Origin of the sequence: Bacillus sp. FJAT-29814 (assembly GCF_001510715.1) — a bacterium.
GTDB lineage: Bacteria > Bacillota > Bacilli > Bacillales > Cytobacillaceae > Neobacillus.
The window spans coordinates 662,431-720,101 of sequence record NZ_LMTJ01000005.1 but is presented as its reverse complement, the minus strand read 5'-3'; the positions used below and the strand labels follow the sequence as shown (position 1 = coordinate 720,101).

Below are 57,671 nucleotides of genomic sequence, written 5' to 3'. Positions count from 1 at the left end.
TAAGATAATCGATTTCCCGCCGCCAGAACCTTTTAAAACAGCCACTAAGTTAGGGTTGCCTGCAAAGCTTTGACGATCGCAGCAAAAAGCGGGGTGATCGGCCAGTTCCTCCCGGTCAAGCTCCCATAAATCAACCGCCAATCCGAGCTGGCGGCATTTTTCAATCAGAATGGCTTGCGCACTACTTTCCCTTCCCCTGGTACTATTTTCCCTGACAAGCAATTGCAGAAGCCTGGCTCCCCTTGCACGGTTCTCCTTCAACCAGCTTTTGACCTTCATTTCATGGGTTGTCAATTGCACCACTCCTTTACAAAATTGCGATGATTAATATGGAATCTGCCTTACTTTTTGACTAATGGTAAATTCACATTCTGTTTTATTGGCTATATCTGCAACATCATAGGGTGCAAAAATTTCGGTGAGCACGAGTCCTTCATTGGTTACCTGAAAGACGGCCAACTCTGTAATGATTAGATCGACACAAGCTCTTGCAGTTAACGGCATGGTACATTCACGTAAAAGCTTGGAGTTGCCAGCCTTGTCACAATGATTCATCAACACGATAACCTTTTTGGCCTTTTGGGCAAGTTCCATTGCTCCACCCATGCCTGGCACTTTCTTTCCTGGTACAATCCAGTTTGCCAAATCGCCTCGCTCACTGACCTGAAGCGACCCCAAAACGGTGATATCCACTCGGCCCCTGCGAATCATCGCAAACGAAACGGCACTGTCACAATATGAACCTCCCGTTTTTAAAGTCACAGGAAATCCACCGGCATTGCAGAGGTTTTCATCCTCGTCTCCTCTAGCAGGACTGGGCCCCATCCCGGTAATCCCATTTTCAGCATGAAACATGACATTTATATTGGCCGGCAAATGATTGGGAACAAGAGATGGGATGCCGATTCCAAGATTGACTACCATACCAGATTGAATTTCCTCTGCAGCTCTTCGTGCCAGTCTATTCCTGATATCTATTCCCATGCCCATGTCCAATTCACCCCCTTGGAAGGAATCACATAATCGACGAATACACCTGGTGTGATGATTTCCTCCGGATCCAAACTTCCTAGCGGGACAATTTCCTCGACTTCCGCAATTGTGATATCTCCGGCCATCGCGACGAGCGGATTGGTATTGCGAGCGCTTTTGTCATAAATCAAATTACCGTATGCGTCTGCCTTTTTGGCATAAACGATCGACACTTCCGCTTTTAGGGCGAACTCCACAAGATAATCCTTGCCATTAAGGGAAAGGCGCGGTTTGTCCTTTGCGACAATCTCGTTATCTAACCCAATATCCGATAAAATTGCTGGAAGGCCGACACCGCCTGCACGGATTCTTTCAGCCAAAATGCCTTGAGGAGAAAACTCCACCTTAAGTTTCCCTTCATGCATGAACTGGCCGGCAAAAGGGTTGGAGCCAATATGGGACGCTATGACTTTGGAGGCACGGCCTTGACTCACTAATTTACCTATGCCAATATGCGGAAACCCTGTATCATTGCCAATCAAAGTCAAATTACGGACCCCTTTTTCCAGAATTCCATCAATTAGCGACGGTGGTGTACCGACACCCCCAAAGCCGCCAAACATTAAGGTCATTCCATCTTTGAAATACTCCATTACCTTTTCTAATGTCGTAATTTTTCTAAACTTATTATCCATTTTGCTATCACCAGCCATCAATCAATTTGTATTTGCTTTGAAAAGGCGACAAATGTTTCTGCTAACAAATCAATTAATTCATCCATTTCTTGTTCAGTAATCGTTAACGGTGGCGAAATAATGATGGCATCCCCGTTAACCCCATCAATTCCGGCACCGGCAGGGTAGACAATTAGTCCCTTTTCCTTGGCAAGCTCAATCATCCTTTGGGTAATTAATGCAGTACGAGGAAAAGGAGTTTTAGTTTTTCGGTCGATAACAAATTCAAGCCCCAGAAGCAGCCCCTTGCCGCGGACATCACCGACAAATGAAAATTGGTCCATTAATTTTTCAAGCCGTTTTCGTAAATATTCACCTTTTTCTTCTACTTTTCTCATAATCTTGTGTTTTTCGATATATTCGATCACCGCCAAAGAAACCGCACAAGACTGGGGATTCGCACTCAAGGTGTGCCCGCTCATGACCGATTTTGAACCGGCTAGAATCGGCTTCATCACCTTTTCACTAGCCATTGCAGCAGCAATTGGGGCATAACCGGCGCCCATGCCTTTACCAAGTGTGACAATGTCAGGAACAACCTCCCAATGCTCACAGGCAAGCATTGCCCCAGTCCTACCAGAACCTGTCATTACCTCATCGGCAATAAAGAGAATACTATGGTCATCACAGATTTTTTTAATAATCTTAAAATAATCCTTTGGCGGCGTAATCGCAGCACCAGCAGCACCAACTACAGGTTCGGCAATAAAAGCAGCTATGTTATCTGAACCGATCCGTTTGATTGCCGTTTCCAGCTCTCTTGCGCATAAATGGTTGCAGGATGGGGCCTCTAAGCTATAAGGACAACGGTAGCAGTATGGCGGGTTGATAACCGGAAAATCCTCCAAGAGGGGTACGAACCTTGCCCTTCTGCCGGTATGCCCTGACATCGAAAGCGCTCCCAAAGTAATCCCGTGATAGCTTACCCATCTAGACAATACCTTTGTCTTCGTATAAATCCCCTGTTCCTGCCAGTATTGAATTGCCATTTTCATCGCCGTTTCCGTCGCTTCAGATCCGCTGTTGACGAAAAAGCTCCAATTCAGATCCCCTGGGGCCAGGCTGGCGATTTTTTCAGCTAATTTTTCTGCCGCCTCACTTGTAAACTGAGAACGATAAACGAATGATACTTTTTTGGCCTGTTCAGTCATTGCCTCAATAATCTCTGGTACTCCATGTCCAATATTCGCGGTGACAGCACCGGAAGCGGCATCTAAGTATTTTTTTCCATCGATATCGTACAAAAAGACTCCTTTTCCATAGTCGATAATAGGGTAGGCTTCATTTAGCATCGGTTTGATTAAATACGATTGATTCACCTCAGATCCCACTTCCTCTTTAAAAAATGACATCGTCCAATTGTTCCTTATTAAAATTGTATGATTGATGGTTGAGTTTCTTTCATCGATTTAACCTCAACCAATCTTTTACTTTTTTCTTGGTGTGTTATAGAATAGCAGATAGATTAGATAGAGGACTGAATTGGATGAACTCAAAAGGAAAACTACAAGCTAAATCAAAGGAAATGTCTGCATTCCAATTAATTATTATTTTTTATTTGTCTGCCCTCATTATTTCTACCTTGCTGATCAAACTGCCAATTGCTCTACAACCGAATGTGAAGCTTAGCTTTATTGATGCTATGTTTACAGCGGCAAGCGCCATCAGTGTAACCGGCCTGAGTGCTATCTCACTTAAGGATACCTTTAATAACTTCGGAATTTTCCTGCTTTGTATCATGCTGCAATTGGGCGGGCTTGGGGTTATGTCGTTAAGTACATTTCTATGGGTTATGGTTGGGAAAAAAGTCGGCTTAAAGGAACGTCAGCTGATTATGATTGACAATAATCAGTCAAATCTCGCTGGCCTCGTACAAATGGCAAAGCGGATTTTCATCATTATTACATCAATCGAAATCATTGGCGGAATTATCTTGGGGCTCCATTTTTATAAGTATTACGAGAGCTTTTCAACCGCTTTTAAACATGGATTTTTTGCCTCAATCAGTGCCACAACAAATGCAGGTTTTGACATTACTGGGGAATCTCTCGTGCCATTCGAGAATGACTACTTTGTCCAATTTATCGTTATGTCATTGATTATTATCGGAGCAATCGGGTTTCCGGTGATCGTAGAAGTATATGAATTTTTTCTCACCTTGAAAAATAAGAAAAAGTTCCATTTTACCCTGTTTACTAAATTAACCACTTTAACCTTTGTCATTCTGACCGTTCTCGGGGCGTTATTCATTTATTTGTTGGATATCGACCACTTTTTTGCCGATAAGAATTGGCATGAATCATTCTTTTATGCTTTTTTCCATTCGGTCACAACCAAAAGTGCTGGACTTGCGACAACAGATATGAACGAATTTACCATAAGCAATCAACTGTTTATGTCGATGCTAATGTTTATTGGCGGTTCCCCGAGCAGTGCCAGCGGTGGAATTCGTACGACCACATTTGCGATTATTATTTTGGCAATCATCTTTTATGCACAAGGAAAAGGTTCAATCAAAATTTTCAAACGTGAACTGAATCAGGATGATGTGTTAAAATCATTCATCGTTTTGACATCTGCGCTGATTTTGTGTTTATTCTCGATTGTCATCTTGTCAATTACTGAAAAGGGCACAATGATCGAAATTATTTATGAAGTCTCCTCCGCTTTCGGAACCAACGGACTCTCACTCGGTTTGACTCCGAGATTGTCGACCTTCGGCAAAGTCCTGTTGATCATTTTAATGTTTATTGGACGGGTCGGAATTGTGACGTGCCTGCTAATGATGCGAGGAAAAGGTAGAAAGGAAACCTTCCATTATCCTAAGGAAAAAGTCATTATCGGATAAGAGCATGAAAAACGGCCGACTCATTACAGAATCAGCCGTTTTCATTTTTAAACTACCCAGCTTGCACCGATAATGATAAGAAGAATAAACAGGACAACAATCAGCGCAAAACCACCAAATCCAAATCCGAATCCGCCGCCAAAGCCACCGCCGTACCCGTAGCCACCTACCGCGCCGCCGCAGCAGCCGTCAAAACCATATCCATATCCACCATACATTTGCAGTCACTCCTCCTTTGTTTCTGTTCATGGTTACTTTATGTAGTAGGTACTTGACCTGTATGTGCATACGCCTATATTATGAAAGACAATGATAAAACTGGCGGTGGAGAAAAAATGAAATCAATCATTAAAAGCTTTATTAACGGGATTTTGACCATTGTCCCCATCATACTGGTCATCTACGTAATTTATAAAACATTTTTATTTCTGGACGGAATCTTGGGTGATTCATTGCGGCCTTATTTAAGGGAAGATTACATTCCGGGGATTGGCCTATTAACCACTTTCATTTTGATTACATTATTAGGCTGGCTGTCTACCAAATATTTGACCGGAAAAATGATTAAACTGATTGACCGGCTACTGGATAAAATCCCTGTGGTCAAAACGATTTATTCTGTCATAAAAGACACAATCCAATCCTTTCTTGGGGAGAAGAAATCTTTTTCGAAGGTTGCTTTGGTGGTGATTCCGGGGACTGAAATGCGAAGCATCGGCTTTATTACCTCAGAGGCGCTGGAGGAATTTTATAGCCCATTAAAAGACCATGTTGCGGTTTATGTCCAGCAAACCTTTCAGGTGGCAGGATTCACCTTTCTGATTCCGAAAGAGCAAGTGGAAATTATTGATGTAAAGCCTGAAGATGCGATGAAATTCATCCTATCGGGCGGGATGACATCGAGTGGAAAGCAGAAGGAAAAAAGTTAAAGCCGCAATTACGCGGCTTTTTTACTTTTGATCGAACAGTTTTATATATTCCCCGTATCCTTCTTTTTCAAGATCTTCCTTTGGGATGAATCGCAATGCTGCGGAGTTGATGCAATATCGCAGTCCAGTCGGTTCGGGGCCGTCATCAAAAACGTGGCCCAAATGGGAATCGGCTGATTTGCTTCTCACTTCGGTACGAATCATGAAATGACTGTGATCGGATTTTTCCAATATCTCAGCTTCTTCAATTGGCTTCGTGAAGCTCGGCCAGCCGCAGCCGGCATCAAATTTATCGAGCGAACTGAACAATGGCTTACCTGAGACAATGTCTACATAGATGCCATCACGGATCTCATTCCAATATTCATTGCGAAATGGCGGCTCGGTGCCATTATTTTGCGTTACCTCAAACTGCATTGGTGTTAGTTCTTTTTTTAACTGCTCTACATCTCTTTTCATTTTTTCTGCTCCCCCCAGTGCTGTTGAATAAATCCGGCACGTCCGGAACCAATATGGTATCGTTCATAGTGAGCCGGATTTTTCTTATAGTAATGCTGGTGATACTCTTCTGCCGGATAAAACGTTTTGGCCCCCAGTATCGGCGTCACAATTGGCTTATTAAACCGGCCGCTTGCTGCGAGCGCTTCTCTAGATTCCTCGGCCAATCGTTTTTGTTCGTCATTATGGTAAAAAATAGCGGTTTGATAAGACTGGCCTCGGTCATAAAATTGACCGCCTGTGTCTGTCGGGTCAATTTGCTGCCAAAATAATTCCAGCAGTTTTTCGTAAGGAAAAACTTCCGGGTCAAAGGTTATTTGCACTGCTTCATAATGCCCGGTCGTGTCCGTACAAACTTGCTGATAGGTCGGGTTTTCTACTGTTCCGCCGGTATAACCCGAGACAACATTGATAATTCCTGGCTGTTCATCGAACGGCTTCACCATGCACCAGAAACAGCCGCCGGCAAACGTTGCCAGTTGGTTCGATTTTTCCAACATTTCCACCCCACTTATATTAGAATCATATTAATATGAGTATACAAAATGGAGCAACAAAAAGAAAATTTTCGGTTTGAAACCATAGAAAAAGCCGAACCGGATGGTTCAGCTTCAATCGATTATCTTACTTTTTCGACCTGACCTGCTTCGTAATATTTTTCCAGCGCCGTTTTTCTTCAGTCTGCGCCCGTTTATCGGATTTTCGCTCAAGATATGCCAGCTCCTTTTGAAGCTTATGGTAGCTGGTCAGTCGCTCGGGAGAAAGCTGTCCCTCTCTAATTGCCCCTATAACCGCACAGCCCGGTTCATCATGATGCCCACAGTCACGATATTTGCACGATGATGCCAATTCCTCAATTTCTGAAAAAGTCTCTGACAGCCCGTCGGGACTTTCCCATAACTGAAGTTCACGCATCCCCGGTGTATCGATTAAAATACAGCCATTAGAGAGCATAATCATTTCCCGGTGTGTTGTCGTATGACGGCCCTTATCATCGGCTTGGCGAATTTCCTGTACCAATTGCTTTTCTTGCCCCAGCAAACAGTTCGTTAAAGTAGACTTCCCAACCCCTGAGGAACCCAGTAAGGCAACTGTTTTCCCAGGCTGCAGATAAGGTTCCAAACCTTCGAGCCCCTCGCCAAGTTCCGCGCTAACTGGAATAATCGGTACGCCGCCAAAGGTTACCGTTTCCACTTCTGTTATTTTTTCCAATACATTGGGAGATAAGTCAGCCTTGCTTAATACGATCACCGGGTTGGCGCCGCTTTCCCAAGCCAACAAAAGATAGCGCTCGATTCGGCGTAAATTTAAATCCTCATTTAAAGAGTTGACCAAAAAGACGGTATCGACATTTGCCGCAACAATTTGTTCTTCCGTCGTATTCCCCGCCATTTTTCTTGAAAACTTGCTTTGCCTAGGCAGTACGGCCGTAATGGTACCTTTTCCTTCAGCAACCCTCGGTTTCACCACGACCCAGTCGCCTACAGCAGGAAAGTCCTCTCTGCCTTGCGCCTGGAAGCTGAATTTTCCGGATACCTCGGCAAGCATTTCCCCTTGCTCTGTCCAAATTCGGTACATTCGTTTATGCTCTAGTGCCACTCGGCCAATTATCATGCTTTCTTCGGTCTTCAATGTTTCAAAATGTGTTTTAATCTGATCAGTTAAACCAATTGTTAATAAATTCAATGTTTATTCCTCCAGCAATTATTAAAATAAAAAACCATAGGCAGACACAGCCCATGGTTCCAATTCATTGCATAAAGGAATAAAAATGGTCAGAACTCCCCTTAAATGGAGCCTCGATGGGCTGTGCAAACTGTATTCAATTTAGAAACAATTAATATCATTTCAATTAACATTGCACGTCACCCACTTTCAACCATATTTGTGATTATTATATGATGCCAACTAAAAAATGTAAACAATAAATTGTTTGCCTAGTTTATCGGAACCAAAATAGTAAAGCCAATCTGGTCCTTTTTAAGATCAAATTTATCCACCTTAATTTTCATATCGCTTTTTATCTTTAACTGACCCATATGAACATAAATTTGTTTATCATTCGGCCTGATGTCTACACCTTTTGGAAGCTTATAGTTATCACCGATAAATTTCAAAACATAGGATATTGGCAGCGGCAAACTACCAATTGACATCGACTTCTGCTTTAACACCAAGTCACCGTTGTTTAAAGCTTCCGGTTCAAAGGTTAATTTAAGATTAACCTCCTCACTGAAGACCGGTATCTTTCCATACAATTCAACCTCTTCCCCTAATAAAACCCGGTATTTAATCGGGGAATCACCGGTTTCCTCCTGTAAATAATGGTTAATTAGCCGATTTAAATCATACTTATTGGAATTCACATGGAAGGACACATACTCGCCTGTAAGCGGTTTGGTACTTTCATTTTGTTTATCCTCACCGGTGGCCAAAATCATTGAAGAAATGATAATAGCTATCAAAACGTTGATTCCAAGCAAAATCAGGAATCCAAGTTTCCATTTATTTTTCATTAACCTCTAATTCTCCTCTGTACTGACCATAAACGACTTTTTGTCTAAATCAGGTAATACTTGTGCATCCATTACTTCATTCAACCGCTGGGCAATGTATTCATAGCCCTTATCATTGGGATGAAAATTATCGGTATATAGTAGATTTTCATCGTGATTTAAAAATAAATCCTCGATTCCGACAAAATAGGCATTGGGATAATTAGCGACTACGCCTTGACCGGCCTTATTCCATTCAGAGACGATTTGATCCATTTCTCTTATATTCGAGAACCATTTTGAAAAGGGATTATAAAGTCCCACCAAAACAATAGAAGCATTGGGATTTTCTTGTACAATGGTTTCAAAAATATCAGTCAGATGGTTTCGATAAACTTCCTTTTCGTTCATGAATACTGGAATCGCCAAATTGGCAAAATTGTCTTTGACAACCTTCATAATATCGTTACCGCCAATCGTAAGAATTACCAAATCCGCTTGTTTTAGGAGTGTCTTCATTTCTTGGGTTTGCAGGCGCTTGAGTAACTGGGTTGTGCGGTTTCCCTTCACACCGTAATTATAAAAATCAACTTCCTTGATTCCCTTTTCTTGTTCAAGCATTGTTTTTAAATAAGGTAAATAACCTCCATGCCCTGTGCTATCACCAATACCCTGTGTTAAGGAATCGCCCGTTGATAAAACCGTTAATTTTCGTGGAATAAAATCCGCGGGTACTGGTTCAAAAACGGGAACAGCAGCACTCTTCACTTGATGTAATGCCCAAGAATCCGGTTCACTGCAGGAGCCCAAGAAAAATGTCGAGAGAATTAGAAGGGGTATTAACTTTTTCATCCAATATTCACCTTCCTTCTAAACTATTTTTATTATAACATGCCAGGAGCGATTCAAAAAAATCTATACTATATCCTATTCCTGTCAAAAAAAATAGACCGTTTAAATGGTCTATTGTAGTGCTTTAATATCATGAATGATTTCATCATATGGGACATTCTTAAACAAGTCATATGTTTTTTTTATGTTACCATCCTGGTCAACCAAGTAAACATACGTTTGATGAATAACCTGACTCTCGTTTTCCGGCTTTTTGACTATCGTTTTAAAGCTTTTTCTTGCATACCCTTCAATGAATTCTTGTGAATACCCTGTAAGCAATGTCCAGTTCGAAAAATCCGCACCAAAATTCCCCGCATACTCTTTCAAGCGCTCCGGTGTATCAACTGTCGGGTCGACAGTAAATGAAACAAACTCTACATTTTCAAGCTCTTCATCCTTGACCATTTTCTGCAACTTCGCCATGTTTGCTGTCATTGGCGGGCATACATCGGCACAGCTAGTAAAAATAAAGTCCGAGATCCAAATCTTCCCCTTTAAATCTTTAAGTGCTACTGTCTTATTATCTTGAGTGGTAGCTGAAAAATCATCTACTGGCCAATTCACCGCATTCTGAATCTCTTTCTGACCACACCCCGCAACTAATAAAGTAAATAATAATAAAATAACTACATAGCCTTGTCTCACAAAATCACCCTTTAACCACATACTTAACCAACTTTCGTGTCTAGTGTAACAAAGATTGGTCAAGGATGAAAGAAAAAGGGCTAAAGACCCGGGATAATTAAAATATTTCATGGACCCGAAATATATGGTATTATGAATGAGTATTCACTCATTTTTGAAAAAACTTGAAATGATAACGGAAATTACTTGAGAGGTGTATTACATGAATAGAATAGGCCCGATTGTCATTGTCGAGGGGCCAAATAACAGCAAGGTTCCCTTTTCCCGCAGTTTATATATTGATTGTGGAGAAAAGGTGCTAATCGATACTGGTGCAGATGTCAATTCATTACTGGACATAAGTGACAACTACGGTGTTGAATTAATCATAAATACTCATTATCACCCGGACCATACCCGGCATAACCATCTCTTTAAGGATACAACGAAGCTCCTCAATCCGATTGAATTCAAAACCACCCGGACTGTTGAGGGAATCGCTAAAGCAAATGGTGTTTACCAAGAATGGGGCCAACAAGGTATGGAAGTGTGGAAAAATTCGTTACCGCGGGAATGGATAAACAGTCTTGATGAGATTTCCGGTTCCTATGAATATGAAACGGAGTATACCTTTGGTGATGTAAAAGTCATGTTTTTACATACACCAGGACACACAGCGGGACTATCTTGCCCGTATTTCCCCGAATTGGGTGTCGTGTTTGCGGGGGATTATGATATGACCTCATTTGGTCCATGGTATAACGGAACAGATGGTAATATTGAGGACTTTATTGCCTCGGGGAAACGGCTGTTAAGCCTTGATGCTGACACTTATATTACAGGCCATCAAAAAGGTACCTTCTCCAAACGGGAGTTTCGTGAAGCATTGGAAACATTTCTTTCGATCATTGATCGGAGGGACCAAACAATTGATAGATATGTCCGCCAGGGCCTAAATTTTGAAGAACTGACCAAAATCGGGATTTTTTATCCGAAAGCCGCGTTGGTGAATCCCATCATGACAACTTGGGAACGTAGCGGAATTCGGAAGCATTTGCATCGGCTAGGTTATACGATTTCCGAAACAACCAAGGAACTAGAAAAAGCAAAATAGGATGGGGCCAGCGGGGGCTCCACCCTTCACATTTTTATTCAAAATAATACATTAACGCCAGCGCTCCAGGTCCTGTATGGGTACTGACAGTTGGACCTGTATAATCAATTTCCACGTTCTGGAAACCAGTTAATTCATAAATACTATCTTTTATTTTTTGTGAAAGTTCTTGTGCCTCGGCATGGGCAATGCCAACACCACGGATTGTCTTGTCTTTCACGTCCTCAGCAAACTGCTTGGCCATAAATTTAACAACCTGAGAATGACTGCGAACTTTTGCAACTGGATTATATTCCGCACCCTCTAAAGAAGCGATTGGCTTAATATTTAGTAATGACCCTATTAAAGCCTTTCCCTTTCCAATCCGGCCACCTTTAACCATATTTTCCAGTGTATCTACCATTATATAAAGCTTTGTATTGTTTCTTACTATGTCAAGACGGTCTAGAATTTCCTCTAAGCTTTTTCCCTGATTCGCCATTTCTGCAGCCTCTTTCACCTGGAAAGCCAATGCTTTTGAAATGAACTTCGAATCAATCACGGTTACTTTCGCTTGGGTCATTTGTGCGGCACTTTCCGCTGACCGAACGGTGCCACTCATCTTGCCAGTCATATGTATTGATAAAACCTCATAGCCTTCCTGGCCGAGTTGATCATATACTTCCAGGAATGCTCCTGCCGATGGCTGTGAGCTTTTCGGCAATTCTTTTGAGCTGCCCATCATTTCAATAAATTCAACCGGTTCTAAATTCACCCGATCCAAATAGGTTTCTCCATTTATGGTAATGGCCAACGGCACGACTGTAATCCCTAATTCCTCAATCATTTCCATTGGCATGTCCATTGTTGAATCGGTTACAATTTTTACTTTGCTCATTTGTTCACATCCTTACCTTACTGCTTTGTATTATACAGGTTTTTAGCGGTGATTGAAACATGTCATTATTTAAAAATATTAGAAGCATAACAATCCGTGCTCCTGCCGCTATAAACTAAAAAGCTCCCATTCTAAAAGAATAGAATGAAGGCTCTTTTTCTAGCATATTCTCGGAAACATTGTCCCGGTTAATCGCGTTAATAGCCGCCTGGAGCCCAGCGGGGTTTCCAGCAGCAATTGTCCTTTTTCTTTACCGGTGATTGTGCCTATTTGAACGGCATCTTTGCCTTCCGGGAAGGTCCGCAAAATGCCCAGCACCTTGTCTTTTTCGCTGTCAGCAGCAATAATGATCGCCTTGCCTTCATTGGCAAGATATAGTGGGTCGAAACCCAACAGGTCACAAACACCATGGACCACCGGCTTTACCGGCAGGCTTGTTTCTTTGATTTTCATCGTCACATGGAAATCTTCAGCGATTTCTACCAAAGTTGTGGCGAGGCCTCCTCTGGTCGGGTCACGCATAATTCTTACACCGCTTGTTTGCTGCAACACTTCCCAAAGCATTCTGTTCAACGAGGCACAGTCACTATCGATAGGAGCGGAAATGCCGAGTTCGCCCCTAGCGGCCAAAACAGCAACACCATGGTCTCCAATCGTCCCTGTCACGAGGATGGCATCCCCTTCCTCAAATCCAAGTCTGCAGCCGATTTCAGGTTCGTAGATTCCAATTCCGGTGGTATTGATATAAACACCATCGGCACTGCCGCGCTCGACAACTTTTGTATCACCGGCAACAATAGTCACGCCTGTGTTTCTTGCTTCATTCGCCATATCCGCAACGATCTTCTTGAGATCGGAAACCGGAAAACCCTCTTCAATCACAAACCCGCAGGTGAGAAACGCAGGCTTTGCGCCACTTACAGCCAAATCATTTACGGTGCCGGCCACTGCCAATTTGCCGATTGATCCACCCGGAAAAAATATGGGCTTAATGACAAACGAATCTGTTGAAACGGCAATTTGCTTTGTGGATAATGTAATTTCCGCAGCATCAAACAGGGCAGCTTTTTCATCGCCAAAGGCATCGACAAATATCTCACGAATCAAGCGATGACTTAGTTCTCCGCCATCACCATGGGCTAAACTAATAAACTTTTCCATTAAAAGCTCTCCCTCATGTATTGATAATAAGCGGCACAGCTTCCTTCTGCCGATACCATGCAAGGTCCAATCGGGTTCATTGGGTGGCAGGCTTTGCCGAACAATGGACATTGTGTCGGCGAGATTAATCCGCGTATGACTTCCCCGCAGCGGCACTTTGTTTTGCGTGGTTCGCCAACTTCCACTTGAAACCTTTTTTTGGCGTTATACCGGTTATACTCCGGTTTTAAATCCAATCCGCTTTTTGCAATTACACCAATACCTCGCCAGGCTTCGTCTGCTTCTGTTAAATATTTATCCAGCCACTTATGAATCACCTGGTTTCCGGTTTTGCTGACGACGGCAGGATGGTTGTTTTCAATTGCCACGTTTCCAGTTAAGGCTAAATCGATTAATTTATAGATTCCAGACAGTAATTCAGCCGGTTCAAAGCCCGTAATGACGCCGGATACGTTGTATTCATCAACCAAGTATTGGTAGGAATCTTCTCCGAGTACAATAGATACATGGCCTGGAAGCAAGAAACCATCCAAATTCACTTCCCCTGCTTCCAACAGGTAACGAAGCACGGGCTCTACCAACTTTGTTGTCATCCAAATCGAGAAGTTGCTGATTCCGCGCCGTTCCGCTTCACCGACCATGAGCGTCAGGATCGGGATGGTGGTTTCAAAGCCAACTCCAAGGAAAATAACCTCTTTATCAGCATTTTCCTCTGCCAATTTAACAGCTTCTACCGGTGAATATAAAACGCGAATATCTTTGCCGGCAATCTTTGCGTCCAGAAGTGTTTTGGCCGAGCCGGGCACCCGCATCATATCGCCGAATGTACAGATAATTCGATTTTCGCCTTCTGCAAGGGCAATCATTGCATCAATCGAACGCTGGTCCGTGACGCAGACAGGGCAGCCTGGGCCTGAAATCAGGTTTACATCCTCTTTTAGCAGCTGTTTCACACCCGTACGAGCAAGTGCCATTGTGTGGGAACCGCAAACCTCCATAAAGGCGGGCTTGCGGCCATATTTTTGCTGAAACTCTTTTGCTTTCTCAATGACAGCCTCGGCAAGGGGCCTGCAGATATCCGGATTACTAGACTGTTTCAGAATTTCGAGCATGAACGAGTTTCCTCCATTCTTCCACACTTTGTTTCGCGTATGTTTCATCAACGATACTCATCGCCTGCCCGGCATGAACGATCACATAATCTCCAAGTTCTACTTCAGGGACAAAAATTGTTCCCACTGTTGTTTGCGAGCCCATTACATCAACAACAGCGCTATATTCGTGCTTTTTAATTACTTTTGCAGGGACGCCGACACACATGTTTCCACTCTCCTTTTCGCTGCAGCAACAGCCAATTGCCCGTAAGATAAACCGCCATCATTGCAAGGGACTGTTTCCGGAACATATACCCTAAATCCTCGGTTGCTTAATTCCTCACTAATTCGTTTACGCAGGTACCGGTTATGGAAGCTCCCGCCGGAAAGCACTACTATTTTTTCAAATGCTAACCGTTTTTCATGTATCCTTACCATTGCCCCAACAATCGCTTGGACAACTGTTTCATGAAATCTTCCGCTAACCGTGGCTATATCTGCACCAGCCAAAACCGCCAAGGAAATCTCCCTCAGCATTTTTGAAAAATCAATCGTTAAAACCTCTCCATCTATTAATTGGTATGGATACGATTCGTGCATAATTGTTTCATCGACAAGCTCGGCTAAATGGATAGCGGCCTCTCCATCATAGGTTGACACCCTGGTCACGCCACAGATCGCGCTGACCGCATCAAACAGCCTGCCACACGTTCCGGCATATATGGTATTAATCTTGTTTTCAACCATTGCTTTTAAAATAGCAATCTCTGAAACCTTCTCTGGGAAAATAGCCTCAGCCAGATCTACTCCTTCATCACCAAGGAGCGAAATCAGCATGGCCGCCGCGTTGCGCCATGGTTCTCGGATGCACTTTTCACTTCCCGGGAGCGGGGTATACTGTAAATGAGCAACACGTTCAAACTCCGCACCATCGCCATGGTAAATTTCAAAGCCCCAAACATTACCGTCAAGACCATAGCCAGTACCGTCCAGAATAATCCCGTAAGCTTCTCCGGATATCCTATGTTCATCCAAAACCGCCGCCATATGGGCATGATGATGTTGAACCTCAATGATGTTCTTAAACCCGTATTCTCTTACCACATGCTGCGCCTGGTAACCCGGATGTACATCCATTACAGCATGCCACCGAGGAGTATCGACCCACTTCAACAGATGCTCTAATTCCTGTCCGTAATGCTCGATCGTCTCCACATTTTCCAAATCGCCAATATGTGGACCAACAAAAATTTGCTGGTTTCTTCCGATTGTAAACGTTGTTTTTTGTTGGCCACCGAATGCGACAATTCCTGAAACGTCCAGTGTAGTCGTAAAGGGATCGGGAACATAGCCGCGGGACCTCCTTAAAAAATCAAGCTTGCCATCATTGAGCTGAACCACCGAGTCATCCACAGGATGAAGAATCTCACGGTTATGTACGAGATAGTAATCGGCGATACCCTCCAAATATTGCACGGCCCTATCATCCTTATATAAAATTGGCAGTCCTGAAGGATTGGCACTTGTCATAATCAGACAAGGAAGCTCCTGGTCGGCAAATAATAAATGATGCAACGGGGTATAAGGCAACAAGACGCCAATCGTGCTCATTCCAGGCGCCACCTTTTCAGCCAGACCATAATGGCTGCTTTTCTTAAGGATTACGATAGGAGATTCAGGACTAGACAACAATTCCCTTTCATCTTCACTTATTTCGCAAAACTCCAATGCAGCTTTTATAGAGGCTGCCATAACCGCCAGCGGCCGCATAGGCCGGTTCTTACGCGTCCTTAATTTAGTGACAGCGTGTTCATTTCTGGCATCGCAGGCTAGGTGATAGCCGCCGATTCCCTTTATGGCGATGATTTTTCCTGCTTTTAATAGTTCAATTGTATCGGCAATGGGATTCTCCGAATCTTGTTGCCCGCCGCTCCCATCGAGCAACCCCACCTTTGGGCCGCATTTCGGGCAGGCGATTGGCTGCGCATGATGCCTTCTGTTCGTAGGGTCCTCATACTCCTTGCGACAATCATCGCACATCGGAAAGTCCTTCATTGACGTATATGGTCGGTCATATGGCAATGCCTCGATAATTGTATATCTCGGACCACATTGGGTGCAGTTGATAAACGGGTACTGATAGCGAAAATCGTCCGGGTCATTCATTTCTCTGAGGCAATCGTCGCATACTGCCGAATCAATCGGAATCACAAGCATCGATGTCCCGCTCCGCTCACTCGGAATAATCGTAAAGTTACTGCAATCTTGAATCTCCGTTTCTTCAACCGTTATTTGATTAATTTTCGATAGCCGCGGTGCCCTTTTCCTCAAATCCTGTAAAAATAATTCAATCGACTTTCGGGAGCCTTTCAAATAAATCTTGACCCCATCCATGTTATTTTGCACGGTTCCGTCCAACTGATGAAGGTCTGCGAGCTGAAACACAAATGGTCGAAACCCGACGCCCTGAACCCTGCCTTGCACAGTAATCCTTACCGCTGTATGCATTTTGCATAAGCTCCTTTAATCCAGAAAAACCATTCATGAAGACCTTCCCGTGTTCGTGCCGAAACCGGGATAAGCGTTGACTCCGGATTTATCTCCATTAAGTCCTGTCTCGCCTCTTCGACACTGAAATCCAAGTATGGAAGCAGATCAATTTTATTTAACAGGACAAGCTCGGTTCGCATAAACATTTGCGGATATTTCGGAATCTTGTCATTGCCCTCAGGAACACTAAGAACCGCTACCTTATGGTTTTGACCAAGATCGTAGCCTGATGGGCAGACCAAGTTGCCGACATTCTCGATGAAGAGAATATCAATTTCTTCGAAATCTAATTCTCCAAGCGCAGCTGCAACCATTCGGGCATCAAGGTGACAGCCGCCATGGGTGTTAATCTGGACCGCCTTTGCGCCCATTGCCCTGATGCGATCGGCATCCCTTTCCGTCGCCAAATCACCTTCAATGACGGCGATACGGTATTTTCCGGAAAGTTCCCTGACCGTCTCCTCCAGTAATGTAGTCTTTCCGGCACCGGGCGAACTCATCAAATTGATGACCAATGTCTTGGTTGTTTCGAACAGATCACGATTGAATTCAGCTGCCTTGTTGTTATTGGTTAACACATCCGTTCTTAATGTAACTTTCATCATTGATTACTCCCTTCATATGATAGAACTTGAAACGTTTCTCCCGCCAGCACCTTACCAGAGGGGATGTTGCAGCTTGGACAAAGGGCAATTTTTTGCTCCGGCCGATATTCCAAATCGCATAACACACACTTTGCTTTTGCCTCTTCAAGGTGGATGACAAGTTCTGCCGTTTCAGCAAAAATATGCGGATTTTGATCCCGGAAAATATCAAATGCCATTTTTAAGGCATCCGGCATGGCATTGGCAATTACCCCGACAATCAATTCAATCTTTTCAATTTTCCCTAACCCGTTTACGGCAGCATCCTCTTGAACCAGCTGGATGATATCCCCCATCAAAGACATTTCATGCATGTTAATCACCTACTTCTTAAACTTGGTTAATCCAATTAAATATTGATAGTTCTTTACTTTAATGGGCAGTGATTCAAGATTTAGGTCCCCGGTACTCGTCTTAAAATTAAATTCCTTTTGGCAATTCAAACATTTCCCGCTCAGGTTCAGAGATGTCAGGATAATAATCGCGGAGCATTCTGGGCACACCCCGCTCCTCGCTTGAATGTTTGATTCTTGACGGGAGATTACGATCGGTTTTCCAATAAAAAACTTCATTTCAAGGTCTGAATAAAGCTCATTTACGTTCATCAAGGGTACCCAAGTGATTCCCAATGCCCTGTCCGCTGCTTCCTCCACCTTTTCCAAGTCATCTGCCAGAAATGGTTCATAGGCCGATTTGACGGTGGAAAACAGGCTCCCGGCCATCTCTTTTAAGAATTCTCCCCGTTTCATGCTTCCGTACCCCAGGCTTTTACTTGGTTAATGACAGCGTGCGCAAGTTCACCAAGTCTTGCCTGGTTCGTTTCCGTCAACCCGATTCCCAACTCAAGAGAGGTTGGCTGCATGCCATACATAACAATTTGTTTCGGGTATCGCTCCCGCAATTTTGCCGCAAGCAAGACTTCCTGGAACCCCATCTGGTGAATGGACATCTTGATGCCAAAGTACGCCGGGATTTCATCGTCCTCCAGCCTAATAATGGAACCCCCAGGCTTGCCGGCATTGATCGCATCAATGATAATCAGGTTTTCGGCGTCCTCCACAGGTCCAAGCAGCTTCATTCCATCTGTCAATCCTTCAACGATTTCAATATTTTCATAGTCTTTTAAGGCAGTTTCTAAAATCGGCAGAAGATGGATGCCAACACCTTCATCTGAAAATAATGTGTTGCCAATTCCTAAAATCGTAATTTTATCTTTATTCATCTGCATGCTCCGATCTATAAATTTAACCCTAAATATTCCTACTTTTATGCTATCACTCTGATAAGGTAATAACTGTGAATAATTTTTAAACCTTTTTTGAAAAAATCAAAAAAATTTCACATTTAATTGGAAACAGCTAAAAAGAAATTGGAGCAGCCATTATCCTATTCCTCGACCTGAAAAGGATAATAGCGTACTCCAATTGGCTTTATACACATTATTTATGGTTTTTTTCACCAACTGCCTTCTTTGGTTCAGTTTTATAACCAGTAAACATGGATGAGATGGAGCCGCAGCGTTCAAGATAATCATCACGGAAGGCCAAGTAAACATGCAGCACGATAAACAACATGAAGCCCCACGCAGTCCAATGATGCCATGAACGGCTCAGGTAGCTGTCCCCGAACATATACGGAACCCATGAAAACATTTTAGCCCATACTGTTTCCTTTTGCGGCTCAAAATACATATAGAAACCGGTCAGGATCACAATCAAGGATCCAAGATAGTTGAAGATCCAATAGCTTAAATATGCGAGCGGATTATGGCCCACAAAGTGCGGCTTTTTATTTGGCAAGAACAAATAAAACTTAATCGTTTCCCAGGTATCCTTCCAGAACACCCAGCGCAATGGGTTAAATTTGGAAAACTTGTTTCCCATAAAGCACCAATACATCCGATAGATAAAGGCGGCTGTAAACACAAACGCGGTAAAGAAGTGAATGTATCTGGTCCAGCCCATTAGATTTGAATAATAGGCTTCTTCCGGAATTCCCGCTCCGGCAAAAGGTTTTCCAATATAAATGCCTGTTACCATCAAAATCACGATGCATACTGCATTAACCCAATGGTAAATTCTTATCGGCAATTCCCACACATAGGCCTTCACATCATTTTCCATAGTGGTATATTTGATTGGCTCTTCCGGGTGGTAGGAACTCTCGCTGTTTAAAACTGTAGGTTTCGGTAAGGTTCCCGGAGGCTGAGTCGGTAATTTAGGCGCACCCATTTGTCTCCCCCCCTAACCTATACGGATTTCAGTCATTTTATTGGTTTCCAAATCAGTCAAATGAACAGCACAAGCAAGGCATGGGTCGAAGGAATGGATAATCCGCATGATTTCGAGCGGTTGATCCTTATCCAGCATTGGTGTTCCTTTCAATGCGGCTTCATAGGCACCGATTTTATTTTTGTGATCCTTCGGTGAAGCATTCCATGTTGTTGGAACAACGGCCTGATAATTTTTCGTTTTGCCATCCTCAATATCAATCCAGTGCCCCAATGCTCCCCTTGGGGCTTCCATCCAGCCTACACCTTTGGCGCGTTCCGGCCATGTGCTTGGCTCCCATTTGCTTCTGTCAAACGTCACTTGGTTGCCGTTCGCGATATTTTTCAATAACAAATCCATATCATTGCGCAGCCATCCGGAAATAAGCACTGTTTCAAGTCCGCGCGCCACAGTTCTGCCAAGTGCCGACTGCAATGCTGAAATTGGCAGATTCAGCTTTTGCAAAGTTTCATCTACGATGCTGACAATCTCTTCTTTTCCTGAGGCATAGCCTACAATCATCCTTGCTAATGGTCCGGTTTCCATTGGATGTTCCTTCCAGCGCGGCGCTTTTAACCAACTGTATTTATTTTCGGTATCCAATTGTTTATAAGGCGCTTTCGGTCCGGTATAATTAAATTCTGTCTCGCCAACAAACGGATGCTTTCCTTTTCCAGTTTCTTTGCCATCATAGGTGTACCAGGAATGGTCGATAAATTCCTGTACATGCTTAGGATCTTTAAGATCGACTTCTAATACTTCGTTAAGATTTCCGTTTAACACTACACCTCTTGGCATCCGATATAGCTTGGTATCGTAAATATCGCCGGTCGAGAAATCGCCATAGCAAAGATAATTATTCAAGCCGCCGCCATATGTCCAATCTTTATAGTACGAACCAATTGCAAGCAAATCTGGAATATATACCTGATTCACAAATTCTCTTGCCTGGTCAATAATCTGCGATACATGCATGAGACGTTCGGCATGCACTCCATTATCGCTGTTAATATCAAGTGGCGTCGCCATCCCCCCGACAACATAGTGCGGATGAGGGTTTTTGCCGCCGAAGATAGTATGGATTTTAACAATTTCCTTTTGCCAATCCAAAGCTTCAAGATAGTGGGCCACAGCAAGCAAGTTTACTTCCGGTGGCAGCTTATAGGCTTTATGTCCCCAATAGCCATTTGCGAAAATCCCCAACTGGCCACTCTCAATCAACTTCTTGACCTTATTTTGAACATCAGTGAAGTAACCTGGGGATGATTTTGGCCAGCTTGAGATGGATTGGGCAATCCTTGATGTTTCTCCAGGGTCTGCCTGCGTCGCACTGACGACATCGACCCAGTCCAGAGCATGCAAATGATAAAAATGAACAACATGGTCATGGACAAACTGAGCTTCGTTCATTATGTCTCGAATTAAATGAGCGTTTCTAGGAATCTTGATTTTTAGTGCATCTTCTACAGCCCTAATCGAGGTTAAAGCATGTGTTGTCGTACATACACCGCAAATGCGCTGTACAAAAGCCCAAACATCCCGAGGGTCACGGTCCTTTACAATCAGTTCCAAGCCTCGGACAGAAGTCCCGGAACTATACGCTTCCTTAATGATACCGTTTTCATCAACATCCACTTCGACACGCAGGTGGCCTTCAATTCTGGTAATCGGATCGACAACTATACGTTCACTCATTCTTCGTCACCTCGTTTATCATCAAGCTTTCTTTTGACTACTGTTCCGGCCGCATGAACGGCAACACCAGCAGTTGCAAGTCCGACAACAGCCATACCGACAGAGTCAGGATTCATGGTTGTCTGCGTACCAGGGATTTTCGCCCTTCTAGTGAAGAATGGCCCGTTATCCCAGAAATCTTTTTCCGAGCAGCCAATACAAGGATTTCCCGACTGAATCGGGTAACTGACTCCACCATTCCAGCGCATTTCCGCACAAGAGTTATACGTAGTCGGTCCTTTGCAACCAACTTTATATAAGCAATAGCCCTGCTTTGCCCCCTCATCATCAAAGGATTCGACAAACAACCCAGCATCAAAATAAGCACGGCGGTTACATTTATCATGAATCCGGTGGCGATAAAAAGCTTTTGGGCGGCCAAATTGATCCAATTCCGGCAATTTTCCAAATGTAATAATGTGAGCAATGACACCCGTCATAACCTCGGCAATTGGCGGACAACCAGGTACAAGGATAATTGGAGTATCTTTTACAAAGCTAGTGACTGGCTTAGCACCGGTCGGATTAGGATGGGCAGCCGCAATGCCTCCCCATGATGAACAAGATCCATAAGCAACTATAGCCATTGCACCAGCGGCCATTTCTTTGAATGTTTCTTTTGCTGATATCCCACCAACCGAAAGGAAAGCTTCATCATCAGGGATACTTCCCTCAACAGCCAGGACATATTTGCCTTTGTAATCATTTAAGACCTGTTTCATGGCCGCTTCTGCCTGATGGCCGGATGGAGCAGAAAGCACCTCTGAATATTCTAGTGAAATCATTTCCAGCAGCACACTCTCCGTCTTTGGCTGCGACGAACGAATAAAGGATTCCGAGCAGCCCGTGCAATCCTGAAATTGCAGCCATACTACAGGTACCCTGGTTTTTGTTTCCATGGCTTTTACAACCTTGTCTGACTGTGTGAATTCAAGCCCAAGCGTTGCGGCTAGTGCCGTACACATTTTCAGGAAGTCACGACGGCTAAAACCATGGTCGATTGCGGCTTCATAAACTGTTTTATGTCTTTTCATCCGCTACCCCTCCACATTATTAAAAATAGGAAAAAACTTGATTTCAAGGCAATTGTAGTATACTTTAGGACTTTCGTCTTAATTTTTCAAAAAAATACACAAATCCTTCTTAACTGCATTCTTATCATATATTTAATTTGAAACATGAAAATATTGGAAACTACCCATCCCTTAAAATTATACTTTTACATCAATTTGGTATAAAAAAGACCTTGAGGCAAACTTCCTCAAGGTCTCTTTTTATACTTCTACTAATTCATTTTCTTGTTCTTTTTTTAATTTCTTCCGGTAGACGAATTTTGATAAATTGATGCTGATTTCATATAAAAGCAATAGTGGCATTGTGACTACAAAGTCTGACATAAAGTCAGGTGGGGTGATAACAACCGCGATTAAGACCAAGACAAAATATGCATATTTGCGAACTCTGGCCAAAACAAACGGGTTAATAATCCCCATTGAAGTTAAAAACATGACTACAACCGGCAATTCGAACAGCACACCAAATGGCAACGTCATATTCAAAATGAAATTGAAATACCGTTCAGCAGTAAAGTTTGTAACAAACATATCTTGCCCCATGCTGATCAAAAACTTGAGAACCATCGGAAAGATGGCAAAGTAGCCAAAAGCAAGACCTCCAATAAATAGCAGAAACAGTGCCGGAATATAGGATAAGGTGATCTTTCTCTCAAGCGGTTTTAATGCGGGTTTGACGAACAGCCAGATTTGCAGTGCCAGAACCGGGATTGTACCGGCAATCGCCACCACACCAGCAAGCATGAAATAAATCCACATGATATCGCTTGGACCAAGCACCAAAAGCTTGGTGTCACCGACAAACCATTTATAGATATCACCCACGTAAATAAAACCAACGATAAAAAAGACTACAAAAGCAAGAGCTGAAATGATAATTCTTTTCCGTAATTCCTCTAAGTGATCGACCAATTGTAATTCTTTATCTTCCATGTATTTCCCCTGCCAACTCGTAAATTACTACGTTTTCTCACATTCATATAGGTGAAAAACCGAGAAGAAAAGGTGCAAGACATGAAATCTTACACCTATTTGCTCAATTTTTCCTTTTCTTCTTTGATGTCTTCGATTACATCATCGGTAAGTTCACGCGTTGATTTTTTAAATTCCTTCAAAGTCTGGCCGAAGGCGCGTCCGATTTCAGGTAATTTTTTTGGTCCAAAAATGATAAGGGCAAGTGTTAAAATCAAGATTAAGCCTGGAACTCCAATATTTGAAAACATACTGTGCATCCCCTTCAAATTTAATTGTTTCTACTACGATTATAGTATTGAAATATCAATTTGGGATAATTATTTGAAATAATTCATAGTAAATTCACATATCCAATAAAAATTGGGTTACTGTGATATTTAGCATTTCCAATTTCATGCTCTATTAAATTTAACAATAACCATTGTGTAAGTCAATGTAGATTATCAAATTAAATTGTTAAAATATTTTGACAACTAATATATTTTTGCATATAATTGGAACATTAGAACCGTTATTAAGAAATTTCTAAAGGATAAGGATGTGAGTTGGATGGAATTTTTTCTATGCAGTTTTGATGGGGCCTTGCCGGTTGAGGTAACACTAGATGATGACAACGGAAGATACACCATTCGAAAAAGCGATCGCAGTGGAGAATACTTTAATAGTCCAAAAGAATTAATATCCTGGATTAAAGCACATTTCCATGAGGAAGAATTTTGCCATCCACACGAATTCCATGGCATGCTTGCCAAATTGGCAGACTACGAATTGAATGGAGTTAACTATTAAACAAAGAAGCACCAGCCTCGCTGATGCTTTTTTGTTTAATATTGCTTTGTTTTCGTACGCTGGTAAATTCTGAATTCATAACGATACGGATTTTTTTCATCTGTGATTCCTTGTTCACGGGAGATAAGCTCCCAGTCTTGTTCAGGATATTCTGGAAAAAATGTATCCCCATCAAATTGTTCATGGATGAGAGTAATATAAAGCCGGTCAGCAAAAGCGAAGGTTGCATTAAAAATTTCCGCCCCGCCAATGACAAAGATTTCCTCATTTTGGTCTTTGCAGCAGGTAATAAACTCCTCTACAGAATGGAAAACGGTACAGCCCTCTGAAAGGTAATCCGGCTGCCGAGTTATGATGATATTCTCTCTCCCCGGAAGTACGCGGCCAATCGATTCATGGGTTTTTCGCCCCATTGCGATTGGGTGTCCCATCGTCACCCGCTTGAAAAACTTTAAATCCTCAGGCAGATGCCATGGCAGCTGATTATTTTTACCGATGACGCGATTTTCATCCATGGCCACTATAAACGAAATCATACGCTGACGACTCCTTTAATATGTGGATGCGGGTCGTAATTTTCCAATGTAAAATCTCCAAATTGGTAGGAGAAAATGTCCTTTACATCCGGGTTGATTGTTAATGTTGGCAATTTCCGCGGTTCCCTTGTTAACTGCAGCTTAACTTGCTCGATGTGGTTTTGATAAATATGGACATCCCCAAAAGTATGGATGAATTCTCCAGGCTTCAATCCGCAAACCTGGGCAATCATCATTGTAAGCAGCGCATAGGATGCGATGTTAAACGGAACCCCGAGAAAAACATCGGCCGAGCGTTGATAAAGCTGGCAGGATAATTTGCCGTCAGCTACATAAAATTGGAACATGCAATGGCATGGCGGTAGTGCCATTTTGTTAATTTCCGCCACATTCCAGGCGTTGACGAGCAGCCTGCGTGAATTAGGATTTGTTTTAATTTGCTGGATCAATTCGCTGATTTGATCCACAGTGTTTCCGTCTGCACCTGTCCAAGAGCGCCATTGATGGCCATAAATCGGGCCAAGTTCACCGTTGTCATCGGCCCACTCATTCCAAATCCGAACGCCGTTTTCCTGAAGGTAGCGGACATTCGTATCACCGTTTAAGAACCATAACAATTCATAAATAATTGATTTTAGATGCAGCTTTTTGGTCGTCACCAGGGGAAATCCTTCCTCCAAATCAAACCTCATTTGATAGCCAAAGGTGCTGATGGTTCCCGTTCCAGTCCGATCACCTTTAACAGTGCCATTTTCCAATACGTGCTTACATAAGTCTAAATATTGTTTCAAAATCCACACTCCTCTAACTTCCATTCATATTATCCTATTTTAAGTTACTCAAGGCTCTTTATCAATTCGAAAGTTAGCGGAGCTTTGACATGTAATAGATTCCTAGTTTCTTGAGATAAATAATACATTGCAAAAGTTTCCGCAAAATATTCCTCAGGATAAAGAAAGTAGCTGTTTCCAGGGAACAATTGATCATGTTCTTTTTCCCAGATTTCGTGGAATAACTGTTTTTCACTGATATTATCATATATATAATGGTCAATTGAGTGCGCCATTTCATGCAATTCCAGGTTGATGGTGCCGTGTCCCCTTCCTTTTTCACTAGCGCCAATTTTGACTAATACGACCTTCCCGCCGCCGATGCCAGGGACGTCATCCCAGGTAGCGTTATTCTGATAGCCTCTAGGGGTTATTCCTTTTAAATGACTGGCGGTTGGATTATCGGTGAGCTTACCGGTAAACATCTTTAGGGTGATTCCTTGATCCTGTATTTTAGCTAAAAGGGAATCTGGCAATTTACTGATTCTATTAATAATCCCAGCGGCATCGTTTTGATTAAAGGCTTGCTTGGGCAGGATGACAATTTGCTTTACGCTAGTGGATATGTTGTTGTTAATCGTATGGGAAAGCCCCGAACTTTTTGGAAAGTCAGCAAGCCTGATACCGTCAATGGATGCTTGTGAAGTGGTAATTGAAATTAGGGACAAGCTGAGAATCAAAAATGCGATAAACCATTTACGCATACTATCCCCCCCATAAAAAGTATATTAATAGAATTATAGCATGGTAAAACAATCGAGGGATTTGTATATAACAGGAAAGTCTGGGTATCATTACAAAAGCCGCCTAAAAAGGCGGCTTCTCTAATCAATCCTAAACTTGCAATCCAAAATTGCGGCACAGGGCGGCAAGTCCGCCGGCGAACCCGCTGCCAACGGCATTGAACTTCCAATCGCCGTTATGGCGGTAAAGCTCGCAAATTACTACCGCGGTTTCAACAGAAAAGTCCTCACCAAGGTCAAACCTTAAAATTTCCCGTCCAGTTTCTTCATCGACGACCCGGACAAAAGCATTGCTGACTTGCCCAAAATTTTGGTTTCTTGCCTCTGCATCATGAATTGTCACAGTGATCGCAATCCGATGGATATGTGATGGAACTTTGCTAAAATCAATTTTGATTTGTTCATCGTCCCCGTCACCTTCACCAGTTCGGTTATCTCCGGTATGCTCAACGGCACCTGAAGGATCCTTCAAATTATTATAAAAAACGAAATCCAAATCGTTTACTACCTGATTATTGGCATCGGTCAAGAATGCCGAAGCATCCAGGTCAAAATCAAAACCGCCATGATACCGATTTGTGTCCCAGCCCAGCCCGACGATTGCTTTGGTTAGACCTGGGTTTGTTTTCGTTAAATCAATTCTTTGTCCTTTTGATAAGTTAATTCCCATTCATATCACCTCTTACAAACTTTTATCAGCTATAAGAACGTACAACTTCACTAAGTCCAGCCGCATTGGTGCCGGTTCCGATGGCTGCAAACTTCCATTCATTGTTGTGGCGATAAAGCTCTCCAGTAATTAAACATGTTTTTCCACTGTAGTCATCCGATAAATTATAATGAATTAATTCCTGATGATTGCTTGGATTTACCACCCTGATAAACGCATTACGAATCATGCCAAAATGCTGCTTGCGCTTAACGCAATCATAAATATTAACGATGAAAACAAGCTTTTGAATATTAGCAGGGACCCTATTTAAATCAATGATAATTTGCTCATCGTCACCATCGCCATCACCGGTCAAGTTATCACCTGTGTGCTGGACACTTCCGTCGGCACTTCGTAAATTGCCAAAATAAATGACATCTTTATTATTTTGCAGGCGGTCATTCGCTCCAAGCATGATGACCGAGGCATCACAGTCGATATTGGCACCCCCGCCGCCGCCGCCAAACAAAGAACCGAAGAAACCACCGCCGCCGCCTGAGCTTTGAACCGGATCCCAACCTAAGCCTACCACAATTTTTGAAAGTCCCGGATTTCCTTTTGTCAGATCAACACGCTGGCCTTTTGTCAGATTAATTGCCATTATTCTTCACCTCATCAAATAATTATTAGTATTGCTGTTTAAGTTGCTTAAAGTTTTCCTGAAGCTGTTCCAAGCGCCTTGTACCTTCTTGGCGCAGGCGTTTGTTTTCCTCTTCGATTGCCTTTGTTTCCTGCATACCTTTGATGATGATATTCCATGATTCTTCGATTGTTTCAATTTTAATGCTTGGCCCGCCGGCAAGTCTGGCGATATCCGCGCTTTGCTGTGAAATATTTTGCGCATTTCTGAGCAGCATTTCATTGGTTCGGCGGTCTAGCTCGCTCATCGAATCGGCCACAAGCTTTTGCCTTTTGGCGGCCACAGCCTGAATCAAGCCATTTTTAAAAATAGGGATGGTCGTCACAAAGGCGGAATTGATTTTCCCAATCAGCTTCGTGTTTCCTCGCTGCAGCATTCTGATTTGTGGTGCTGTTTGTAACGAGACCATTTTCGCCATTTCCAAATCGTAAATCCGTTGCTCCAATAACTCAATCGCATTGCGCAGCGAATCGAGCTGCATTGAAGCGAGCTGGTCGCCAGAAGCGGCTTTTGCTTCTAGTTGCGGGAGTTGGTTATTTTTCAAATCCTCTACCTTCAATTCCCCGGCAACAACGTATTTTTCAAGGGTTAGGTAGTACTGATAGTTTTGTTCATACATGGACTCCAGCATATTGGTGGACTCGACCATCTCCTGACGGTATTTGGAAATCTCCACATAGACCTTGTCGATTTCCCCACCCATTGTTTGATATTTGCCAAACAGCTTTTCAACCATTTTCTCGCCTTTTTTAAACAGCTTGCTGAACAGGCCGCCTGATGACTTTTGAAAGTCCTTTGGATCAAATTTATCCATAATTTTTCCAAGCTGCTTCAAAAGCTCCCCGGAATCCTCTACCTTAGTTGAACGCATATTCCCCAGGATTTGATCGGAAAACCTGGAGATTTGCTCTGCCGGTTCCTTCCCAAACTCTAAAACCTGAATTTGATCCCGTTCATCAATTGACCGGGCCAGATTTTGAATTTCCGGTTCCTTTCTTAATGCAAGCTTTATGTCAGATACTTTTGTTTCTGTCAGCAAGTCTTCCGCAGGCTGAGGCGTTAAACCACTGGATGAATTTGGTGATAAGTTCACTGGTTAATCTCCCCTTAAATTTTTTAAGATTCCTTGAAAAAGCCCTTTTTTAAAAATGGACACGGAAGGTTCCTTATATTCCAAATCAAAGACTACATCCTCAAGCCAATGAATATCAAATAATTGCTCATGTAAATAATTTTCAATATCGTTATGGCCGGTCGGATTGTACACGATAAGATCAATCCCAAACTGATTCAGCAGGAGCAGCAGCGCTGCATCCGATCTCGTAAGCATGCCCGTTTTTTCATTGTTAAAAATAATTAGCTTTGGCACCTGCTGTGAATAATCGAATTTCTCCAATAACTGAATCACTTTCTTCGGCATGAATATAGCTTGTGTAAATAAATAAATCTTTACCTCTTCCAAGCTCTCCATCGGCAACGGCTTTAAACCCGGTTTGTCACAAATGGCCCTGACGGCATTGGCAATACCTTTTTGCAGGCCCGACGGTAAAAACGAATAGGGCCAATAATGTGCCGCCAGGACTTTGTCAGGATCGATTAATCCGTCTTTACCGAGCGCATTCCGATAATGGAATCGGAAGTCACTGTTGCTTGGTATGGTAAATGGAAGCTGTCGAACCAATAAACTTTCCTCATGCTCGTCAAGTGAATGTAGGCGTTCCCAATATTCCTTGCGATTTCTGCTGACGCCCTGTATTTTGGCAAACACGGATGGAATTTTGACCTGTCCGTTACCAACGGTAAAATCAGGACGAATCATCGCAATTTCTTTCGAGATGATAAACAATTCATCATAGGTTGTTTTTAATGTAATCGAAGAAGGGGTATAATCTCTTAACTGCCAAGGTTTATAAAGACCTGCACCCTCCTGGTTTAAGATTGTTTCAATTTCTTTGGAGGCCCGGTATGCAACCGTTGTTTTCCTACTCCGCTTCTCTTTTGGGAACGGTTCGGGCGGAAGCGATTTCGGATATTGATGAACGAATGCCCCGTCTACCGCGATCCCGGCCAAAATATCCTTACCCTCAGGATGAAAAATAACGATGTCACAGCCAAGATTGATTAAATAAAATAAAAAATACTGGTGGCTTCTTTTAAAGTCGCCATACCATAAAAATTTGGGCATCTCCCGCTCTGGGTCGGCAACATCAAGCAGTGGCTGCAAATGGTTAATTGACCACTTAATTAAATCAACAAGAATCCGCCTTATTTCTTGATTTTTCAAGCCGCCATTTTCCTGGCTCGCATATAGTTCAAGGGTTGCAATCATCGCTTCCCTAAGTTTGCGATGTAGAGCAGGCACTGGTGATTTTAGCAGCAGCTTTTCTCCTTCTAAAAAGGCGGTAAAGCGATTCACTGACAGATTCTGCTCCTGGTTTATATTCAATACCCTTTGAATTGATTGAAACAATGCATTTTCAATCGATTTATCGAGCGTATCCGCACTTAATAAATGAAGCTTCCATTGCTTTTCCGCAATATAATCAAATAACTGATTATAATATTCGTCCGTGTCAATTGGAACCCCGAGGAATTCCGCAATTACTTGACTGATTTCTATTGTCCCCTTCTCTATTGAAAAGTCAGGCCGTTCCGGAAGCGGCTTTTGCAGCATTCCAAGCCAATTTTCATAAGAGAGGGACCTTAACGGGCGGATGTTTAATTGATTTAATGATGGATTCATTTCATAATCCCCCCCTACTAAAGCAAAACATGGATTCAAAGATAGCAGATTATGTAAGGTTCCTTATCATCATATCATAGTTGGCTTAATGGTTCATTTGTTTATACGAGTCCAGCAAAAAAATGTTTCACATTAAGCTGAATTTCCACCATTTTCACCTTTATTCTTGTCCCTACATAGTATTGAGTACTGATAATAAAGTAGGTGACCAACTTGCGTTTTTTATATAAACGACCCCGAAGCGATGCGATACAGGAAGAACTGGATACATTAATGGAGGTCATGGCTTCCGACATGTTTATTTATCTTGATTTATTTGTATTCAGTTTGATTTTTACCCTGTTTCTTTCCCCTGTCCTAAAATCACTGGCCATGTCTTGTCTTTTCCTCACAGCCTGTTTCAGCTTATTTTCATGCATTTATTATTTTTTGGTCAGTCGGTTCTTCGGAAAGGATTAGCTTTTTAGACATACAAGATTAAGAAATTGCTTTAGAATTTCTTCACTGGCTGCTGCTCCGCTGCTTTTCGTGAGAATAAAGTCCTTACCTTCCAATAGGTTGGCAAGCTCGCCATGGTTGGGGACAAATCGATGTTGGCAGTGCTGCAAAAAGTCCCAATCGAGAATAGAATCCCCCGCTCCAGCAATCATTTTCATGCCTTCGCGATTGCTAATAAACTCAAGTGCCGTGCCCTTGCTGACCGCTTTCGGGATAAAGTACAACTTCCTGCCTTGCAGGGACATTCTCCAGCCTGAACGGAATACTAATTCCTGAAGGTAAGTCCTGTCATTAACAAGTGGCAGAGATTCCAAAATATAATAGAAAAAATACCCACCGGCCTGCTTTAATTGGCCGGTTATCTGGATTTCATTCCTTTCCAGAATCGACAGTAATTCTTCTTGTGAGACTGATTCCCGGTTCATTTTTTCGGCAATCAGCTCCGTCCAATCAATCAGTTGTTCCCCTTTGTATAAAATCACGGCACCATTAGCAGTAATCGCGTAGGGGAAACATTCCCTATCTTCAAAAATAACAAACCGGTTGAACTGCTCAGTGATCCTCGTGGTAACAGGAATAAATAAACCGCTTTGAGCTACCTCTCGCAATGCAGTGTAAGCATCCTCTGGCATATACGACACCCAGCGGCCATCTTTTTGTTCCACTGGTTTAAGTCTTTTAGTCTCATTTTCGCCTAACTCGAGGATTGCCCGTTCTGAATAGACGATCGTCCTGTCAAGGTCAGATGCAAATATCATGACTGATTCCCCTTGACTGATTTAATAATGCCGCAGCAAAGATAGGTAAGGTCCGGATAATCGACCACCTCTACCCCTTTTTCTTTTGCAAGCATAAGAATGTGCTGGACATATGGACTTGACGAGTCTCGCATTAAAATTTTCCAAGGAACTCTTCTTAGCAATACCCGGGTTGTTTCGCCTACACCTGGTTTAACGAAATTCGAATGATCAATTGCAAATCGGGCTTGAATTCGCTTCACATCTTCCATTCCGGTAAATCCAGCTGTCAGCTGCTCGTATTTTTTTTGCAGGGCCATCTCTTTTGCCTTTTCGAAAATGTCGGTAAATTCATTCGCAATGATTTCGATAAAATCATTCGAGACATCTTCATCAATCAGATGCCGGTAAAACTTGGCGCCGTGGAAATCATCACTATTTATATAAGCCTTATTTAAAACAGTTCGGCTTACAAGGCCCGAAACAGTTGAATTTAAGCAGGCACTAGGTATCAAAAAGTCCTCTCTCGTTCCAAACAGGGTTGTGCAGTGGCCCGGGTCGGCGATGACTGCCAGAGTATCATCTAGTTTTGCCCCATATTTTCTTTGATAATCCCGACATGCCTTGGTTAACTCCAGCGAAATGGCCCCTTTTCCTGTCCAGCCGTCAATAAACTGGATGTTTCCGTCCGGGTGCTCACTTTTAATATAATGAATGGCATTTTCGTCAATTCCCCTGTCACGAATAATGGAAATACTATAATGTGGCAGGGAAACCCCATATTTCATCGTTAAATACCGCTTAATCAGAATGCCCACCGGCGTACCAGCTCGGGCAAGTGACACAAGAACCGTGTCTTTCCCTTTTATATGATAAATTTGCTCAGCGACAATTCCGATCGATGCCGCCACTTTTTGTTTATATTGATGTAAGGTTTTCCAAAACAAATCAATGTATTCTGCAGGAGGCTGATATTCAATGGGCAGCGTCTCGCTGTAATGGCCCCCGGATTGCATTTGGAGCTCCCGATTGGCGGCGGAATCCTCCAGATTGACCTCGCTTAAATCCTTTAGTAGAAATAGTACATCCTGTTCTTGATAGGTTCCGATTTTTGCAGGTTTGTTCCTAGTTTGCCGCATGTGTTCTCACCTCTCAATTCGAAAAAAAGACAAGCTTTACCGAATTAAATTGTAATTTTTTCAATTCATTTAACAATGGCTCTAGAGTGGCAGCCTCTGGTTCTCTCTCAAAAAACAAAAATATCTCATCATAGCCGCCTGGCGGGATATTATAAACATTATGGGATATTTGCAAGTCTTCCGGATTAGGGAAGCTAATCCCGTAGCGCGCTCCATAGCCTTCTCGATTTTCAATATAAATTGGACTTCTCGTCGTTGATTGATAGAAAACCCCACTCCCCATGGCAGAGGCAATTTTCATTGGCAGATACATAAACTCCCCGGTCCCAAGACAAAGGGTTCTACCTCCGGTCCTTCTTGATTTTAATATATTGGCTGCTTCCCATACCTGTTGATGGAGCATCTTATTTTCGCTGCTGTTCAATCCAAATCTTCCGGTTTCTTTTATAAAAGGCACTTGATTCAATGGATTTTCCGAAATAAAAGACGTTGTGTGAAATAAGGGTGATAGGGAAATGGCTCCGAGCTTTAGCTCCCCTTGTTCATTGGTATCATCTGTCTCGGAATGGTCCTTGATTTCTTTTAGCTGCTTGATGTGAACATTTCCCGCTAATAAACTGACAGTATGTATCGTGATCCCAAGTTCTTCTTCAAGCCGTGAAAATTCTTGGCGATTGGCTTCGGAACGCCAATCCAGAATGGAAACGACCGTGTAGTCCGTCCTAGGAAAGCTTGCATGAATCGATTGGATGATATTAAGCGCCGTTTTCCCAGTTGTCATTTCATCATCCACTAAAATAATCTCCCGATCATTTTGAATCATTTCTAATGGTATATAACATCGATGGGAGGTGGCATGTGAATGCTCTTCCTCAAAGGTAACCTCAGGTGCATGGGAATGGATTTCCTCCCGAGTGGTATGGAAAAAGTCCGCCTGATGAAAGCAATCGAAAAAAGCGTGGCCAAGTGCCGTTGCCGTTTCGGCAAAGCCTATCACGACCGGATTGATTACCCCAGGAATAATCGGGCCAACCTGATCTGGCTCGTCCTGCAAAAAGGAACGGATCAGCCTTTCCCTTTCTGTCACTTCTCCCCCCTTTACCGACTCAAAATATCGTGCGGCTAACAAAGCTGCAGTCAGCAGCCCTTTATTAGGGTGAATCGGCAGATGTTTTCCAAGCACTTTGCTGACGAACAAAAATGAGCGCTTTTTATTTATTCTCGCTGCCATTGTAAATAACTCTTCCATTGGCAACCCGTACGGATTTTCCAAAACTTCAATCTCCGCCTCAATCGCGTCAAGAATACGAAACGTAGACTTCTTTTTTAATAAGGTCAATGTTTGTGAATTCTTCATGTAACACCCCGAAAAGCTTTGATTTAAAAATCGTTTTTTGTGCCCAATAATAATGGGGCTTTATTTCATTCATTTTATTGGCAAAATCGCTTTTGACGACCCCGATATTCCCAGTTGCCGCGTTTACGATATTAATGGCATCAATGTATTCCTCGTAGGAAACAACGTTCAAGGCCTGAACCACCTTTATATGCGAAGGGTGAATAATGGTTTTTCCCGTGATGCCATTGGTAATATCCAGCATTGTTTCCCTGATTAACCCATCGAGGTGATCATCAATCAGTTTTCTCCGCCATTTAATGCCTTCGTCCCCATAACGTTCCCGAAACGGAGTCTGCCTCAGCTGCGGCTTCAACATTCTGTCCTTGGCGGAAAAATACTCCCAGACCGGCCCCGATACGACATAGGGGCTTTCATGACGCCCAAAAACATTGATAATATCAGAAATACAGTCTCTTAAAACAGCAATATCGTAAACTGTTGTATCGGCACTGCGGCGGATTCCATACAAGCCGCAAAAATCAGTTGCCCCCATGCGAATATTAAGGATATGATCCCTATAGCAGTCGGCTATTTGTTTGATTCCCAACAATTCTTCCATTCTAGATTCCTTATGGATGATTTTGGAAGATTCAAGTATCGGCATTGCATAGAAAGGATGCTGTTTGGTATGTATTTGCTGGACCTGTTTTAGAAACTCCGTTCCGCTTTCAGCTGAAAACTTGGGAATCACGACTCCAGTGAGGAGTCTGGATGCTTCTCCCAACCGGTCTATCAATCTCGCAAACTGATCAAGGCTGCGAATTCTAATAAACATTAGAGGCAAATCGGCCGTTGTGATAAACCCCATATGATACTCGGCAAACAATTTTAATAACTCATCAACCAGCAAGCCTTCCGCCTTCGGCACCTGATGGTCACCCACTGCGTCCTCAAGGTCGATAACAAGTGAGGTTAACCCGGCATGCTTCTTAGATAGAATTTCTTGATGGATATTCGGGCGGGTTGCCGGCATATAGAGGGTTGCGCCCAAACCGAAAGCCAAAAGCTCCCGCTCGGTATATTTCGTGAACTCTTGCGGCTTTTGATAGAAAAACTGCTCAATCTCATCTTCATGAAAATATGTAAAAAACCTCATTTTCGAACCCCTCAGTTAGGTAAATGAAAACTCGCCGACTGGCAAGTCCGTTAGGACGCAGACAGAGGCGTAGTTGAATTTATGCGTTAAGAAATTATAAAAATTTTATAATTTCTTATTAGCTAAAAAATAAGGGAGACAACTCGCGTCAGCCCCCATTAAGCAACATTATGATTGTTGTCCATTGCCTGCTTCCTTCTTTTTGTTCATAAAGTGAACGACAAAGGTTGCTGCAAAGGTAATTAATAAGATGATAAAGAAGGTAGTATGTGCTACATGAATATCGATCGCTGGGAGAGCTAGAAGCATTTTCACAGCAATTAAGAGAATTAAAATATAGGCTGTTGTTTCAAGCTCAGGTACACGGTCAATTAGCTTCAAAAACACCCCTGCAATTCCCCGCATCATTAAGACACCGAGCATTCCCCCTAATAACAGCACCCAAACCTGTTCACTTACACCAAAGGCAGCAAGGACGCTGTCAACGGAAAAAGCAATATCCATTAACTCAACCGCTGCAACCGTTCCCCAGAAAGTGCCAAATAACCTGATAAGCAGTCCGCCTTTATTGATTCCATGTTCTTCCTCATCTTCCGCTTGAGAGGCTTTACGTTTATCGATAAAGTACTTAATGGACAGCCAAGCAAGATATCCTGCTCCTATTAACTTGACCCACCAAAGTTTAATGAGGAAAACACCGACCCCAATCGCGATAAACCGGAATATATACGCACCTAACAATCCATAAAACAATGCCTTTTTCCGCTGCTTTTCCGGCAAGTGTTTAACCATAACCGCAAGAACCAAGGCGTTGTCAGCTGAAAGCAACCCTTCTAGAATAACAAGCGTACCAATAAGTCCCCAAGAAACCGGGTCTGTTAATACCTCACCCCACATTTCCCAATTAAAAAATTGTGCATACGTATCAATAATTCCCTGTAAAACGGACATTAAAAAAATTCCTCCTGGATGTATCTCGAATTTTTGTAAAAAGACCCAGCGAGCGCTGGGTCTCTTGAATTATCTAATATTATCCAACCTGCAAACCGAAGTCTGTAGCGAGTGCCGCCAAACCACCTTGGTAGCCGCTGCCGATGGCACTGAATTTCCATTCGCCGTTATGACGATACAATTCTCCGACAACGATTGCTGTCTCAATGGAGAAATCTTCCCCTAAATCATATCGAATCAGTTCTTCCCCGGATGCATCATTGAAAATACGAGCATAGGCATTAGACACCTGTCCGAAATTCTGATTTCTGCTGGCCGCATCATGAATCGTAATCGTAAATGCGATGCGCTGGATATTGGCAGGAACGGCTGACAAGTCAATATTTACTTGTTCGTCATCTCCATCACCGGCACCAGTACGGTTGTCTCCAGTATGTACGACCGAGCCATTTCCACCCTGTGGATTGTTGTAGAAAACAAAATCTGTTTCACTTGTAACTTTTCCATTTTCGCCTAATAAGAACACGGAAGCATCTAGGTCAAAGTCATGACCGCCATCATATTTATTTGTGTCCCAACCAAGACCGACAACTACCTTTGTCAATCCTGGATTTGTTTTTGTTAAATCAACTTTTTGTCCTTTTGATAAACTAATTGCCATGTTCATTCCTCCTAATTTGGTAATAGTCTATTTACGAGTTTTTCATAAAAAGGTTTCACAAATAAAAAATATTTTTTTATTTTGGTGATTATTGGCATCAACTCATCCAGTTCGGCGGAGTATTTTTATCCCAATAAATTGACCCGAGATCATGGTGGGCTTGAAACTCATCATGATAAGTATGATAATGGAAATTAAACCAGTATCCTGCTTGCGGTGGATTGTCGCGTCTTACATGGAATCGTAAAATATCTTTCCCAGTTAAACGGTTTTTTATATGAAAAATTTTCTCGGAAACGCCAGCGCCGGGAAATTCTGTTATGGCCAAATTTTTCAGGTCATTCTCCGGGAAAAGGGCTGCTGTTTCTGCTATCGCCATTTCTATTTTTGGCAAGATTACATCCCTAAATTCGTTTTCAATCACCGGCTTTATTTTACTGCCAAACTTTTGATAGGATTGGAGTTTTGCGGAAGTAATCATTTCCCTGACAAACTCTTCTCTATCAAACTCTGATTCTTCTCGGTATTCATGGACCTGCGTGAAGCCGCTCTTAGAGGATGGAACTTCAAGGACATCACGTTCAGCCGGCCCTTCGGCATTAACAGCATTTAGGAGCTGGGTAGGAGTTACCAGTCCAAACGTTAAAACTGAAATTAAAACAAACAGTGACTTACGCGCCCAACTTCTCACTCACAGCTCACCTCACTTCGACCGACTTAATATTTTAACGCCTATACAAAATTATTATACTTCTTTTTTTGTAAAATTGGAAAATATTCCAGCTATTTTTCGATAAAACCAAAATGGAATTTGGCATTTTTTCTGACTGATACCTTAAACCCGAATTTTTCGAAACGGTCGCTTTTATAATGGTCCTTTAAGACAACCCGTGATTTTGTGACCCTTAAGGCCTCCGTAATCATAGCATCGTCAAATTCATCATAAAGGGCAAATTGCGTTAAGCCCCTGATTCCTAAAGATTCTCGAATATTTTCATCAAACATCGGGTCAAAGTATACGCAATCGTACGAGGCATCAGGCAGACTTTTTAGAAATTGTAATGCCGGGGCATGAACCACCTCAATCCGCTCCATTGCCTCCTTCATTTCGAAAAGACCAGGGTCCCATGTACACAGGCCTTCTTGGACAATATAAGCCACATATTTTTGCCCTTCAATTCCTGTAACTTGTCCACTCTTCCCGGTTAAAAAGCTAGCTACAATGGCATCGCCGGCCAATCCAAGGGTACAGTCGAGGATTTTTTTCCCTTTTGACAGCTGCGCTGCTTGTGCAAAAGGGTCATGTTCCCCTCGCAACAGCCGCTTTATGCGGAACATGGCGGAGTTGGGATGAAAGAAAAATGGTTCTGTCTCACCTTTTTTATATAATTCCAGCCGCTCTTTTCCAACCACTAAACAATCGCTGTCACAATCTTGCTGAAGCGAATGAATTGATTTTTTCCTTCTAGGAACATACATGACATCAAAGGCAGCTGCTATTCCTTTTGCTTTATCAATCATGTATTGATTGGTGCGTCCTCCGGTTGTCACAAACATCGTATCAATCCATTCCTATTTGCCAAAAAAGGACGACTGATCATCGTCCTTTCTGTCAGCAATATTTTTCGATTGCACCAAGCACGTTTTGCATGACGGTTTCCATCGGCATGCCTTCGATATCGTGGCGCGGAATAAAGTGAACCACCTTTTTATCTTTCACGAGGGCCATCGATGGGGATGATGGCTCAATTCCTTCAAAGTATTCGCGCATTTTAGCAGTCGCTTCCTTATCCTGTCCGGCAAATACAGTTACCAAATGGTCCGGTTTCTTGCCGCTGTTCTGGACTGCCTGTGTCACCGCGGGACGGGCCAAACCAGCCGCGCAGCCGCAAACGGAATTGACGACTACAAGTGCAGTTCCATCGGTAGATTCCATAAATTTCTCTACATCCTCTGCAGTGGTGAGTTCTTCAAAGCCAGCACTTGTCAGTTCAGCTCGCATCGGCTGAATAATTTGTTTCATATACTCTTCATACGCACTTGACATTTTTTCCAACACTCCATTCTTTATTCTTTTTCTGATTTTCTTGCTTCTGTCATTTGTTTCCAGACAGAGCCTTTTGCTTCTTCGCCGCCTTCGATTCGTTCAATCGCCATTTTAATTTGCATGCTGACCTCGAATTCGGGGTCATTTTCTGCTGCCTTCAAGGACGGAAGGATTCGTTCGTCGCCAACTTCGTAAAGAAACATTGCTGCTCGCCAGCGTACCAATTTGCTTGGATCTTTCAACGCCTTGGCCATCTCGTCCTGGGCTTCAGGGAATCCTAGATCTGACAAGCAATCTCCTGCGGTTCTGCGGACTGTCACCGTCTTGTCTTTAAGAGCTTTATATAACAGCGGCAATACGGCTTTATCCTCAATCATTCCCAAATAAACAGTGGCTAATCTGCGAATGGATGGCTTTCCATCAGAAAGGGCCTTTTCCAGTACAGGCAAATCGTCCATTTCCGGGTCATCCATTTGCTCGAGGAGTTGATAACGGATTTGCCAGTCAGGAAATTGCAAATCTTCCAACGCGACCTTTTTTCGAGGGCGTTTTTGTTTTAACTCGGTTGTGGAATCAGGTGTTTGCGCCTTTTGAACCAGCTCGTCAAGACGCTCAATCGGATAGGCAGCAATCAATTCCTCAACTACCTCCGGCCCGACTTGATCCATTTCGCCATAACGAACCCCTTTATTATCCCATTTCCGCAGCAAAATATAGTTATCCTCTGGAAGCTGTGCTTTTTCTCTAGCCTTTAAAAAGTAGTCGGGCATGCCGAACCTTTTTTCAGCAGTTCCATCGGTTAATTTTACTTGAAGTGGAATCCCTTTGAACATCTGGACCTCCACTTTTATCTCACCAAAGTGGTCGTTGATGGCCGTTTCGGTGTGTTCCGTCCCTTGTGCCTTCTCACCGAATGCCTGACGGACCTGTGGCAGCAGTTCCTTCCAGTCAAACTTGGCGTTGCGTTCAACGGCTAAAAAATCGGCAACATGGTAAACGCCCTTAATGCCCTCAACTTGCAGTATGGCTTGGATCACTGCGGGTGCTCCTGATGCTGTTTCCTTCTTATAATTATGGCTTTTGCCCATTGGTAGCTCTTGATCAAGATTGATTTTCATTGTGTTTGGGCTTGGCGTTGGTTCGATGGACTTAATTTTCATCTTACTCACCTTATTCTCATAATATTCTTTTACAAGTTTAACATAATGGATAAGGTTCATTCATGTATGATGCTTTACATACTTTCGGCAAGTTCTGCGAGGTATTCCCAGCGCTCCATTAAATATTCTAGCTTTTCGTTTAGCTCTGCCTCTTTTTTCATTAATTCTTGTAATTTTGTAAAATCACTGCCGGCTGTCGCCATTTCGGCCGACACTTCTTCAATTGCCGCTTCTGTTTCGGCGATGATGTCATCGATTTCTTCCCATTCTTTCGTCTCCTTAAAGGTCATTTTTTTCTTTTTTTCCTTTTCCGGAGCTTTTGCAACAGGCTTTGAAGCGGCAGTTGTTTTTTGTGCTTCCTGGGCAGCCTCTTTTTCTAAGTACTCGCTGTAATTCCCATAGAAGGAATCAATAATCCCTTCTCCCTGGAGCACCAGCAGCTGTTCGGCCACTTTATCGAGAAAATAGCGGTCGTGAGAAACAGTAATCACAACACCAGGGAATTCTTCCAGATAGTCTTCCAGCACTGTCAAGGTCTGGGTGTCCAAATCATTGGTTGGCTCGTCGAGCAGCAGGACATTTGGTGCCGTCATCAATATTTTTAACAAATACAAGCGGCGTTTTTCTCCCCCTGATAGTTTACGGATCGGGGTGCTGTGGGTATAGGACGGAAACAAGAAGCGCTCGAGCATTTGTGCGGCAGATATCGTTTTACCATCAGAGGTCTCGACAATTTGCGCCGTTTCCTTGATATATTCAATCATCCGCTTGTTCTCGTCCATATCCTCGCCTTCCTGGGTATAGTAGGCAATTTTCACGGTTTGCCCCATGATAAACTCCCCTTCATCCAGAGCAATTCGCTTGGCAAGGATATTTAATAACGTGGATTTACCGGTTCCGTTCTTGCCGATGATCCCAATTCGATCACCAGGCTTTACGAGCAAATCAAATTGGTTAAGAATTGTTTTCGAGCCGTAACGTTTGGATCCGTTCTTTAGCTCAAACACCTGCTTTCCGAGCCGGCTGCCGTTTAAAGAGATATCGAGCTTTTCACCCGAAGGTTTACCGCTCGAAAGTTTGTCATCCAACTCATCAAAACGTTGAATCCTCGCCTTTTGCTTAGTAGATCTGGCCTTAGCCCCGCGACGAATCCATTCAAGCTCTCTTCTAAACAGATTTTTTTGTTTTTCATAAGTGGCTGCTTCATTCTCTTCACGAATTGCTTTTGATTCCAAGAAGGCAGCATAATTGCCTTTATAGCTGTAAAGATTACCGCCGTCCAATTCAAACATGCGGTTTGTAACTCGGTCCAAAAAGTAACGATCGTGGGTGACAAGCAAAATCGAGCCTTGATATCTGCTCAAATAATCCTCCAGCCACTTCACCGTATCAAAATCAAGATGGTTGGTCGGCTCATCTAAAATCAACAAATCGGGTTCGGCAATTAAAACCTCGGCCAAGGCAACCCTTTTCTTTTGCCCGCCGGACATATGGCCAACCTTTTGGCTAAAATCTTCAATCCCCAATTTGGTAAGAATCGACTTTGCGTTGGTGCTGGCATCCCAGCCATCGATAGCATCCATTTGTTTTTGCACGCGGAAAAGGTTGTCTTGGATTCTGGTATCGTTGGGAGCATCATTCAATTCTAATAAGGTATTTTCATATTCCCTCATCAGTTTTAAGATCGGGGCATCGCCGTGAAACACTTGCTCCAATACCGTTTTATCAGAAGCGAAATCAGGCTGCTGCGGCAAGTAGGAGATGGTATAATCCTTTCCGGAAATAACCGCCCCGTCATCCGGCTGGTCGATTCCAGCAACAATCTTTAATAAGGATGATTTTCCAGTACCATTAACACCGATCAGTCCCACCCGCTCTTTTTCGGCAATTGTAAAGGAAATCTGTTGAAATAATTGTTTTTCGCCGTATGTTTTTGAAACATTTTCTACTGTCAACATTTTCATGACTCTTGACCATTCCATTCCCGATAAAATTGTGCTAAAAATGTCTCCATCATTTGATGACGCTCTTCGGCCATAACCTTGGCGGTCTCTGTATTTAACAAATCTTTCAATTTCAACAATTTTTCATAAAAATGATGGATGCTGGTAGATTTGCCTTTGCGATATTCTTCGAGATTCATGTCTGTTCTTACTTGAATCGCTGGATTATAGATTTGCTGGCCCTTTTTACCGCCATAGGCGAAAGCCCTGGCAATCCCAATCGCGCCAATCGCATCAAGCCGATCCGCGTCCTGGACGATTTTCGCCTCAATTGAAGTAAGTTCTGCACCCTTTCCGCCTTTATAGGAAATCGTATTGATGATTTCCTTTATATGGTGTTTGTCACCATCAGTGAGTTGTAGGGTATGTAAAAAAAGATCGAGTTTTTGCTCCCCTTTTTCCAAACTGTCATTTAGCTTTTCATCAGGGATATCGTGAAGCAGCGCCGCCATCTCGATAATGAACGGATTGCCGGTTCTTTCCTTTTTGGATATATATAATGCATTCTTGCGGACACGGTCCACATGGAACCAATCATGTCCGGTAGAATCCTCACTTAGTTCATTGTGGACAAATTGCGCAGTTTGTTTAATTATTATTTCAGTCACTTTTATAGCACCTACCTTCATCTTTGCTATTTTATCATGAAAAGGAACAGGAAATGAAAAATAACCCCGAAATATATCGAGGTTATTGAAATCTGCTTATTTTAGATCGTTAAACCAGCTGATCCCAAGGGTATTTTCACCAGCATGGACACCAATTACAGCACCTAAAGGGGCAAAATACACCTTTAGCTCAGGGTAATTTTCCTGCAACTCCCGCTTCCACTCGGTTGTATGTTCTTCATGAAGTCCGTACAATAAATAAACCTCTTTAAACCGATGTTTATCGTAAGCCCGCTTAAAGTAATCGAGAATTTTATCTTTCGCCTTCTTCTCACTTCTAACTTTTTCCTTCGCAAACAAGGCACCGTTATCAAACGAAATGATCGGCTTTACATTCAACATGCTTCCAAGGAAAAATTGCAGCCCTGACATTCTGCCGCCGCGATGCAACTGTTCAAGGCTTCCGACAAGAACATAAGTCTCATTTGTAAGTTTAAGCGCTTCTAATTCTTTGACAACAGAATCCAAAGGTCGTCCGTTACCTAATAACTCCATTCCCTTTTTCAACAGCGCTGACATTGGCATTGTAAGGATGTGCGAATCAACAATTGTAACCGGTATCTCAACCAGCTTGGCAGCTTGCTCAGCAGATGAAACGGTTCCGCTTAACTTTCCCGAAAGATGCACGGCAACAATTTGATCATAATCCTTAGATAGCTGTTCAAATAATGATTGAAAGGCGCCAACTGATGGTTGTGAAGTCTTTGGAGCCTGTTTCAATTCTTTTAATCTTCCAAACAATTGTTGGGGGGTAAGGTCAATCCCGTCAGCGAATTCCTCCCCATCTAAAATAACCGATAACGGAACACTATATAAATCCGGGTCTTAACTCTTCGTCCAAATAAGCTGTGCTATCTGTAACCCAAGCGGTCTTTACCACCGGTCATCTCCCCTTGTAATTTTTATTAGTACCTACTACTAATAGTAACTGTAATTTTTGAAATTGTAAATATTATAAAAGCCCAAAAAAAAGAAACCAGTTATTTAACTGGCTTCTTTTGCAGCAATGTTTCTATATCTTTTGCAAGATCGCTCGGTTTTGTAGTAGGCGCGTATCGCTTAACCACTTTTCCATCACGGTCAACCAAAAATTTGGTGAAATTCCACTTAACCGTATTTAGCCCTAAAACTCCGGGGGTTTGTTTTCTCAAATAAACAAATAACGGATGGGCATAGACGCCATTTACATCCACCTTGGCAAACATGGGAAATGTTACACCATAATTTAATTCACAAAAGGTTTTAATATCGGCTTCTTTCCCGGGTTCTTGGCCCATAAATTGATTGCATGGAAATCCTAAAACACTAAATCCTTGATCTTTATAGGTTTCAAACAGTCCCTGCAATTCCTTATATTGTGGTGTAAAGCCGCACTTGCTGGCGGTATTGACGATGAGTAGTACAGTTCTCTCGTATTGTTTTAATGAAATTTCCTCACCTTCAATTGTCTTGGCCTTAAATTTGTAAACAGACATCTGCTCCCCCCTATTCTCTGCCGTAAATATACTCCCGCGATCGCTGTAATGTGATTACCAAAAAATCAACCATTTCAACGATATCCTCCAATTGTTCCTCACCAATCAGCCGGTCGAACTCGACCGTGACAACATTCCTGATTTGTTTCGGCTTGGCTAATGGATTATATTCGACAACTTGGGTGATTTTCCTTGTCTCTCCCCAAATTTCAGTGAAGATCGCTTCAATATCCTGGTAAACATTGACTTCATCTCCATGTTCCAAAAAGAATTGCAGTCTGATAAAACAGCCGGGAAGCCGCCCCGCCTGGGAGCTGGCTAGCAACTCCGCCGCCAGATTTTCAAGCCCCGATTCCAGTTCGAGCTTTGCGGTGACTGACGGGCCACTTTTTTCGGGCAGTGTCAAGAAAATATTAAAGAAGCGGGACATTTTTGCAAGGTTTATTATATCGTTCCGGTCTGTTATCACAATCTGACCGGCACTGTCACGGTCATAGAAGGAACCCTCGATAACGACTTTCATATTATCGAAAGCAGTTGGATCAAACATGAACGCAGTCGACTCCTTTAGAAAAGTCCGATGGCATTGCCGTTTTCGTCAACATCCATATTTAAGGCTGCAGGTTTTTTTGGCAGACCAGGCATGGTCATGACTTCCCCAGTCAATGCGACAATAAAGCCCGCACCGATTGACGGTTTAAATTCTCTCACTGTAATTGTGAAGTCCTGCGGTCTGCCAAGCTTAGCAGGGTCATCGGAAAATGAATATTGTGTTTTCGCCATACAAACGGCTAAATCTGACCAGCCAAACTTTTCAAAATCAAGCAATTGCTTTTTCGCTTTTGAAGAAAACTCGACATCCCGGCCGCCATAAACCTTTTGGACAATCGTTCTAATTTTGGTTTCGATTGAATCAGACAATTTATATAATGGGTGGAAATTGTTTTCCTCTTTTTCCATTGCAAGTAGCAGCTTTTCGGCAAGTTTAAGGCCGCCTTCTCCGCCTTTTTCCCAAACCTCGGTTAAAGCGGCGGAAACCCCTTCGCGATTGCACCAATCCAATAACGTTTGTACCTCAAGGTCTGTGTCGGTTATAAATTTATTGATGGCCACCACAACTGGAAGGCCAAAGCTTTTAATTGTTTCGATATGCTTTTGCAGGTTGGCAAATCCGAGCGTTAATGCCTGGATATTCTCTTTTGCCAGCTCGTTTTTTGGCACTCCGCCATGCATTTTCAAGGCCCGGATTGTCGCGACTACCACAACCGCTTCCGGTTTGATTCCAGCACTTCTTGATTTGATATTTAAGAATTTCTCAGCACCCAAATCAGCACCAAATCCTGCCTCGGTAATGACATAATCAGCTAATTTTGATGCAGCTACCGTCGCAATGACGCTATTGCAGCCATGGGCAATGTTGGCAAACGGGCCGCCATGGATAAGAGCAGGCGTGTGTTCGATCGTTTGAACAAGGTTCGGTTTAACCGCATCCTTTAATAATAAGGTTAATGCTCCTTCTACCCCTAAATCCCCTACGGTTACCGGCTCTTTGTTATAATTATAAGCCACGACAATTCGGGATAAGCGCAGTTTTAAATCTTTAATATCTGATGCCAAACATAATACAGCCATGATTTCCGATGCAACCGTAATATCGAAGCCATCTTCACGCGGTACACCCTGCAATGGGCCACCAAGACCAATCACTACTTTCCGAAGAGCACGGTCATTTAAATCAACTGCCCGCTTCCAAACAATCCGACGCTCGTCTATTTGCAGCGCATTCCCTTGTTGGAGATGGTTATCGAGCAATGCAGCCAAGGCGTTGTTAGCGGTTGTTATGGCATGCAGATCTCCTGTAAAGTGAAGATTTATATCTTCCATCGGCAATACCTGTGAGTAACCGCCGCCGGTTGCTCCGCCTTTAATGCCCATTGTCGGTCCCAAGGAAGGCTCGCGCATTGCAATCATTGCCTTTTTGCCAAGGCGGTTAAATGCATCCCCCAATCCCACTGTAACAGTTGACTTGCCTTCTCCGGCCGGAGTTGGGCTGATTGCCGTTACAAGAATTATTTTCCCGCTTTGTTTAGTCTTTAGCTTGCCAAGTGCTTCTGTAGAAAGCTTGGCCTTAAACTTGCCAAAAAGTTCGAGATCATCCTCTGTTAACCCAATCTTGGCTGCGATCTCGATAATAGGCTTCATTTTGGATGCTTGGGCAATTTCAATATCAGACTTAACATTCGTTTCCATTACCACATAAATCCCCCACATTCTGTAGTATTTCTTCATGCTACATTTATTTTATCAGAAGAGCGTTTACATTCCGATAAATTTTTGTGAACAAATATTATCTTTTCTAAATTTCAAATAATGCTTATAATATAAATATTGAATTTTTAAAAACAGCTCATAGATTTTATGCACTGTTAATGTACGAATGTAATATAGAGTAATATTCATAAGGAAGGGGAGAAGGCAAATGCCGATTAACATTCCTAAACAATTACCTGCACGAGAAATTCTGGAACAGGAAAATATTTTTATTATGGACGATGAACGAGCCGTCAGCCAGGATATCCGCCCATTAAATATCCTGATTTTAAACTTGATGCCCGAAAAAGAAAAGGCGGAAACGCAGCTTTTAAGGCTTCTTGGCAATTCGCCGCTACAGGTGAATGTAAAATTTCTAAAAACGATTTCATATGAGTCGACACACACAAGCAAACAACATCTTGAACAATTTTACACAACCTTCTCCGAGGTGAAACACCAAAAGTTTGATGGCATGATTATTACTGGTGCCCCTGTTGAGCTATTGGAATTTGAACAGGTAAAGTATTGGGCTGAATTAAAGGAAATCATGGATTGGACTGTAGGAAACATTACCTCCACGCTACATATTTGCTGGGGGGCTCAGGCTGCCCTATTCCATCACTACGGGATACGGAAATTTGAACTATCCCAAAAATGCTCCGGGATCTATTCCCATCAGATTTTTGAGCAGAGTGATATATTATTACGGGGGTTCGATGATCAATTTTATGCACCGCATTCCCGCTATACCGACGTTTCTATTGAAGCCATCAAAAACCACGCACACTTGAAGCTGCTTGCCGCTTCGGAGGATGCCGGAGCATTGCTAATTTCTTCCCGTGACCGGAAGCATGTCATGATCACCGGGCATTTGGAATATGAATCCGATACATTAGCACAGGAATATGAGCGCGATGTCAATAAAGGGCTAGAGATTCATGTACCAGTAAACTATTTTCCTAATAATGACCCGACACAGCCACCGATTAATCGTTGGCGGTCTCATGGGCATCTTTTCTTTACCAACTGGCTTAATTATTATGTTTACCAGGAAACTCCTTATTTATGGGAGTAAGAAATACAGGAACCTGCCGGCTTGGCAGGTTTTTTCGTCTCCTTGTTTATTTTTCAAGAATTTAGAAAGAATAAGAGGGCAAAGGAGGCATTCTCTTGGAAACAATTGTTGCACTGCATCGTAATCGTTTTGGGGATATTATCAGTTTTGTGACTTCGGAAGGAAGGGTTATTTCCTACCAAAAGGCGATAGTCGAAGCAGAAAACGGGGTTATTGCCGGGGTTCAAACCTATTTGGATACAAATGGACATGTTTCGCTAATGCCAGAACATGAGCAAAGCTTTGACTATTTTCCAAATCTATTCTAAAAGCACCTGGAAACAATATTCCAGGTGCTTTCTATTTACTCATTCTCCAGCTCGTTTTTGAATTTCTAATAGTGCTTCAATCCGTTGTTCATCTTCTTCAAAAAATTGAACAAGATCGCCGATTCGGTCAATCGAATCCCAGCTTAAGTGATGCTCGATTCCTTCGACATCATTATAAATATTTTCATCCTTAACGCCGATAATTTTCAGGAATTGCTCCAGCAAATCATGTCTGAAAACAAGACGTTTGCCAATTTTCTTCCCTTTTGCAGTTAACACTAGTCCGCGATATTTTTCATAGACTAAATATTCGTCTTTATCAAGCTTTTGAACCATTTTTGTAACTGAGGAGGGATGTACGGATAGCGCCTCGGCTATATCGGAAACCCGAGCGTATCCTTTTTCTTCAATTAAAATATATATTTGTTCGATATAATCTTCCATGCTAGGTGTTGGCATCCAATACCCTCCAAATGTCCATCATCATAAAAAGTTTACTATAGAACAAAATGAGTGACAAGGAAGTTTGTCGCTTTCCATTCATTTCGTCATTTTGCTGGTTGTTTGTCAAACAAGAATTTCAAGCTATGTTCCTTTTCATCCAAATAAAGCCTGGCATTAAATGTTCTGTCTTTGTTGGTAAAGCCTTCAATGAGGTCTGTTTTACCATCAGAAAGCAGCAGTTTAATATTTTTCTGGGTAATTGTTTTACCGAGAATTTTTTTTGAAATTGTAAAATTGCATTTATTATTCTGGTAATTGCTGCAGCCATAAAAATTTCCTTTGTCCACGATCGAACCATCACATTTTTTGCACGGCCCGAGTTTAGCCGGGGCCCGTCTCTGCCCCCGCTGTTTGCCGGGGGTGAAATTTTCGCTGACCTCCTTGGAAAAGACCCAAGTTGCTGACTGACCAACACTGGAGGTGATTAAGTGATAGACCATCTTTTTCGTCTGTTCCATAAATTGCTTTGGTGACGCCTGACCTTCGGAAATTTCTTTCAGCTTCTGCTCCCATTTTGCGGTCATTTCCGGCGAGGCGAGGATTTCCTTTCCGATTGCCTCAATCAAAATTTTTGCCTTTGCGGTGGCATAGACCAAATTCTTCTTTACATCGATATACGCGCGGTCCTTAAGCATCGTGATAATTCCTGCCCGAGTTGCCTCGGTGCCGAGACCCTCCGTTTTTGCCAATACCTTTTCTAGTTCTTTATCTTCAATATGTTTCCCGGCCGTTTTCATCAGCGTAATTAACTGGCCCTCCGTGTAGCGCTTCGGCGGCTGGGTTTGGCTTTCCTTGACGTCAACCTTCGCCGTTTTTCCCTGCTCTCCCTTTGCGAGCGTTGGGAGCGACGGATCATCATCCTGATCCTTTTGATTAATGACTTTTCTCCAGCCTTCTGCAATTTGCACTTTTCCTTTTGAGATAAACTTCGCCCGTCCATCCACTAAAGTTGTCACATTCGTATATTCAAATACGGCTTTGTCATAATGAGCTGCCAGCAAGCTTTTTACAATTAAATCGTATAATATTCGCTCGTCAGCGCTTAACCGTTCGACATTCGGGATTTGTTCAGTCGGGATGATCGCATAGTGGTCTGTCACCTTTTTCTCGTTGACGTATCTTTTGTTGTCCGCAATGGAAGGAATAGGCAGGGGGAAATATCCTGCATAGTCTTGTAACTGACTTAACTTCCCCAAAATATCAGGGAAATTGCCGGCCTCTTCTTTCGTTACATAGCGGGAATCCGAACGGGGATAGGAGACGTAGCCTTTTTGATAAAGCTGCTGCAGCACATCCAATGTCTTTTTTGGCGAAAATTTAAAACGTTTATTGGCATCGGCCTGTAGGGCAGACAAGTTATACAATAACGGCGGCAGGAATTCCTTCCGTTCACATTGGACCTCGCTCACTTCAGCGGGTTTTTCACGGCAAAAGGCAGCCACTTTCTCTGCCAGCTCTTTTGTATTGACCCTCGTTTCCCCATCATTCTGCCATTTCCCGCTATATTTTTTTCCATTTACAAGGAACTGGGCAATGACCTCCCAAAACGGTTCCGATTTAAAGTTTTCTATCTCCAATTCGCGCTTTACAATTAACGCCAAGGTGGGAGTTTGAACTCTTCCGACCGAAAAAACATCGGCAAAACCCTGTTTTTTTAGGAGCAGGCTGTATAGACGGGAAGCATTCATTCCAACAACCCAATCAGCGCAGGCTCGTGTGTAGGCTTCAAAATAAAGGTTGCGTGTATCCGATTCATCAAGCACCTTTTTAAAGCCTTCTCTGATTGAATTCGGGGTTAATGAAGAAATCCACAATCGTTTCATCGGTTTTCGGCAATTCGTTAACCTTAAGATATTACGGATTATCAGTTCACCTTCCCTCCCGGCATCTCCTGCATGGATAATTTCCGTCACTTGCGGGTCGGATACCAATTTTTTAATAACCGCAAATTGTTTGGCCTTATCCTTGGTCACCTCATATTCAAAGTGCTCCGGGATGATCGGCATGTTGTCCAATGACCATTTTTTCCATTCCTGTTGGTATTTTTCCGGCTGGACCAATTGGCATATATGGCCGATTGCCCAAGTGACAAAAGCACCGTCCGGAAACAGTTCATTCGGAAAGACCTCGATAAAGCCATTCTGTCGTTTGTGTTTAAATATGGATGCCAAGGTTGAACCTTGGTCCGGTTTTTCGGCAATAATTAATTTCACAAAAAGCAGCTCCTTTTTCCCTGCCTTTATTTTAACACTCCAAATCTATTATACATAAATACTTATGAAAACGGCCGGTCCAATTTATAGAGGCGGCGATATCGCTCCTCGGTTTCCAAGAGGTTATGATGGCTTCCTTGCATGGTAATGGTTCCCCGTTCTAAAAAGAGTACCTTGTCCATTTTTTCGACTCCGACCAGATGGTGGGTTACCCAGAGAATTGTTTTTCCACTAAGTGTTTTAAGGATAGTGGCTAACAACTTTTTTTCTGTTAATGGGTCGAGGCCGACAGTAGGCTCGTCCAAAATTACAATTGGCGTATCTTGCAGCAAAATGCGGGCAAGGGCAATTCGCTGGCGTTCACCGCCAGAAAAGCGTTGACCTGTTTCCTCCATTAACGTCTCATAGCCGTCCGGTAAATTAGCAATTATTTCGTTCAAATCGACCATGCGGACTACTTCCTGCACTTCCTCAATAGTGGCATCAGGTTTGCCTAAACGGATGTTATTAATAACCGTTGTATTAAATAAATAAGGTTTCTGGTTTAGAACACCAACCCAGTTTGCAATAGATTCTATTCTACATGGATTGAGGCCATTAATTTTCACCTCTCCTGAAGACGGAGAGAGGGAGCCAAGGATTAAATGTAATAATGTTGATTTTCCGGAGCCGCTCCTGCCAAGAATCGCCACCTTTTCACCCTGGTTAATGGACAAAGTAATCTCGTTTAACAATTGTTCACCAGGGCTATACCCGAATGACAAGCGTTCAATTTCAATCGAAATGGATTGCTGCTGCGCCGAAGGTTTTTCAGTGCCGCCTTCTTTCTCAGGTGGTTTCTCCCGTTCAATCGCTTCAAGCCGCCTCAAGGAATCCAGATAGGCAGGCAGTTCACTTACACCTCTGGCAATCGGCAAAAACGATTCCAAAACCGTAAGGAGCGAAAGACCAAGCGCAGCGATTAAAACGGGCGCAATTCTCCCCTCGGCAGTCAATTTCCCTGCCCAGGCAACGGTAAGGATGACAATTACCCCGAGAACAAACTGGTTTAGTACATCCCGGCCATTCGTAAACGCCAATTTCTGCCGCTCCAGTTTATAGGATTCTTGTTCTTGCTTTTGGTATTCTTCAGTGAACAAAGAATATTTGCCGCTAAAAATCCAATCGCTTATCCCCATTACCGCATCGGTAAGCCTGTCATACAGGCCGTTTTTCAGTCTTTTTAATCGTTCATTTCGAGCTTTCATGTAGAGTAACGAAAAAAGTGGCCCCACAAATAACAGTAAACCAATCATCATCGCTCCTATGATGGCAAATGGAATCGAGAACCACCCCATCCAGATAATAAGGCCTGCATAAACGAAAATGGAAACAAGCGATGGAAGGAAGGTCTTCAAGTAAAAATCCAGTAGATGTTCAATGTCACTGGCGAGAAGTCCCAGCATTTCACCAGTGCGAAACCGCGAGCGATGGAGGAAAGCCTGGGGTTCGACAACTTTATATAGCCTTATGCGCATTTGTGAGAGGATCTTTAAAACAAGCGAATGGGCGGACAGTTTTTCCACATAACTGAACACGGCCCTGCCAATCCCAAATGTCCGCACACCGACAATTGGCACATAAACCATCAAGATGGATTCTGGACGGGTTGCCGCTTTGGAAATTAAATAGCCGGAAGTAAACATAAGGCTTGTACCCAGAAGGATGGTCAGGGTCCCAAGAATAATTGAAAGAACGAAAAATCTGCTGTATTGACGGATATAGGCAATAATCCAATTTCCCCTGCCCATTTACACCTCTCCTTCCTGTGCTTTGACAAGCTGATAATACACAGATTTATTGGCCAACAGCTGTTTATGGTCACCACTTTCGACAATCCGTCCATGTTCTAGGACGATGATTTCATCCATATCCCTCATCCAATGGAGGCGATGGGTCGCAAGAAAAACCAGCTTACCTTTAAAAAAGTCTAGCATTTTTTCCTTCAATTCCAATTCCGTTTCAATATCCAAGTGGGCTGTCGGTTCATCAAGCATAATGATTGAACGTTTTCCTAAAAAAGATCGCGCAAGTGCAATTCGCTGTTCCTGACCGCCGCTTAAAGTCCGCCCGCCATCACCGATCATAGTGGCCAGACCTTCCGGCAGTGATTCGATAACGTCTAGCAGCCCGGCATACCTTGCCGCCTCGTAAACTTCATTTGCTTGAGCATCAGGATGATAAAAACGGATATTATTTAATACAGTATCATGGAAAATATAGGGATGCTGCGGAATATAACTAAGCTGCCGCTGCCAGCTTTTAGCAGCCAGCGTTTCCACTCTCTGCTGGTTGATCTGGATATCCCCTGATACCTGCTTTAAAAAGCCGCTTAGCACATCGATTAACGTTGATTTTCCTGCACCGCTTGAACCAATAATCCCAATTGTTTTGGCCCCCGTTACATTTAGTTCAATATCCTCCAAGGCTGTTGCATAATCATCATCATATTGAACTGATAAGCCCTTTATCGTGAAATTTGTTGAGGAATCCCAAACTGGAACTAGAGTGTCTAATTCCTGAAAGGTTTCCCGCTCCAATAGTTCTATGATCTTCTTCCCGGCATTTTTTCCATCAAGGGTGGCGTGATAGTCCGAACCTAATTCCCTAATCGGCACGAAGTATTCAGGCGCCAAAATCAGAATGGTTAAGGCAGGGTGGAGATACATGCCTCCATTTATTAAATCCAGGCCTAAAAACACGGCAACGGTGGCAATCGATAGCATGGTAAAAAAGTCCAGCGCAAAAGAAGATAAAAACGCTATTTTGAGGGAAGCTAGTGTTGCTTTGCGGTACTGTTCACTTACATATGCAATCTTGTTCACATGACTTTTGGCGAGTCCCAAATATTTTAACGTTTCCAGGCCCCTTAATGAATCGACAAAATGATTAGATAAAAGATGGTATGATTCATATTGGCGGTCTGCCTTTGTTCTTGCAGCCAGCCCAAGAAGAATCATAAAGATGACTAAGAGCGGCAACGCGAGGGTCAGAATGACAGCAGAGCGGGCATTTAAGGACAATATAAAAATCATGATGGCCATTGGAATAAGCGCCATATTCAGCAGTTTCACCAGACTTAGTTCGAGGTAATGGCGATATTTAGTAATCCCTTCGATTACCAATGTTACTGTCTGCCCTGAACCTTCTTTTTTGACAAACCGCGGCCCTAATCGGAACAATTTTTCCAATAAAGCTGCATGGAGAGTTTCACTTGCATAAGCGGCAAAATGAAAGGCGATATGTTTTTTCCAAACAGCAGCTCCTTGACGAATGGTCAATGCAAGAAAAAAGATAGCCAATTCTCTTGCAGCATCATGAAAAGAATCTCCTCCAAAAAGTGAGGAGATTGCCGCGGCCAAATAAAAGGCCTGGGTTATAATCATACCCGCTTGAATGACGGTTAAGGCGGCCAACTTTGCAAGGACCGCCCTAATCCCTTTCAGTTTAAATAAAGCTTTATCCATTAGTAAGTCAAATGCTCCTTATCGGTTACTCGTTTACGGAACACATAATAGCTCCAAATCGTATAGCCCAAAACAAATGGCAGGATTGTTAAGGCAACAATCGTCATGATCTTCAAGGAATAATTACCGCTTGCGGCATTGTACACAGTTAAATCAAAAGCCTTGTCGATCGAGCTAATCATAACCCGCGGGAAAAGCCCGACAAAAATGGCTGATACGGTAAACGCCAAGCCAAGGCCTGTCATCGAAAAGGCCAAGCCCTCACGTTTTTGCCTATTAAACATGTAGGACAATCCATAGGCAGCGACGATCAATACAACCAGGATCAACTCCGGAACGAGCCGTACCTCAAAAATATCGGTCATCAGCCAGGAAAGTCCGACGAAAATAACTAAGGCTCCCAACACCGTCCAGACAACCTTTTTGGCCAATACCGCCGCCCGCTGTCTAAGCACACCGTCGGTTTTTAATGTAACAAACTGCAAACCATGCAAGAAGCACAATAAAGTAACCGTAACTCCGCCCCAAAGTGAATACACATTGATAAAATCAAAGAATCCCGGTGTCATGTTCATGTCTTGCCCAATCGGCATTCCTTTCAACATGCTAGTAAACAGGACCCCAAGCAAAAACGGCGGGAATAAACTGCTAATAAAAATAACCCAGTCCCAAATTTCGGTCCACTTAGGGTCATCCACTTTACGCCGGAATTCAAAAGAGACGCCGCGGCCAATTAAACAAAGCAATACAGCCAAAAGCGGCAGGTAATAGCCGCTGAACATGGTTGCATACCAATGCGGGAAGGCCGCAAAAATGGCCCCGCCTCCGGTCAGCAGCCACACCTCATTGGCATCCCAAAACGGGCCGATTGTATTGACCATCACCGTCCGTTCCGTCTGATTTTTTGCCAGAAGACGTGTCGACATCCCCACTCCAAAATCAAAGCCCTCAAGAAAGAAAAATCCAATGAAAACCACGGCGATTAAGATAAACCATAATTCGTTCAATTCCATCTTAAGCACCTACCTTAAATGGATCTGTCGGATTTTTCAATGCAAGTGCATCCTTGGCATCCGGACCCTTTTTTATTTCCCGAACCATTAAGTACACCATGACAATTAATAGAATCGTAAACACAAGCAGATACATAATTGTCGAAAATAGAATCATTCCCGCAGAAACGTTTGGAGAAACGGAATCGGCCGTGGTAATCAAGCCAAATACCGACCATGGCTGGCGCCCGACCTCTGTCATTATCCATCCGGCGGTATTGGCCAAAAACGGGAAGGCGATAGCCGGAATCATCAACTTCATGAATAGCGGGCTCGTTTCAAGACGCCCCTTTCTCCAGAGTAACATGCCGACTATGGGCAGGATCATCATTGCCACGCCAAAACCGATCATTAACCTGAAACTCCAATAAGTGGTTTTTACCGGCGGGATATAGCTCGTTCCTTCGCCGACGACAGAATCATATTTTTCGGTATATTCCTGTTGCAGTGTTTCCATCCCTTTCAGGCTGCCGTCAAATTTCGAATAGGACAAAAAGCTTAAAGCATACGGAATATTAACTTCAAACTTATTTTCATGATTCTCGGTATCAATCCAGGCAAAAGCCGACCATGGTGCAGGGTCCGGGGTATCCTTCCAGATCCCTTCAGCGGCTGCCATTTTCATCGGCTGCGTTTTAACGAGGTACTGGGCCTGCGTATGACCGGTGAGAGCGACACCGATACTGCCGATCAGTCCAAAAATCAAGGCCATTTTTAACGATTTCTTATAAAAAGCGATATTCGTTTTTCTGAGAAGATTATAAGCGCTTATCCCGGCCACAAAGAAAGCGGCGGTACAGATTGCACCGGTAATAACGTGCGGGAATTCGACGACCAATTGTCCATTGGTGATTAGAGCCAGAAAATCATTCATTTCCGCGCGTCCATTCTTAATCGCAAACCCGACAGGAACCTGCATAAATGAGTTGGCGGATAGGATCCAAAACGCTGATAATGTGGTTCCAAGCGTTACAAGCCAGATACATGCGAGATGGAGTTTCTTTGACAGTCGGTCCCAGCCAAATATCCATAGCCCGATAAAAGTTGATTCCATGAAAAAGGCGAGCAGCGCTTCAATAGCCAACGGTGCTCCAAAAACATCCCCGACAAATCTGGAATATTCCGACCAGTTCATTCCGAATTGAAATTCCTGGATGATCCCTGTAACGACCCCGACAGCAAAATTTATCAGAAACAAATGTCCCCAAAACTTTGCCATTTTTTTGTAGAGTTCCTGTTTTTTAACTACGTACAACGTTTGCATGATCGCAACCATTAGGACAAGGCCAATTGACAGCGGAACAAAGAAAAAGTGAAAAATGGTTGTAGCCGCAAATTGGATTCTTGCCAATAAAACCGGATCCACTTTTAACACCCCTTTTAAATTATATTTTATTATGCATAAAACATTGCTCACGTTTTCACATAAAAACATTATATATTATTATTTTAGAATCATTTTAATCTCACCCTAATTTTACCAAACAAAATAGGGCAACCTTGAAAGATTTTTGTCAATTTTGTTACAGTTATCAATACAAAAAAACCGGGTGCAGACTGCAATACCCCGGTTTTCATCCATTATTTAAAGCTGTTTCAATATTGGTTTTTGTTATACCAATTCTCTTCCGCCACAATGTTTGAAACAGTCAGGATTAGTGATGGAATTCGTTCGACATCAAATACAATGGCACCAATTTTTTGCGTGAACATAATAAAGGCGCTGCCATGCGGGAATTTCGCAAGATTCTCTCCAATATGCAGCAACGACAGTAAAATTGCCTGTTTTTCTGCTTCATCAATAGCTAATTTGGGAGAGAACCTTAAAATCCATTCTCCGCCATCGATTGAAAAACGAAACAAGCGGCTCCACCTCAACATGTAAAGGATATTAATTAAACATATGAGGGAAAGGTATTTTTATGTAGGCTAATTAGTATTTTTTTCGCAAAAAAGCACCTTGTATAATGCCTTCTGAATGCTGAAAAAACCTTTTCGGCGTTCCTTGACTGTCCAAAGGCATTATTGTATATTTAAAGCATCATGTAATCGAATACATTAGCAATTCCGCTAAAACTTTCATTACATGACAAATATTTATCTTTGACACCAACTACAGGTGTTCTGAAAGGCTTAGGAGGAAGAAGTACATGCAAAATGGTAAAGTAAAATGGTTCAACAATGAAAAAGGCTTCGGATTTATCGAAGTTGAAGGCGGAGACGATGTATTCGTACATTTCAGCGCAATCCAAGGCGACGGGTACAAGTCTTTGGAAGAAGGTCAAGAAGTTTCTTTCGAAATCGTTGAAGGTAACCGTGGACCTCAAGCAGCAAATGTTGTAAAACTTTAATCTACTAATAAAAAATCAAGGCTGACAGCATGTCAG

General features: G+C 42.8%; 62 protein-coding genes (1 of these 62 running past the window's edge). 7 read left to right on the top strand and 55 right to left on the bottom strand.

Translation table 11 applies throughout. The features are described 5' to 3' along the window. The 4 genes in view from AR334_RS16050 to AR334_RS16035 are tightly spaced (at most 45 nt apart) and all read right to left on the bottom strand, a layout consistent with a single transcriptional unit that may run on beyond the window. Nucleotides 1-279, bottom strand: partial view of a peptidase gene (locus AR334_RS16050; protein ID WP_066313913.1) — the 5' portion only. 975 nt of this gene lie to the left of the window's left edge; the window shows 279 of its 1,254 coding nt (coding positions 1-279); the start codon lies at nt 277-279; its stop codon lies off the left edge, out of view. Between the two features lie 45 nt (nt 280-324). Further along, nucleotides 325-990, bottom strand: coding sequence for a 3-oxoacid CoA-transferase subunit B (locus tag AR334_RS16045; RefSeq protein WP_066313321.1), 666 nt, complete (start codon nt 988-990; stop codon nt 325-327). Further along, nucleotides 975-1,667 carry a CoA transferase subunit A gene (locus AR334_RS16040; RefSeq protein ID WP_066313308.1) on the bottom strand — a complete coding sequence of 231 codons (693 nt, stop codon included), beginning with the start codon at nt 1,665-1,667 and terminating at the stop codon, nt 975-977. Before AR334_RS16040 ends, AR334_RS16045 begins: the two co-directional genes overlap by 16 nt. A 17-nt stretch (nt 1,668-1,684) precedes the next feature. Beyond that, nucleotides 1,685-3,025, bottom strand: a complete 1,341-nt coding sequence (locus AR334_RS16035) for an aspartate aminotransferase family protein (RefSeq protein ID WP_066313912.1) — start codon at nt 3,023-3,025, stop codon at nt 1,685-1,687. A 167-nt stretch (nt 3,026-3,192) separates the two neighbouring features. Between AR334_RS16035 and AR334_RS16030 the strand changes: the two genes are divergently transcribed. Continuing rightward, the gene (locus AR334_RS16030; RefSeq protein WP_156431285.1) at nt 3,193-4,554 is read left to right on the top strand and encodes a TrkH family potassium uptake protein; all 1,362 of its coding nucleotides are present in this window, start codon (nt 3,193-3,195) and stop codon (nt 4,552-4,554) included. Between the two features lie 47 nt (nt 4,555-4,601). Here AR334_RS16030 and AR334_RS29000 read toward each other — a convergent pair whose 3' ends face one another. After that, a complete protein-coding gene (locus AR334_RS29000) occupies nt 4,602-4,772 on the bottom strand; it encodes a YjcZ family sporulation protein (protein ID WP_082692967.1) in 171 nt (56 codons plus the stop codon). A 117-nt stretch (nt 4,773-4,889) separates the two neighbouring features. Here AR334_RS29000 and AR334_RS16025 point away from each other — a divergent pair, with 117 nt between their 5' ends. Then, the gene (locus tag AR334_RS16025) at nt 4,890-5,483 is read left to right on the top strand and encodes a DUF502 domain-containing protein (RefSeq protein WP_066313907.1); all 594 of its coding nucleotides are present in this window, start codon (nt 4,890-4,892) and stop codon (nt 5,481-5,483) included. Between the two features lie 21 nt (nt 5,484-5,504). Here AR334_RS16025 and msrB read toward each other — a convergent pair whose 3' ends face one another. The 6 genes from msrB to AR334_RS15995 form a co-directional block, all read right to left on the bottom strand. Next, nucleotides 5,505-5,942, bottom strand: coding sequence for a peptide-methionine (R)-S-oxide reductase MsrB (gene msrB, locus AR334_RS16020; protein ID WP_066313301.1), 438 nt, complete (start codon nt 5,940-5,942; stop codon nt 5,505-5,507). Beyond that, nucleotides 5,939-6,478 carry a peptide-methionine (S)-S-oxide reductase MsrA gene (gene msrA, locus AR334_RS16015; RefSeq protein WP_367576364.1) on the bottom strand — a complete coding sequence of 180 codons (540 nt, stop codon included), beginning with the start codon at nt 6,476-6,478 and terminating at the stop codon, nt 5,939-5,941. The genes msrB and msrA overlap by 4 nt, the downstream gene beginning before the upstream one ends. A gap of 127 nt (nt 6,479-6,605) precedes the next feature. Then, complete coding sequence (gene rsgA, locus AR334_RS16010) at nt 6,606-7,595, bottom strand: ribosome small subunit-dependent GTPase A (RefSeq protein ID WP_082692986.1); 990 nt, start codon at nt 7,593-7,595, stop codon at nt 6,606-6,608. Between the two features lie 323 nt (nt 7,596-7,918). Then, complete coding sequence (locus AR334_RS16005) at nt 7,919-8,497, bottom strand: YpmS family protein (RefSeq protein ID WP_066313284.1); 579 nt, start codon at nt 8,495-8,497, stop codon at nt 7,919-7,921. Between the two features lie 6 nt (nt 8,498-8,503). Continuing rightward, a complete protein-coding gene (locus AR334_RS16000; protein ID WP_066313278.1) occupies nt 8,504-9,328 on the bottom strand; it encodes an SGNH/GDSL hydrolase family protein in 825 nt (274 codons plus the stop codon). Nucleotides 9,329-9,439: 111 nt separating this feature from the next. Continuing rightward, the gene (locus AR334_RS15995) at nt 9,440-10,036 is read right to left on the bottom strand and encodes an SCO family protein (protein ID WP_066313275.1); all 597 of its coding nucleotides are present in this window, start codon (nt 10,034-10,036) and stop codon (nt 9,440-9,442) included. 181 nt (nt 10,037-10,217) lie between these two features. Between AR334_RS15995 and AR334_RS15990 the strand changes: the two genes are divergently transcribed. Continuing rightward, on the top strand, nt 10,218-11,108 hold the full coding sequence (locus tag AR334_RS15990; protein WP_066313267.1) for an MBL fold metallo-hydrolase: 891 nt from the start codon (nt 10,218-10,220) through the stop codon (nt 11,106-11,108). A gap of 34 nt (nt 11,109-11,142) precedes the next feature. Here the strand turns inward: AR334_RS15990 and AR334_RS15985 are convergent, their stop codons facing one another. The 14 genes from AR334_RS15985 to AR334_RS15920 all read right to left on the bottom strand — a co-directional run bounded on the left by AR334_RS15985 (nt 11,143) and on the right by AR334_RS15920 (nt 23,734). Then, on the bottom strand, nt 11,143-11,985 hold the full coding sequence (locus AR334_RS15985) for a DegV family protein (RefSeq protein WP_066313258.1): 843 nt from the start codon (nt 11,983-11,985) through the stop codon (nt 11,143-11,145). Nucleotides 11,986-12,144: 159 nt separating this feature from the next. Beyond that, nucleotides 12,145-13,146: a hydrogenase expression/formation protein HypE gene (hypE, locus tag AR334_RS15980; RefSeq protein WP_066313253.1), complete on the bottom strand. Its 1,002-nt coding sequence runs from the start codon at nt 13,144-13,146 to the stop codon at nt 12,145-12,147. Then, nucleotides 13,146-14,258, bottom strand: a complete 1,113-nt coding sequence (gene hypD / locus AR334_RS15975) for a hydrogenase formation protein HypD (protein WP_066313250.1) — start codon at nt 14,256-14,258, stop codon at nt 13,146-13,148. Before hypD ends, hypE begins: the two co-directional genes overlap by 1 nt. Next, complete coding sequence (locus AR334_RS15970; RefSeq protein WP_066313248.1) at nt 14,233-14,466, bottom strand: HypC/HybG/HupF family hydrogenase formation chaperone; 234 nt, start codon at nt 14,464-14,466, stop codon at nt 14,233-14,235. The genes hypD and AR334_RS15970 overlap by 26 nt, the downstream gene beginning before the upstream one ends. Further along, entirely contained in the window at nt 14,439-16,748 is a 2,310-nt protein-coding gene (hypF, locus tag AR334_RS15965) for a carbamoyltransferase HypF (RefSeq protein ID WP_066313246.1), read from the bottom strand. Before hypF ends, AR334_RS15970 begins: the two co-directional genes overlap by 28 nt. Further along, a complete protein-coding gene (gene hypB / locus AR334_RS15960) occupies nt 16,733-17,392 on the bottom strand; it encodes a hydrogenase nickel incorporation protein HypB (protein WP_066313905.1) in 660 nt (219 codons plus the stop codon). The genes hypF and hypB overlap by 16 nt, the downstream gene beginning before the upstream one ends. Further along, nucleotides 17,392-17,748, bottom strand: coding sequence for a hydrogenase maturation nickel metallochaperone HypA (locus tag AR334_RS15955; RefSeq protein ID WP_066313235.1), 357 nt, complete (start codon nt 17,746-17,748; stop codon nt 17,392-17,394). The genes hypB and AR334_RS15955 overlap by 1 nt, the downstream gene beginning before the upstream one ends. A 9-nt stretch (nt 17,749-17,757) precedes the next feature. Beyond that, nucleotides 17,758-18,183 (bottom strand): hypothetical protein, encoded by a 426-nt coding sequence (locus AR334_RS15950; RefSeq protein WP_066313230.1) that lies wholly within the window; start codon nt 18,181-18,183, stop codon nt 17,758-17,760. Further along, entirely contained in the window at nt 18,180-18,656 is a 477-nt protein-coding gene (locus AR334_RS15945; RefSeq protein ID WP_066313219.1) for a HyaD/HybD family hydrogenase maturation endopeptidase, read from the bottom strand. The genes AR334_RS15950 and AR334_RS15945 overlap by 4 nt, the downstream gene beginning before the upstream one ends. A 217-nt stretch (nt 18,657-18,873) precedes the next feature. Continuing rightward, a complete protein-coding gene (gene cybH / locus AR334_RS15940) occupies nt 18,874-19,557 on the bottom strand; it encodes a Ni/Fe-hydrogenase, b-type cytochrome subunit (RefSeq protein ID WP_082692985.1) in 684 nt (227 codons plus the stop codon). A 120-nt stretch (nt 19,558-19,677) separates the two neighbouring features. Then, on the bottom strand, nt 19,678-21,399 hold the full coding sequence (locus AR334_RS15935) for a nickel-dependent hydrogenase large subunit (protein WP_066313207.1): 1,722 nt from the start codon (nt 21,397-21,399) through the stop codon (nt 19,678-19,680). After that, complete coding sequence (locus AR334_RS15930) at nt 21,396-22,472, bottom strand: hydrogenase small subunit (RefSeq protein WP_066313203.1); 1,077 nt, start codon at nt 22,470-22,472, stop codon at nt 21,396-21,398. Before AR334_RS15930 ends, AR334_RS15935 begins: the two co-directional genes overlap by 4 nt. 240 nt (nt 22,473-22,712) lie before the next feature. After that, nucleotides 22,713-23,444 (bottom strand): twin-arginine translocase subunit TatC, encoded by a 732-nt coding sequence (gene tatC / locus AR334_RS15925; RefSeq protein WP_066313201.1) that lies wholly within the window; start codon nt 23,442-23,444, stop codon nt 22,713-22,715. 95 nt (nt 23,445-23,539) lie between these two features. Next, nucleotides 23,540-23,734 (bottom strand): twin-arginine translocase TatA/TatE family subunit, encoded by a 195-nt coding sequence (locus AR334_RS15920; RefSeq protein WP_066313200.1) that lies wholly within the window; start codon nt 23,732-23,734, stop codon nt 23,540-23,542. A gap of 301 nt (nt 23,735-24,035) precedes the next feature. On the opposite strand from AR334_RS15920, the gene AR334_RS15915 reads away from it, so the two are divergent. Further along, nucleotides 24,036-24,275 (top strand): threonine dehydratase, encoded by a 240-nt coding sequence (locus AR334_RS15915; protein ID WP_066313198.1) that lies wholly within the window; start codon nt 24,036-24,038, stop codon nt 24,273-24,275. A gap of 35 nt (nt 24,276-24,310) precedes the next feature. Here AR334_RS15915 and AR334_RS15910 read toward each other — a convergent pair whose 3' ends face one another. From AR334_RS15910 to AR334_RS15795, 23 genes are all read right to left on the bottom strand, one after another. Beyond that, a complete protein-coding gene (locus tag AR334_RS15910; RefSeq protein WP_066313196.1) occupies nt 24,311-24,811 on the bottom strand; it encodes a dihydrofolate reductase in 501 nt (166 codons plus the stop codon). Then, on the bottom strand, nt 24,808-25,602 hold the full coding sequence (locus tag AR334_RS15905; protein ID WP_066313193.1) for a thymidylate synthase: 795 nt from the start codon (nt 25,600-25,602) through the stop codon (nt 24,808-24,810). Before AR334_RS15905 ends, AR334_RS15910 begins: the two co-directional genes overlap by 4 nt. A gap of 44 nt (nt 25,603-25,646) precedes the next feature. Beyond that, nucleotides 25,647-26,345, bottom strand: a complete 699-nt coding sequence (locus tag AR334_RS15900) for a toxin (RefSeq protein WP_066313186.1) — start codon at nt 26,343-26,345, stop codon at nt 25,647-25,649. 130 nt (nt 26,346-26,475) lie between these two features. Then, the gene (locus AR334_RS15895; RefSeq protein ID WP_066313184.1) at nt 26,476-27,054 is read right to left on the bottom strand and encodes a TerD family protein; all 579 of its coding nucleotides are present in this window, start codon (nt 27,052-27,054) and stop codon (nt 26,476-26,478) included. 25 nt (nt 27,055-27,079) lie between these two features. Further along, entirely contained in the window at nt 27,080-27,697 is a 618-nt protein-coding gene (locus AR334_RS15890; RefSeq protein WP_066313178.1) for a TerD family protein, read from the bottom strand. 25 nt (nt 27,698-27,722) lie between these two features. Continuing rightward, nucleotides 27,723-28,829: a toxic anion resistance protein gene (locus tag AR334_RS15885; protein ID WP_066313173.1), complete on the bottom strand. Its 1,107-nt coding sequence runs from the start codon at nt 28,827-28,829 to the stop codon at nt 27,723-27,725. Between the two features lie 3 nt (nt 28,830-28,832). After that, a complete protein-coding gene (locus AR334_RS15880; protein ID WP_066313168.1) occupies nt 28,833-30,479 on the bottom strand; it encodes a YceG family protein in 1,647 nt (548 codons plus the stop codon). 455 nt (nt 30,480-30,934) lie between these two features. Then, the gene (locus AR334_RS15870) at nt 30,935-31,735 is read right to left on the bottom strand and encodes an HAD family hydrolase (protein ID WP_066313159.1); all 801 of its coding nucleotides are present in this window, start codon (nt 31,733-31,735) and stop codon (nt 30,935-30,937) included. After that, complete coding sequence (locus tag AR334_RS15865) at nt 31,732-32,853, bottom strand: cysteine protease StiP family protein (RefSeq protein WP_066313152.1); 1,122 nt, start codon at nt 32,851-32,853, stop codon at nt 31,732-31,734. The genes AR334_RS15870 and AR334_RS15865 overlap by 4 nt, the downstream gene beginning before the upstream one ends. Before the next feature lie 13 nt (nt 32,854-32,866). Then, nucleotides 32,867-34,210 (bottom strand): phosphoribosyltransferase family protein, encoded by a 1,344-nt coding sequence (locus AR334_RS15860; RefSeq protein WP_172799225.1) that lies wholly within the window; start codon nt 34,208-34,210, stop codon nt 32,867-32,869. Next, entirely contained in the window at nt 34,152-35,348 is a 1,197-nt protein-coding gene (locus AR334_RS15855) for an HpcH/HpaI aldolase/citrate lyase family protein (protein WP_066313150.1), read from the bottom strand. The genes AR334_RS15860 and AR334_RS15855 overlap by 59 nt, the downstream gene beginning before the upstream one ends. A 168-nt stretch (nt 35,349-35,516) precedes the next feature. Continuing rightward, entirely contained in the window at nt 35,517-36,299 is a 783-nt protein-coding gene (locus AR334_RS15850; protein ID WP_066313148.1) for a TerC family protein, read from the bottom strand. A 79-nt stretch (nt 36,300-36,378) separates the two neighbouring features. Continuing rightward, the gene (locus AR334_RS15845) at nt 36,379-36,960 is read right to left on the bottom strand and encodes a TerD family protein (protein WP_066313147.1); all 582 of its coding nucleotides are present in this window, start codon (nt 36,958-36,960) and stop codon (nt 36,379-36,381) included. 97 nt (nt 36,961-37,057) lie between these two features. Then, nucleotides 37,058-37,651: a YpjP family protein gene (locus AR334_RS15840; protein WP_066313145.1), complete on the bottom strand. Its 594-nt coding sequence runs from the start codon at nt 37,649-37,651 to the stop codon at nt 37,058-37,060. Nucleotides 37,652-37,743: 92 nt separating this feature from the next. Beyond that, nucleotides 37,744-38,517, bottom strand: a complete 774-nt coding sequence (locus tag AR334_RS15835; protein ID WP_066313140.1) for a class I SAM-dependent methyltransferase — start codon at nt 38,515-38,517, stop codon at nt 37,744-37,746. 55 nt (nt 38,518-38,572) lie between these two features. Beyond that, a complete protein-coding gene (locus tag AR334_RS15830) occupies nt 38,573-39,007 on the bottom strand; it encodes a BrxA/BrxB family bacilliredoxin (RefSeq protein ID WP_066313134.1) in 435 nt (144 codons plus the stop codon). 20 nt (nt 39,008-39,027) lie between these two features. Beyond that, nucleotides 39,028-40,167, bottom strand: a complete 1,140-nt coding sequence (locus AR334_RS15825) for a conserved virulence factor C family protein (RefSeq protein ID WP_066313130.1) — start codon at nt 40,165-40,167, stop codon at nt 39,028-39,030. A 74-nt stretch (nt 40,168-40,241) separates the two neighbouring features. Beyond that, nucleotides 40,242-42,125: an ABC-F family ATP-binding cassette domain-containing protein gene (locus AR334_RS15820; RefSeq protein ID WP_301337166.1), complete on the bottom strand. Its 1,884-nt coding sequence runs from the start codon at nt 42,123-42,125 to the stop codon at nt 40,242-40,244. 2 nt (nt 42,126-42,127) lie between these two features. After that, nucleotides 42,128-42,799: an HD domain-containing protein gene (locus tag AR334_RS15815; protein ID WP_172799224.1), complete on the bottom strand. Its 672-nt coding sequence runs from the start codon at nt 42,797-42,799 to the stop codon at nt 42,128-42,130. 75 nt (nt 42,800-42,874) lie between these two features. Next, nucleotides 42,875-43,600 carry a DegV family protein gene (locus AR334_RS15810; RefSeq protein WP_367576363.1) on the bottom strand — a complete coding sequence of 242 codons (726 nt, stop codon included), beginning with the start codon at nt 43,598-43,600 and terminating at the stop codon, nt 42,875-42,877. Nucleotides 43,601-43,818: 218 nt separating this feature from the next. Beyond that, on the bottom strand, nt 43,819-44,313 hold the full coding sequence (locus AR334_RS15805; RefSeq protein ID WP_066313125.1) for a glutathione peroxidase: 495 nt from the start codon (nt 44,311-44,313) through the stop codon (nt 43,819-43,821). Between the two features lie 10 nt (nt 44,314-44,323). Continuing rightward, nucleotides 44,324-44,863 carry a hypothetical protein gene (locus tag AR334_RS15800; protein ID WP_066313124.1) on the bottom strand — a complete coding sequence of 180 codons (540 nt, stop codon included), beginning with the start codon at nt 44,861-44,863 and terminating at the stop codon, nt 44,324-44,326. Nucleotides 44,864-44,880: 17 nt separating this feature from the next. Then, nucleotides 44,881-46,569, bottom strand: a complete 1,689-nt coding sequence (locus AR334_RS15795; RefSeq protein ID WP_066313122.1) for a formate--tetrahydrofolate ligase — start codon at nt 46,567-46,569, stop codon at nt 44,881-44,883. Between the two features lie 223 nt (nt 46,570-46,792). Between AR334_RS15795 and metA the strand changes: the two genes are divergently transcribed. Next, a complete protein-coding gene (gene metA / locus AR334_RS15790; protein ID WP_066313115.1) occupies nt 46,793-47,701 on the top strand; it encodes a homoserine O-succinyltransferase in 909 nt (302 codons plus the stop codon). A gap of 95 nt (nt 47,702-47,796) precedes the next feature. Continuing rightward, nucleotides 47,797-48,009 carry a DUF3892 domain-containing protein gene (locus AR334_RS15785; RefSeq protein ID WP_066313110.1) on the top strand — a complete coding sequence of 71 codons (213 nt, stop codon included), beginning with the start codon at nt 47,797-47,799 and terminating at the stop codon, nt 48,007-48,009. Between the two features lie 39 nt (nt 48,010-48,048). On the opposite strand, the gene mntR is transcribed toward AR334_RS15785, so the two are convergent. The 7 genes from mntR to AR334_RS15750 form a co-directional block, all read right to left on the bottom strand. Next, the gene (gene mntR / locus AR334_RS15780; protein WP_066313103.1) at nt 48,049-48,468 is read right to left on the bottom strand and encodes a transcriptional regulator MntR; all 420 of its coding nucleotides are present in this window, start codon (nt 48,466-48,468) and stop codon (nt 48,049-48,051) included. 89 nt (nt 48,469-48,557) lie between these two features. Further along, nucleotides 48,558-50,726, bottom strand: a complete 2,169-nt coding sequence (locus AR334_RS15775) for a DNA topoisomerase III (RefSeq protein WP_066313101.1) — start codon at nt 50,724-50,726, stop codon at nt 48,558-48,560. Nucleotides 50,727-50,788: 62 nt separating this feature from the next. Continuing rightward, complete coding sequence (gene cydC / locus AR334_RS15770; protein WP_066313099.1) at nt 50,789-52,516, bottom strand: thiol reductant ABC exporter subunit CydC; 1,728 nt, start codon at nt 52,514-52,516, stop codon at nt 50,789-50,791. Beyond that, a complete protein-coding gene (cydD, locus tag AR334_RS15765) occupies nt 52,517-54,232 on the bottom strand; it encodes a thiol reductant ABC exporter subunit CydD (RefSeq protein ID WP_066313095.1) in 1,716 nt (571 codons plus the stop codon). Next, nucleotides 54,232-55,245, bottom strand: a complete 1,014-nt coding sequence (gene cydB, locus AR334_RS15760) for a cytochrome d ubiquinol oxidase subunit II (protein ID WP_066313092.1) — start codon at nt 55,243-55,245, stop codon at nt 54,232-54,234. The genes cydD and cydB overlap by 1 nt, the downstream gene beginning before the upstream one ends. Nucleotide 55,246: 1 nt before the next feature. Further along, nucleotides 55,247-56,650 carry a cytochrome ubiquinol oxidase subunit I gene (locus AR334_RS15755; RefSeq protein ID WP_066313089.1) on the bottom strand — a complete coding sequence of 468 codons (1,404 nt, stop codon included), beginning with the start codon at nt 56,648-56,650 and terminating at the stop codon, nt 55,247-55,249. Between the two features lie 230 nt (nt 56,651-56,880). After that, nucleotides 56,881-57,147 (bottom strand): hypothetical protein, encoded by a 267-nt coding sequence (locus AR334_RS15750; protein WP_066313085.1) that lies wholly within the window; start codon nt 57,145-57,147, stop codon nt 56,881-56,883. Nucleotides 57,148-57,434: 287 nt separating this feature from the next. Here AR334_RS15750 and cspD point away from each other — a divergent pair, with 287 nt between their 5' ends. Continuing rightward, complete coding sequence (gene cspD, locus AR334_RS15745) at nt 57,435-57,635, top strand: cold-shock protein CspD (RefSeq protein WP_023627628.1); 201 nt, start codon at nt 57,435-57,437, stop codon at nt 57,633-57,635. The last annotated feature ends 36 nt before the right edge of the window (nt 57,636-57,671 follow it).

Bases quoted from the DNA above. Each gene is read 5' to 3' on its own strand.
- AR334_RS16045 (WP_066313321.1), bottom strand. From the start codon at position 990: ATGGGCATGGGAATAGATATCAGGAATAGACTGGCACGAAGAGCTGCA.
- AR334_RS16040 (WP_066313308.1), bottom strand. From the start codon at position 1,667: ATGGATAATAAGTTTAGAAAAATTACGACATTAGAAAAGGTAATGGAG.
- AR334_RS16030 (WP_156431285.1), top strand. From the start codon at position 3,193: ATGAACTCAAAAGGAAAACTACAAGCTAAATCAAAGGAAATGTCTGCA.
- AR334_RS29000 (WP_082692967.1), bottom strand. From the start codon at position 4,772: ATGTATGGTGGATATGGATATGGTTTTGACGGCTGCTGCGGCGGCGCG.
- AR334_RS16025 (WP_066313907.1), top strand. From the start codon at position 4,890: ATGAAATCAATCATTAAAAGCTTTATTAACGGGATTTTGACCATTGTC.
- msrB (WP_066313301.1), bottom strand. From the start codon at position 5,942: ATGAAAAGAGATGTAGAGCAGTTAAAAAAAGAACTAACACCAATGCAG.
- rsgA (WP_082692986.1), bottom strand. From the start codon at position 7,595: ATGATAATTGGCCGAGTGGCACTAGAGCATAAACGAATGTACCGAATT.
- AR334_RS16005 (WP_066313284.1), bottom strand. From the start codon at position 8,497: ATGAAAAATAAATGGAAACTTGGATTCCTGATTTTGCTTGGAATCAAC.
- AR334_RS16000 (WP_066313278.1), bottom strand. From the start codon at position 9,328: ATGAAAAAGTTAATACCCCTTCTAATTCTCTCGACATTTTTCTTGGGC.
- AR334_RS15995 (WP_066313275.1), bottom strand. From the start codon at position 10,036: ATGTGGTTAAAGGGTGATTTTGTGAGACAAGGCTATGTAGTTATTTTA.
- AR334_RS15990 (WP_066313267.1), top strand. From the start codon at position 10,218: ATGAATAGAATAGGCCCGATTGTCATTGTCGAGGGGCCAAATAACAGC.
- AR334_RS15985 (WP_066313258.1), bottom strand. From the start codon at position 11,985: ATGAGCAAAGTAAAAATTGTAACCGATTCAACAATGGACATGCCAATG.
- hypE (WP_066313253.1), bottom strand. From the start codon at position 13,146: ATGGAAAAGTTTATTAGTTTAGCCCATGGTGATGGCGGAGAACTAAGT.
- hypD (WP_066313250.1), bottom strand. From the start codon at position 14,258: ATGCTCGAAATTCTGAAACAGTCTAGTAATCCGGATATCTGCAGGCCC.
- AR334_RS15970 (WP_066313248.1), bottom strand. From the start codon at position 14,466: ATGTGTGTCGGCGTCCCTGCAAAAGTAATTAAAAAGCACGAATATAGC.
- hypF (WP_066313246.1), bottom strand. From the start codon at position 16,748: ATGCATACAGCGGTAAGGATTACTGTGCAAGGCAGGGTTCAGGGCGTC.
- hypB (WP_066313905.1), bottom strand. From the start codon at position 17,392: ATGAAAGTTACATTAAGAACGGATGTGTTAACCAATAACAACAAGGCA.
- AR334_RS15955 (WP_066313235.1), bottom strand. From the start codon at position 17,748: ATGCATGAAATGTCTTTGATGGGGGATATCATCCAGCTGGTTCAAGAG.
- AR334_RS15950 (WP_066313230.1), bottom strand. From the start codon at position 18,183: ATGAAACGGGGAGAATTCTTAAAAGAGATGGCCGGGAGCCTGTTTTCC.
- AR334_RS15945 (WP_066313219.1), bottom strand. From the start codon at position 18,656: ATGAATAAAGATAAAATTACGATTTTAGGAATTGGCAACACATTATTT.
- cybH (WP_082692985.1), bottom strand. From the start codon at position 19,557: ATGGAAAATGATGTGAAGGCCTATGTGTGGGAATTGCCGATAAGAATT.
- AR334_RS15935 (WP_066313207.1), bottom strand. From the start codon at position 21,399: ATGAGTGAACGTATAGTTGTCGATCCGATTACCAGAATTGAAGGCCAC.
- AR334_RS15930 (WP_066313203.1), bottom strand. From the start codon at position 22,472: ATGAAAAGACATAAAACAGTTTATGAAGCCGCAATCGACCATGGTTTT.
- tatC (WP_066313201.1), bottom strand. From the start codon at position 23,444: ATGGAAGATAAAGAATTACAATTGGTCGATCACTTAGAGGAATTACGG.
- AR334_RS15920 (WP_066313200.1), bottom strand. From the start codon at position 23,734: ATGTTTTCAAATATTGGAGTTCCAGGCTTAATCTTGATTTTAACACTT.
- AR334_RS15915 (WP_066313198.1), top strand. From the start codon at position 24,036: ATGGAATTTTTTCTATGCAGTTTTGATGGGGCCTTGCCGGTTGAGGTA.
- AR334_RS15910 (WP_066313196.1), bottom strand. From the start codon at position 24,811: ATGATTTCGTTTATAGTGGCCATGGATGAAAATCGCGTCATCGGTAAA.
- AR334_RS15900 (WP_066313186.1), bottom strand. From the start codon at position 26,345: ATGCGTAAATGGTTTATCGCATTTTTGATTCTCAGCTTGTCCCTAATT.
- AR334_RS15895 (WP_066313184.1), bottom strand. From the start codon at position 27,054: ATGGGAATTAACTTATCAAAAGGACAAAGAATTGATTTAACGAAAACA.
- AR334_RS15890 (WP_066313178.1), bottom strand. From the start codon at position 27,697: ATGGCAATTAATCTGACAAAAGGCCAGCGTGTTGATCTGACAAAAGGA.
- AR334_RS15880 (WP_066313168.1), bottom strand. From the start codon at position 30,479: ATGAATCCATCATTAAATCAATTAAACATCCGCCCGTTAAGGTCCCTC.
- AR334_RS15870 (WP_066313159.1), bottom strand. From the start codon at position 31,735: ATGATATTTGCATCTGACCTTGACAGGACGATCGTCTATTCAGAACGG.
- AR334_RS15865 (WP_066313152.1), bottom strand. From the start codon at position 32,853: ATGCGGCAAACTAGGAACAAACCTGCAAAAATCGGAACCTATCAAGAA.
- AR334_RS15860 (WP_172799225.1), bottom strand. From the start codon at position 34,210: ATGAAGAATTCACAAACATTGACCTTATTAAAAAAGAAGTCTACGTTT.
- AR334_RS15855 (WP_066313150.1), bottom strand. From the start codon at position 35,348: ATGAGGTTTTTTACATATTTTCATGAAGATGAGATTGAGCAGTTTTTC.
- AR334_RS15850 (WP_066313148.1), bottom strand. From the start codon at position 36,299: ATGTCCGTTTTACAGGGAATTATTGATACGTATGCACAATTTTTTAAT.
- AR334_RS15845 (WP_066313147.1), bottom strand. From the start codon at position 36,960: ATGGCAATTAGTTTATCAAAAGGACAAAAAGTTGATTTAACAAAAACA.
- AR334_RS15835 (WP_066313140.1), bottom strand. From the start codon at position 38,517: ATGTTTGTGACAACCGGAGGACGCACCAATCAATACATGATTGATAAA.
- AR334_RS15830 (WP_066313134.1), bottom strand. From the start codon at position 39,007: ATGTCAAGTGCGTATGAAGAGTATATGAAACAAATTATTCAGCCGATG.
- AR334_RS15825 (WP_066313130.1), bottom strand. From the start codon at position 40,167: ATGAAAATTAAGTCCATCGAACCAACGCCAAGCCCAAACACAATGAAA.
- AR334_RS15820 (WP_301337166.1), bottom strand. From the start codon at position 42,125: ATGTTGACAGTAGAAAATGTTTCAAAAACATACGGCGAAAAACAATTA.
- AR334_RS15815 (WP_172799224.1), bottom strand. From the start codon at position 42,799: ATGAAGGTAGGTGCTATAAAAGTGACTGAAATAATAATTAAACAAACT.
- AR334_RS15805 (WP_066313125.1), bottom strand. From the start codon at position 44,313: ATGTCTGTTTACAAATTTAAGGCCAAGACAATTGAAGGTGAGGAAATT.
- AR334_RS15800 (WP_066313124.1), bottom strand. From the start codon at position 44,863: ATGTTTGATCCAACTGCTTTCGATAATATGAAAGTCGTTATCGAGGGT.
- metA (WP_066313115.1), top strand. From the start codon at position 46,793: ATGCCGATTAACATTCCTAAACAATTACCTGCACGAGAAATTCTGGAA.
- mntR (WP_066313103.1), bottom strand. From the start codon at position 48,468: ATGCCAACACCTAGCATGGAAGATTATATCGAACAAATATATATTTTA.
- cydC (WP_066313099.1), bottom strand. From the start codon at position 52,516: ATGGGCAGGGGAAATTGGATTATTGCCTATATCCGTCAATACAGCAGA.
- cydD (WP_066313095.1), bottom strand. From the start codon at position 54,232: ATGGATAAAGCTTTATTTAAACTGAAAGGGATTAGGGCGGTCCTTGCA.
- cydB (WP_066313092.1), bottom strand. From the start codon at position 55,245: ATGGAATTGAACGAATTATGGTTTATCTTAATCGCCGTGGTTTTCATT.
- cspD (WP_023627628.1), top strand. From the start codon at position 57,435: ATGCAAAATGGTAAAGTAAAATGGTTCAACAATGAAAAAGGCTTCGGA.